Here is a 55333-nt window from a genome sequence, read left to right as displayed (position 1 = left end):
CTCGGCGCCATCGCTGGCACCGGCCCGGCCCGGCCCGGCAGACGAATGATCCCGCCCCCGCCCCGCGCTCTATGCTGCGAGAGGCCTAGGGAGGCCAAGAGGGACCAGGCCGAACAAGGAGGCGCCGGGTGGCGACAGGGCGCACCGACCCCGACCGGCGGGACCGCATCATCGACGCGGCCCTCGACCTCATCGCCGACGAGGGTGTCGCGGGTATGTCGCATCGCAAGGTGGCCGCCCGTGCCGGAGTGCCGCTCGGGTCGATGACGTACCACTTCTCGAGCATGGACGAGCTGCTCCACGAGGCGTTCACCCGCTTCTCCGGCACGATCGTCGCCGTCTTCGAGGACCGCCTCGGCGCCGCCACCACCCCCGGCGAGGCCCGCGAGGCCGTCGCCGACCTGGTTCACCACCTCTCCAGCGGCAACCAGCGCGAGCTGGTCCTCACGCACGAGCTCTACACCCTCGCCGCCCGCAAACCCGCCTACCGCGAGCTGACCCGCACCTGGATGAGCCGCAGCCGCCGCGCCCTGGAATGGCACTTCGACCCCGCCACCGCCCGCCAGCTGGACGCGCTCATCGAGGGCCTGTCCATCCACCGCGCCCTGGAGACGGAGCCGCACGACCGCGCGCTGACGGTCGAGGCGATCGGCCGCATCACCACCGCGCCGCAGGACAACCTCCGGAAGTAGCCGACGTGTTGGAAGAGCACCGCCTCCGTCTGCTCTCCGCGATGACCGACGGATCCTGTGGCCGGTGGACTCGCCCTGGGTCCGCGAGGCCGTGGAGGCGGTTCCCCGGGACCGCGTCCGGGTCATCACCGGTGATGCCGAGTTGCCGGAGGCGGAGGCCTTCGACCGGGTCATCTCCACCTACGCCGTGGAGCAGGTGCCCTGGGCGTGGGAGGAGCACGGGGCACCCGGCATGTACGACCTCGGGCTGCACATCACGCCCGACACGCACTACGTCTTCACCGGCGACGACCCCCACGCCCCCGCTGGCACCCGCTCGCCCATGCCCTTGAGCGCCGCCCGCCGCACACAGCAGACCGGCGGATCGTCCGGGGCCGTCACTGGTCGCCTCTGAGCAAGTCGCGGAGTTCGTCGTCGGAGCTGCCCCCTCCTTCGCCTGACCCGGCACGCGCCGGTCCGGCCGCCGCCTACGCGGTCAGGACCGGTTCGAAGTAGCCCGGCGTGCGGAACAGGCCGGTGAAGGTTCCCGGGCCGTGGCGTTCGTCCAGCCACACTCCCAGCTCCGTCACGTCGCCGGTGATGACGGCCGTGAGTATCCGCCTGTGGCACTCGCTCTCCTCCCCAGGCGTGAACTCCGTGAGGAAGTGGCCGTACCGGCGGTTGATGCCCGTCTCGTAGCCAGTGAGAGCCGCCGCGTAGCGCGCCTGCTCCCCCAGTTCCGGTACGTCTGCCACGCGCCTCACGTCCTGGTCGGTCAGCGTTCCCGTCACGTCCCGGAACGCGAGCGCTCCGGCAGCGTCCGAGGGCTCCGTGATGCCGAACTGTTCCGCTGCTTGCCGGGTGATGGACTGTGCTTCCCTGTCGCACGCACCTTCCATGACGATCCCGAGATTCCGCGTGTGGCGGCTTCCGCTTCGATCGGCAGCCGAGTAGGACTGCCCGGTCACCCGGCGGTAGTTGATTCCGTACTGCGTGCGGACGGGCATGCCCGCCACTTCCACGTACCGCCGGCGCGACCCGTAGTGAAGGCAGTCATGGGCGTACGCGCGCAGCAGGTCGAGCAGGGCCAGCGCGGGACGCTCGGGGTCCGGGCGCTCCATCGGCCCGTACATGGTGATGACAGCCATCATTTGCAGGTGCCGGTAGCCCTGGTCCGGGTGGTGGAATCCGCCGAAGGCGCCGGCTCGCGAGGACGCGCAGCCGACCAGCACCCGGTCGAGCGGCAACATCGTCGTCAGCCCGTATCCGGCGTACCGGCGCTCGGCCGATTCGAGGCCTGCGTGAAAGGGCGTGGTGTCGATACCTTCAGCAGCCCACCGGTTGAGCGTCTCCGAGAGAGGCCTGAACATGTGCGCGGGGTGCCTTTCCGTCAGGGCGGACGCGTCGGCGCGCATGGCCGCCAGACCTGCCATGGCCCGGGCACCTGCGACGGACTCGTTCGGCGCGAGTCCCGTCAGGCCGACGAACTCGCCTTGATGAGTTGGACATGGGCCCCTTGCATCCCTTCCGGGAGCGCGTCCGGGCTGAACCATTTCGCCTCCAGAATCTCGAAACTGTCGATCTTGAGAGCTCCACCCACGTGCAGCGCCTCATAGGCGATTTCCACGCGGAGCTTGTAACCGCTGGTCACCTGAACCAGCCGGCCCGGGACGACCTCCAGGCCGGTTTCCTCCCGGACCTCTCGGACGATGGTCCTCGGGAACTCCTCGCTCTTGATCGCGTAGCCGGTAGGAAGTCCCCATGGCCGGTCCGTGGGCCACGTACGGTGCTTGAGAAGCAGGACTTCCCCCTCCTCGTTCCGCACCACGCCCGTCACCCCGATCATGAATTTGGCGTGTGCGAACCACAGAACTCGCCATTGCAGAGGGCCACGAATGAGCTTCCACACTCGGGCAACGATTCGCTTCATGCGCACCCTTTCGAAGGAGCAAGCGCTGAACACGCTTGCGGTGCCTGCTCAACCCGTGGCGTGGCGCGCGGGTCACGCCCAGGCCTCCGCAGTCCCGCCTACCGCTTCGTGAGTACGGGAAAATGATCCCTCCGCCCAGCCCGAACTCGGCGCTTTATTCGCACTGTCGGGTAAAGATCATGGACCACTCGGACAGCAGCCTCCGGCAGTCCTCGCCCCAGACCGCATACCCCCCGTACCGCTCGAAGTCATCGCGGTAGGCGTTCACATCCCGGTGGTCCCGAAGCATCAAAGCGCCTGTCCCGGTTTCCACGGTGGCAATCCGACGGTCGTAGACCGTGAAGGTATTCAAGGGACGTTCGGGTATATAGCCGGCGAGAGGGAGAACACCCAGCCGCACATTGGGCAGACGGGAGACCGAGGCCAGTCGATCCATTTGCATAGCCATGGCAAGGGGCGGGAGAATTGGCCATCTGACAGCCTGCTCGGTCAGAATGAAAGTGAACGATTTCTCAGCTTCGAGAAGGACACGCTGTCGTTCAAGTTTCCTAAAAATGATCTTGGACTGGTCACCGGGAACATCAGCGATGCTCGCCCGCACGTAATCGGGCGTGGCCAGCAGGCCGGTGACCATGGATAGAAGAAAGAAACGGAAGTCTCTGGTCGCCGCCTCCAGGCGAGCCAGTTCATCCTGCTTCTTGTCCAGCCCCCTGCGGCGAGAAGCTCTATGGTCTTGCCACTCGGTATTGGCGGAGCGGGTCAGCAAACGTATTTCAGCAGCCAACGGACCCTCGGCGCCCAGGGCTTCAAGGATCAGCTCCACATCGACCAGGGCGGGGGTCAACTTCCCGCTTTCGATGTTGCTCACCTTGGTCTGACTCATGTTGCAGCGCTTGGCGAGCCGGACCTGCGTCCATCCGGCCCGCCTGCGCTGCTCCTTCAGCGCTGCCGCCAGGTCCGACCTGGAATGACCCAGGTCCTCGGGGTCAAAGGCCAAGGCCCTTCACATACTCCTCGAAGGCCACTGACTCTTCGACCGCGATCCGCTGGTGCTCAAGGAACGGGCGCACGTCACCGCCGAACACTTCTCGGCTGATCTGCCGACCGTCGGAGTGGTAGTTCATGAGCACCACTTCGGAAGAGTCGAACAGCCAGAAGTCCTGTACACCCTCAAGGGGGTTGGGTCGGTTCGTCACGTCGAGAATGCGGATCTCTTCACCGGCCAGGGCGTGAGCCTTGTAGTAGTGATGGAACTCGAACCGCAGGTAGTCGGAGAGCGGACGGGCCAGCACATGAACCCGCCCCTGGCTCCGCCCCTGTGCGACTTGCCGACGCAGCCGCTCGGTGTACTCGTTCGACACGGCCACCGGATCGGTGCGAGCACCGCCCTTGAACGCCTCGAACTCCTCCGCCTCTTGGGGCATGAGGTACTGCGGCAGGGTCTCCAGGCGCCAGGCTTCCCGCTGAAACGCCGCAAAGCGAGCAGTCCACTCCTCACCAGCCAAGAGCACGAACGGCCTCCCTCAACGTCTCCTCCGGAATCTCCACAAGCCCTTCCCCGTCGGGCGCCGCGAAGGCATCGGACACGTCACCTTGAACCACGAATGACCCCGATGCGGTCCGGTAGACGTTCGGGCAGTCGTCCTTTCCACACGTGCCGTTGCCGTTTCCGGTAAGCCGGGTCAGTTCCTCACGAGCCATGGCCATGACTGCGAACCCCCTCGGACGGCCCCCTGCGGACCGGTTGTGACGACGGTACGAGTGCGGCGCATGGGCCGTCCATGCGGGAACCTTGATATTGGCGTCATCGCATAAACCGGCCCGGTGGACGCCTGATCCCTCCCGCTCGGCGCACACATCAAGCGGGCGGCCGCCCGGGGCCGTCACCGAGCGCCGCCCCTGAGGAGGTCGTCGAGTTCGTTCCTGCAATCCAGGCCGCCGGGCAAGACCGTCACGATTCCGACCCTTCCCGAGTCGTCCACCGTGACATCGGCGAGTTGGCCCTCGACCTCCGCGATGTACTCGCGGCACTCAGCCTTGACGGGTCGCTCGGGCCGCGACTCCGGCGGCGATGCGGCGGCCTGCAGCCAGGCGGTGGCGGCGAGGCCGGTCGCGCAGAGCACCGCCCATGTCAGCACCCAGGCGCGGCGGCTCATCCGCCGTGGATTCGGCATTCAGGCACACTACGAGCACGGCACCCTCCACCACCAGGGCGTTCCGGCGGTGCACCTCTCCATGGTCACCGCCAACGCCGCCGCCCGCGCCTTCTACGACCGCGTCGGCCTCCACGAGATCGCCGCCCCGGAGCCCAGGCCCGTCACCTGTCCCGGCCGGAACACAGCAGCGACGTCGCCGCGTTGATCAGGATCAGCGTGTGGACGAAGCGGCCCGGAGCCGTCGGCGGGTAGCGCCACGACAGCGGCCAGGTGTGGCCCTCCAGTGCCGGGACCGGTACGTAACTCACGCGGTTCCTCGTCCCGTTCAGGATCGTCACCTCGCGCGGCCAGCAGCGGTGGGCCGTCGAACCCGGCGGTACGAAGAAGTAGACACCGCGCCGGCCGTTCGCCTCGGTCACCACCGGGCCGGGCTCTCCGCCGACCAGCTCCTCCATCAGGTCGGCCAGTCGCCGCCCCGCCTCGCCGTCAACGCGGACCGCGTCGATTTGCACGCCCGCCTTGCGGAGTTGGAATCCGGAGTCCGGGATCCACCCGATATCGCGTTCACCATTCAGTGCATTCACAGGACGATTGTGACCCTGATCACCTAGCGTTCTCTACGGCTGGCGAGGCTCGTCGCACACCCGTTGACCTGCACGAACTTCGCTGTTGGGCAGTTGATTTGAGCCACATCGCGTAGTGACCGGTTGAGTTCGGTTGAGTCGAAAAGAGATCACGTCATGGCAAGTGCGGAGAACAAGGATTCAGCCAGTCCCGCCGCGAAGCTGGTGGCCAAAGTGACCCGTATGCTGCGCGTCCAGCGCGGTTGGTCGCAGGACCGGCTGGGGGACGAGCTGGGCTATTCGGCGGCTGCCGTCAGCGCCATGGAGACGTGCGCGCAGCCCGCCAGTGACGCGATGCTGGTGGCGCTGAAAAGCGTCCTGCCCGAGGGCAGTGATGTCTTCGAGACGGCACGGCTGTACATGCGGATGGAGCGGCTGCCCGAGCAGTTCCAGGACTACGCGCTGCTGGAGCAGGCCGCGATCAGCCTCCAGTTGTTCGCCGCGAACGTCATTCACGGGCTCTTCCAGACGGAGGCGTACGCGCGAGCGCTCATCGGTGGCGGATATCCACCGCTCTCCGACGAGCGCGTGGAAGAGCTGGTTCAGCTGCGGATGGCACGCGCCGCCCTCTTCGACCGGGACCCGCTCCCGATGATCGAGGTCATCATCGACGAGGCCGTCCTGCGCCGCGTCATCGGCAGCGAGGAGATCATGCGGGAGCAGCTGCTCCATCTCGTGGAGTGTGCGCGGCGGCGTAATGTCACGCTGCTGGTGCTGCCTATGGATGCCGGGAAGTATGGGGAGTACGCGGCCGGTCACGGCGGAATGAGCCTGGTGGAGACCTCTGATCATGAGCATCTCGTCTATCTGGAGGCGCAGGAGGAGAGCCTGCTCATCAGCGACCCGGCAAAGGTCAGCATCTACGCGCAGCGCTATGCGAAGATCCGGTCACAGGCCCTGGGTCCTCGCGAATCGCTGGACCTCATCATGCGGTTGGCAGGAGTGAAGGAATGAGCAGCACCCTCCGGTGGTTCAAGTCCACCTACAGCAGCGGCAGCGGCGGCGACTGCATCGAGGTCGCCTTCGACTGGCGTACGTCCTCCTACAGCAACGCCAGCGGCGGCGAGTGCGTCGAGGTGTCCGCCGCTTGGCGCACCTCCTCCCACAGCAGCTCCAGCGGCGGCGAGTGCGTCGAGGTCGCCGCCTGCCCCCATGCCGTCCACGTCCGTGACTCCAAGGTCACCGACGGGCCCGCCTTCGCCGTCGCCCCCGACGCCTGGTCCACCTTCGTCACCTGGGCCGACTGACGTACTCGCTGTACCGCCGCGTCACTCGGGGGCAGCGCCTGCCGGAAGCCGGCGGCCCGCCGGGGCAGGATGGGGTCATGCCCACGCGATCCGCGCCCGTCCTCGTCTACGACGGCGACTGCGCCTTCTGCACGTCGTCGGTGAACTTCCTGACCCGGTGGGTGCGGCCGCGCTGCACCGTCACGCCGTGGCAGTTCGCCGGCCTGGAGGCCCTCGGGATCACCCAGGAGCGGGCCGAGCGCGAGGTGTTGTGGGTCTCGCCGCTCGGGACGGTGTACGGAGGCGCGCAGGCGGTCGCCAAGCTCCTGCTGAGCGCCGGTGGCGGCTGGGCCTGGCTCGGCGGGCTGCTGACGCTGCCGCCGGTGCGGTGGATCGCCCACGGCGTCTACCGGCTCGTCGCCGCCAACCGCACGCGCCTGCCTGGCGGTTCACCGGCCTGCGCGCTCCCGGCGGACCGCAGGCCGGGAGCCAAGGGTTAGGCCGTGTCCCGCTTCCAGTCCTCGACGAGCAGGCCGAGCGTCACCTCGTCCAGGAACTCGCCCATGACCCAGGCCGACGAGCGCAGGACCCCTTCGCGGACGAAGCCGTTGCGTTCGGCGGCGCGCAGCATCGCGGGGTTGTCCGCCAGCGTCTCGATCTGGAGCCGGTGCAGGCTGCGTACGACGAACGCGTAGCGGCACAGGGTCGCGACGACGTCGGTCCCGTACCCCTGGCCGCGCGCGGACGGCAGCAGCGCCAGGCCGATGTGCGCCGACCGGTTGTGGGTGTCGATGCCCCAGAGCGTCGCGAGGCCGATGAGCGTGGAGCCGCTCAGCTCCACCACCGAGAACCGGACGGTCTCCTCCTCGCCGCCCGTCGCGGGACTCGCCCGCTTCGCGTCCGGTGGCATCGGCCGCCACGGCCCGCTCTCGAACCGCGCGGAGTGGTCCACGTCGTTGAAGAGCTCGGCCCGCAGGATCGGTGTGTCGTCATCGTGGCGAGCCCTGAGCCCGACCTTTCCGCCTCTCAGCATGGGCTCTTCCTAGCCGACGAGGCTCGGCGGCGGCAATCGGTTAAGTGCCCGGCCGCCGTGGGGAGCTTGAAGGCGCGCAGGGGGCGCGAAGGAGGCGTGCAGGCGGCGCGAAAAGTGGCGCTCGCTTGTCGGTGGCATGCCTTATTCTGCGAGCCTGGCCGCGCCCCACCTCTTCTTTCTCTCATCTCGGGCGACGCGCGGCCCCTTTCATACCGTGGGGGTATCAGTAACTGTGCGTACGCGCAGAATTTCGACCGCGGCGGCGTTCGCGGTCCTCTTCAGTTCCGTGGTGCTCGTCGGCGGCACGGCGAGCCCGGCGGCCGCCGACAGCCGGGTGCAGGTTCCGGTCACCTGGCTGTCGGACTCCGTACTGGACGGGGTCAACCAGCGGCTGTTCCTCAGCGACCGCTCCTCGGGCAAGATCGTCGCCACCGACTTCACCGGGCGGACACTCGCCACCATCACGGGCGTGCCGGGCGTGACGGACCTCGCCCTCAGCCCGGACACGAACACGCTGTACGCGGCCGTGCCGTATGCCGACAAGATCGTGGCCGTCGACGCCTCCGAGCTGCGGGTGACGGCCGAGTACCCGACCGGGGAGGGCACCAAGCCGTCCACGGTCGCCTTCGCCGACGGCCGGATCTGGTTCGGGCACGGCGAGAACTGGGACTCGGCTCTCGGCTCCGTGGACCTGAGCGGCGCCGAGCCGGTGGTGGCACTCGACCAGGGAGCGGACTTCAACTGGTCGACTCCGCCCACGCTCCACACCGATCCGCTGGCCGCCGGCACGCTCGTCGCCGTGGACAGCGGGATCAGCAACGGCCCGGTCGTGGTGTACGACATCACCACCGGCGTTCCCGCCATCCGCGTGCACCAGAACACCGGCGGCTTCATCACGGACGTCGACTTCACCCCTGACGGCCAGAACATCGTCGTGGCGGGCCGCCGCGGGCCGTCCGTCGCGGAGTACCGGCTCAGCGACCTCGCGGAGCAGCGGGTCTTCCGCGGCCCGAAGGAGGGCGCCAGCATCGCGGTGGCGCCCGACGGTACGGTCGCGACCGGCACGGCCGACTGGTTCGAGGACCCGGACCTGTACGTGTACACGCGCGGCGCGGGCCAGGCCGGCAGCACGCGCAACCTGCAGGACACCACCGGCCTCGCCGCGCGCGGCCTCCACTGGTCGCCCGACGGCCGCAAGCTGTTCGCCCTGCACGACACCCACAGCGGCCCGACGACGCCGATGACGATTCTCACGGCGCCCCGCTCGTACGTCACCACCACCACGGCGAGCGCCCCGGCCAAGGCGACCCGCGGCAAGGCCCTGACGGTCAGCGGCAGCACCAGCGCGAGCCTGCCGCTGCCCGCGGGCACGCAGCTGGCCGTCGTCCGGACGGACATGGAGTCGCCCAAGGGCAGGGCGATCGGTTCCGCCAAGGTCGACGCCAGGGGCAGGTACGCCTTCAAGGACGCCCCGCCGGCCGGTGGCAGGGTGACGTACAAGGTGTCGTTCGCGGGCAACGCCTCCCACACGAGGTCCACCGCGTCCGCCTCCGTCGCCGTCTCCCGGGCCGCGACCTCGCTGAAGCTGAACCGGAACAAGTCGGTCCACGCGTACAACAAGAACGTCTCCTTCACCGCGACCCTCGGCAAGACGTACAAGAACCGCGTCGTCGAGATCTGGGCCGACCCCTTCGGCGCCGACAAGCCGAAGAAGCTGGTCAGGAAGGCGAAGGTCAACTCCAAGGGCAACCTGTCCGTCACCGTCAACATGAAGCGCGACACGACGGTCACGGCCGTGTTCGCCGGTGACGCCCGGTACGCGCCGAGGACCGTGAAGTCGACCGCGTACGCCAAGGTCAACGCCTCCGTGAAGCTGTCCAAGCACTACAGGACAGCGAAGATCGGGAAGACCTCCTACGCGTACTACAGCAAGAAGAAGAACCCCGTCTTCACCACGAGCATGGCCTACCACAAGGGCCGTGCCCACCTGCTGACCCTCCAGCTGAACTACCAGGGCACCTGGTACGACGCGGGTCAGCAGTACTTCCCGCTCGGCTCCGGCGGCAAGTCCGTCGTGACGCTGGAGGGACCGCACGAGACCGGCTACAAGATGCGCGTGCGCACCTCGTACATCAACGGCTCCTCCGGTGACAGCGTCAACTACACGACGCACTCGGCCTGGAAGTACTTCATCTTCACGAAGTAGCCGCCGCCGTCTCGCGGGCTCTGAGCGCCAGCCACAGGTCGTAGCGGGCGCTCGGGGGCCGGAGCAGTGAGCGTTGGAGCACGGTCTCCAGCCGGGTGAGGCGCTTGCGGGCGCCGGGGACGGAGATGCCGAGTTCTGCGGCTGTCGGGCCGAGGCGGCCTTCGCAGCCCAGCCAGGCGCGCAGGGTCGCCTCGGCGGCCCCGGACACCGGCTCCAGCTGGCGGGCGGCCCACTCCTGGACGGCGGGGCGGCGCAGGACCTCATCGAGGTCGTGCGCCGCCCCGCCGTCGCGCTGTCCGGACGCCTTCTCGCCGTCGCGGTGTCCGGGCGCTTCCCCGCCGTCGCACTTTCCGGGCGCTTCCCCGCCGTCCGTCTCCGGCGTGCAGACCGGGGTCGGCGTGGCGCGGATGCGGAGGGCCAGGTCGAGCGCCGCCTGGTCGGCCAGCCGGTGGAGGTCCAGGCCGAGCAGCTCGCCGATGAGCTTGAGGCGGGCGGCGAGCGTGTTGCGGTGGACCTTGAGGTGGTCGGTCGCGTGCGAGGCGAACGCCAGCCAGGAGGCGGCGGTGGCCGCGAGCTCCTGGCTCCCGGGGTCCTGGGCCCGGCGCGGCGCATGCGTCAGGAGCGGGGCGAGCAGGGCCTCGGCCCACCGGCGTCCGGCCGGGCCGACGACGAGCGCCGGTTCCGGTGCGGCGCCGAACCGGACGTGCCGGCCGGGCAGTTCGCGGGCCACGGCCAGGGCGTGGAAGGCCTGGCGGTAGCCGGTGGCCGTGTCGGCCAGCGGCAGCCGCTCGCTGACCCCGACCACGCACTCCGCCACCAGCGCGGCCACCGTCTCGTCGGTCGCCGTGGGCGCCGCCTCCTCGTACGCCGCCGGCATCACCAGGATCAGGTGGCGGGCGTAGACCGGGCACCGCACGATCCAGGACCGGCCGCCGTCCGCCTCCGCGCAGACCCTCGCCACCTCGTCGCGGCTGCCACCGGAACACTCCACGACACAGACTCGTACGGGGTCGGGCAGGCGCGGACGCAGCGCGCCGGCCACCTGGTGCGCGATGGAGAGCTGGCCCGTCATCAGCAGGTGCAGCACCGCCTCCCGGCCGCGCGACTCGGCCAGCTCCACCCGCCGCCGCTTGCGCGCGACCGTCTCGGCCTCCCGGCACAGCGCGAGCGGCATCAGCGCGTCGGCCAGCAGCGTGGCGAGCCCGGCGGCCACGGGCCGGGGCGTGACCACGGCGAGCAGGGGCGCGGTGCTTTGCGGGTCGTCCGTGTGCGGCGCGGGGAGCGGGAAGAGCAGGGTGGTGTGCGCGCCGGTGTCGTGCGAGTACGCCAGGGCTCCGCGCTCGGTCAGCGCGCGTACGCCTTCGGCTACGAGAGCGGTCACGTCGGGGGCGACGGGCACCCCCGACGGGTACGGGGCTCTCGGGGCTGCTGAGGCTCTCCGGCCATCCGGGGCTCCCAGGGCCTCCGGGCGGGGTGGGCTGATCGGCACCGTCCCGGACGCGCTCAGCAACGTACCGTCGGAGCCCGCGATTCCGGCCCAGCCGTCGGCGCGGCCCGCCAGCCAGCGCAGCAGCTCGGCCGTCCCGCCGTTCCTGGCCAGCCGCTGCATCCGCAGCAGGTCGTCGGCCCGTTGACGTGCTCGCACATGATCCCCCGATCATCGATGTGCATCGCTGTGTCGCATCACTGTGCGGGGTGTTACCCCCACCCGCGCCCCACTGGGCGCATTGAACCTCCCCGTGCCACTACCCACCGGTCTATGGTCCGAACGTGGTGTTCCGGTACCGGCGGCAGCGGCTCACGGGGGTGGTCGCTGCCGCCGGGGCCGGGGCGTCTCCTCTCCCCGGTCCTCGTCTCGGGTCCCGGCCGGTTGTCAGTGGTGGCCTCTAACGTCGTTTCTTGACCGGACGACTTGTGAGAGAGGCCCCACCGTGGAGTTCCGCATCGAACGCAGTGCCCTCACCGAGGCCGTCGCCTGGGCCGCCCGCGTGCTGCCGGTCCGCTCGCCCGTTCCCGTGCTCGGCGGGCTGCTGCTGGACGCGGAGGACGGGCGGCTGCGCGTGAGCGGGCTCGACTACGAGGCGTCCGCGCGCATCGACGTGGAGGCCGCCGAGGTGGTGCGTCCCGGCAAGGTGCTCGTCATGGGGCGGCGCCTGAACGACATCTGCAAGGTGCTGCCGGAGGGGCCGGTGGAGTGCGCGGTGGAGGGATCGCGGTTCACCGTCTCGGGGGACGGCGCGCGCTTCGGGCTCTCCGTGCTGCCGCTGGACGACTACCCGGCGCTGCCCTCGCTGCCGCGGGTGCGGGGCGCGGTGGAGGCGGCCGCGTTCGCGTCGGCCGTCGCGGATGTGGCGGTGGCGGCGGGGCGGGACGACACCGTGCCCGCGCTCACCGGGATCCGGCTGGGGCTCGACGCGGAGGCCGGGACGATGACGCTCGCGGCGACCGACCGGTACCGGTTCGTGGTGCGGACGCTGCCGTGGAAGGCGGCCGAGTCCGGGGGCGAGAGCGGCGATGTGCTCCTCTCAGCCCGGCGGTTGACCGAGATCGCGCGCTCGCTCGGGCGGTCCGGGCTGGTGAGTGTGGCGCTGGACGCCGGTTCGGCGGGGTTCGAGCACGCGGGAATGCGGACCACCGTGCGACTGCTGGAAGGACGGCTCCCGCGCCACGACAAGCTCTTCGCGATGGAGGGCCCGGCGGTGGCGGTGGTGGACCGGGCGCGTCTGGTGGAGGCCGTCAAGCGGGTCTCTGTGGTGGCCGACGGCGACAGCCCGGTGCAGATGGCGTTCTCGGCCGTCGACAACTCCGTACATCTGCAAGCCGGTTACGAGGACGACGTGGCGTCCCAGCGGCTGCCGGCGACGCTCGAAGGCGCCCGGGAGATCACCGTGGCGTTCAACCCCGGCTATCTGGCGGACGCCTTGGCCTCGTTCGAGGAGCCGTCGCTGCGGCTGCTGCTGATGGGGGCGGGACAGCGGGCCCTGATCACGGGCGGCGGAGAGGGACCGGAGTCGGAGGCCCACCGGCACCTGCTGATGTCGGTGAAACCGCAGTCGGCGTGAGGCGCCGTTACCGTGGGGCGCCGTTGGCTTGAGCCGGCGTTGGCGTGAGCCGTCGTCATGCGGCCGGGGCGGGCCGGACGACCCGTACGGAGTCCGGCCCGCCGCTTCCGTACGTCCTAGTCCTGCGGCCGTACGCCCGCCTTGTCCACCACGGCCCGTTTGACCACGGCGTCGGCGCTGAGCAGCGCACCCTTCTTGCCGTACGCGGTGTCGGCGGTCAGGAAGCTGCGCGAGCCCAGGTAGACCAGCGTCTCCGGGTCGAAGACCCACTCCGAGCGCCAGGAGTTGCGGGTGTCCACGCGGGCGATGCCGACGCCCTTGCGGCCGACCGCGTCCAGCGCGTCCGGGGCCTCGGTGACGCCGGGGATCAGGGCCGCGGCCTGGTAGAGCGCGGCGGCCGTCTCCGGCGGCATCATCTTGAAGCCGACCATGTGGCCGATCTCGTCGAACACGGCCTGGGCGTGCTCCTGGCCCTCCGGCTTCGGGGTCAGCGCGGTGATGTGGTCGAGCAGCTTCCGCGGGTCGGTCGGCAGGGCCGCCAGCCAGCGGTAGGTGGGCCGGCCGATGCCCGGCGCCGTGCCCTCGGTGTCGCCGAGCTGGGCGTTGATGGGCAGGGTCTCACCGTCCTCGCGGCTGAGGCCGAGCTGCATCTGCGGGCCGGGCTTCTGCGAGTACCAGTCCTCCCGCTCCGCCAGCGGGGTCGTCACCAGCGTGCCGCTGGTGAGGTCGCCGTTCTGGACCTGGCTGCGGACGTAGACGAACTGGTCGTCGCGGACCGGGCCCACCTCGCTCCTCGCCGCCGCGTCCGAGATCCGGCCGAGCACGAGCGCCACCGGCTGCGCGTCCCCGGCCCTCGCCGAGGCCGACGACGTCCCGCCGCCCGCCCGTACGGAGCCCTCACCACCGCTCTGCGCGGTGTAACCGGCCACCAGCGCGCCGGCCAGCGCGAGGGCGGTGACCGGGGCGAGGAAGGACGGGCGCAGGAGGCGCGGACGGACGGGAGCGCGGTCCCTTCCGGAGGCGGCGGCGGTGGTGTCGTGGTCGATCTGGTTCATCAGGCGTTCCCTGTGGTGCTCGTGGCGGCCCGGCGGAAGGTCGAATCCGGTGGTGGGCGGCAGCAGCCGCGCCAGCTCGGCGCGGTCGTCGCCGCTGCGGCCGTCGCGGTCGCTCCCGCTGCTCCGGCCGTCGCGGCCGTCGTGACCGTTTCGGCCGGTACGAACGATCCGGCCGGTCCGGCCGGTCCAGCCGTCGTCGTCACGCGTCGTCGCGGTCATCGCGATCCCCCTTCGCCCGGCAGGACGACGAATGCCGCCCTGCCTCCTCCCTCTCCGCGGCCCCGTCGGGGTTCCCGCCCGGGCTCCATCCGATCCCGCTCCAGGTGCTCGCCCGCCAGTCCGCGCAGCCGCGTACGGGCCCGGGAGAGCCGCGACCGTACGGTGCCGACGGGCACGCCGAGCGCGTCCGCCGCCTGCGCGTAGTCCAGCCCGGCCCAGACACAGAGCGCCAGCACCTCGCGCTCGGGCTGCCGCAGGCGGTCCAGGACCGCTCGTACGGCGGCCAGTTCGCGCTGGTGGTCCAGCCGCTCGGCGGAGGCCTCCGCGAAGTCCTCGGTCTCCTTCGGCTTCGGCTGCCGGGCCAGGAAGGCGAGCCTGCGGCCGACGCCGCGCCGGTGGTTGCGCGCCTTGTTGGTGGCGATGCCGAGGAGCCAGGGCCGCAGCGAGCCGCCCTCCGGGTCGATCTGCTCACGGGTGCGCCAGGCGGCGAGGAAGGTCTCCGACATCACGTCCTCGGCGGCGGAGAGGTCGCCGGTGAGGCGGCAGGCGTGGCTGTGGACGGACTTCGCGTAGCGGTCGTAGAGACCGCCGAAGGCCTCCCGGTCGCCCGCGCGGATCCGTTCCCGTACGCGTGCGTCGTCGTCCCGGCCGTCACGGTCGTCACAGTCGTCGCGGCCGTCACGGTCCTCGCTGTCGTCCCGGCCGTCGTCGGGCGGGGGTGCCGGGCGGACCGGCTGTTCGTTGTGCTCCACGCCCCGTACCTCTCCGCGGCGGCCACCGGGTTCCCGTGGCCCGGGTCACAGGAGACGTATGCCCGTGCGCACCCCGATCCTGCCAACCGGCCCGGAACGCGGGAACGGGGGGTGCGTCCGGCCGGAGCCGGACGCACCCCCCGTACCGGGGTGGTTCACACGCGGAGGATCAGCAGCTCAGGTTCGAGCCGGTGGTGGTGCCGAGGATCTGGGTGAACTGCGTGAACTTGTCGATGCGGCTCTGGACCTGCGCCGGGTTGCCGCCGTTGCACTCGATGGCGCCGTTGATGGAGCGGATCGTCTCACCGAAGCCGGGGCCGTTGACGATGGCGTTGTGGCCCGTGATGGTGCCGGGGCCGGTCTGGGTGTTCCAGTACCAGAGACCGGTCTTCCAGGCGATGGAGGCGTTCTGCTCGACCAGGTAGGGGTTGTTCAGCAGGTCGATGCCGAGCGCGTCACCGGCGGCCTTGTAGTTGAAGTTCCAGCTGAGCTGGATGGGGCCCTTGCCGTAGTACGCGGACTGGCCGGCCGGGCAGCCGTAGGGCTGGCTGGCGTCGCAGTAGTGGGGGTAGTTGGCCTCGTTGACTTCCTTGATGTACACCAGCCCGCCGGTCTCGTGGCTGACGTTGGCGAGGAAGGCGGCCGCCTCGCGCTTCTTGATCTCGTCGCTGCCGCTGTTGGCGAAGGCCGGGTAGGCGCTCAGGGCGTCGGTGAGGCCCTGGTAGGTGTAGAAGGAGTTCCGGTTCGGGAACATCTGGTTGAACTGGGCCTCGCTGACGACGAACCCGTTGCTCTGGCCCGGGCCGTCACCGCCACCGGTGCCGCAGGCGCCGTTGTCGGTCCAGACGTCGGAGGAGCCCGGCCGCTCGTTCTGGGTCCACCACTTGGCGGTGTAGTTGCGGCCGTTGTGGGAGGCGGTCTGGCCGCCGGTGTAGACGGACGAGGAGTTCCAGGCGCTGAAGCAGTTGGCGGCCTGGGCGGTTGCCGCGGGGAGCACGACGAACGCCGCGACGACCGCGGCGAGCGCGACCAGCAGGCTGAGGGCACGTTTGATCACGTGAACACACTCCTTAGACGCGGCGCGGCGTCCGGCCGTGCGCCGCCGTGGGGGTGCCGATACTCAAGCGACGATGGTCTGGACCTGTCAAGGTCTAGACCAGCTTTCGTGACCATGCCGCGCGCCGCACGGGGGCCGCTTGCCGCCGGTGACAACGATGCCATCAACGCGCTCAACTGCTCTGATTCCGGAGCCGGTCGATCCGGATCACGCTGCGAACAGGGCCGGAACCGAAGGTAAAGGATTCGGGCGCGTCCAGCATGCGGGACGGTTCCGCACGCCATGCGGTCGGGCCTGAACGGCGGGCGAACAGCAGGCGTCGCTTTCCGTCCGCCCCTCCCGCTCCTCCTCCGGCCCGCCTACGGTGACTCGCACCGACGCGCGCGGGCACGGGGGCCAGGCGCGCGAGCACGGGGACCGGGGGGCAGCCGTGGAGTGGTTCAGCGCCGAGAACGTCGTGGCGGTCCTCACCGCCGTGCTGGGCGTCCTGGCCTCGGTCGGCGTGCTCTGGTACGAGCGCCGGGTGCCGCGCCGCAAACGCATCGGCTACCGCGTCCAGATGGACACGCCCATCGGCAGCGACGTGAGCCAGGGCCGGGCCAACGTACGCCTCGGGCTCTTCAACGAGACCCCGGACATGTCCGACGCCACGCTCGTCCTGCTGCGCATCGAGAACGACGGCTCGCAGTCCATCGTCGACAGCGACTACACCGGGCGCGAACTGCACGGCCTGACCGCCGAGTTCACCGGGCGTACGGTACGCGGCATAGCCGTCACCCAGCCGCCCGGCGCCGCCCACCTGATGGAGCACTTCACCCCGGCCGCCGGGATGCGGCACACCGGATCGCTGATCCGGCTGCCGCGCGCCCCGCTCAACCGCGGCGAGCACTTCAAGCTGCTGGTGTTGCTGACCGGCGCGGACGTCGGCAGCCCGATCCGGATCACCGGCGGCATCCGGGACGGCGAGGTGACGGTCAACCGCGCCGCCCGCCCCGACGACAAGCCGCCGCTGTTCGGCCGGGCCGCCCGGCTCATCACCGTGACGCTGACCGTCTGCGTCATGGCCCTCGCCGGGATCATCCTGGTCCGGGACGACACCCCGCCGCCGCTCGACTGCGCACGCGGCGAACTCCGGGTGACGGGATCGACCGCCTTCGCCCCGGTCGTACGGGAGCTGGCCGCGACGTACATGAAGGAGTGCGAGGGCTCCCGGATCGAGGTGGACCCGCACGGCAGCAACTCCGGCATCCGCGAGCTGTCGGACGAGGGCGCGCGGGCCGGGAAGGGCGGCTCACCCGCGCTGGTGGCCCTCTCCGACGGGCCGAAGCCGCCCGGCCACCCGGAGCTGCGCGAGACCCGCGTCGCCGTGTCGCTGTTCTCGCTGGTCGTGAACGACCGGGTGCCGGTACGCGACCTGGCCCTCGCCGACATCCGCCGCATCTACGCGGGCGAGATCCGCAACTGGCGCGAGCTCGGCGGCCCGGACCTGGAGATCCTGCTGGTCAGCCGGGACGCCAACTCCGGTACCCGCGAGGTGTTCCAGCGCCGGGTCCTGGACCGCAACGAACCCGCCCAGTCCTCCCGCGACTGCGCCACCAAGGACGACCCGCGCGCGCCGGTGACCCGCTGCGAACTCGACGGCACCGACCAGGTCCTGGCCACCGTCGCCCGGCTGGACGGCGCGCTCGGCTACAGCGAACTGCGCTCCGGCAGCGAGCCGCGCGGCCTCCACCGCATCGCGATCGACGGCGTCCACCCGTCCGTCGACACGATCGGCACCAGCCCGTACCCGTACCGGGAGATCGAGTACGCCTACACCTACGGCCGCCCGCCCGCCGACTCCCTCGCCTCCAGCTTCCTCGGCTATCTGAGCCGGGGACGCGGCCAGGACGTCATCCACATCCACGGCCACCTGCCGTGCGCGACGCCGAAGGGACTGCGGGTCTGCGGCGAGGACTGAGCGGCCGCCTACGCGGCAGGGCCCCGGACCGATGAGGCTCCGGGGCCCTGCGCATACCGCTGTCCTACCTACAGGAACGAGTTGATCTGGATCGTCTCGGTCCGGCCGGGGCCGACGCCGATCGCGGAGATCGGCGCGCCCGACATCTCCTCCAGCGCCTTCACGTACGCCTGCGCGTTCTTCGGCAGGTCGTCGAAGGTCTGCGCCTGGGTGATGTCCTCGGACCAGCCCGGCAGGTTCTCGTAGATCGGCTTCGCGTGGTGGAAGTCGGTCTGGTTGTACGGGAGTTCCTCGACGCGCTTGCCGTCGATCTCGTACGCCACGCAGACCGGGATCTGCTCCCAGCCGGTGAGGACGTCCAGCTTGGTGAGGAAGAAGTCGGTCAGGCCGTTGACCCGGGTCGCGTACCGCGCGATCGGGGCGTCGAACCAGCCGCAGCGGCGGTCACGGCCGGTGGTGACACCGCGCTCGCCGCCGATGCGCCGCAGCGCCTCGCCGTCCTCGTCGTGCAGCTCGGTCGGGAACGGACCGGCGCCGACACGCGTCGTATAGGCCTTGAGGATGCCGATGACACGGCTGATCTTCGTCGGGCCGACACCGGCACCGGTGCAGGCGCCGCCGGCCGTCGGGTTCGACGAGGTGACGAAGGGGTACGTGCCGTGGTCGACGTCGAGCAGGGTGCCCTGGCCGCCCTCGAAGAGCACGACCTTGCCCTCGTCGATGGCGTCGTTCAGGATCAGGGTCGTGTCGGCGACGAACGGCTTGATCTGCTCCGCGTACTGGAGCATGTCCTCGACGACCTTGCCGGCCTCGATCGCGCGGCGGTTGAAGACCTTGGCCAGGAGCTGGTTCTTCTGCTCCAGGGCCGCCTCCACCTTCTGCTCCAGGATCGACTCGTCGTAGAGGTCCTGGACGCGGATCCCCACCCGGTTGATCTTGTCGGCGTACGTCGGGCCGATGCCCCGGCCCGTCGTGCCGATCTTGCGCTTCCCGAGGAACCGCTCGGTCACCTTGTCGAGCGTGACGTTGTACGGAGTGATCAAATGAGCGTTGCCGCTGATCAGAAGCTTGGACGTGTCGACGCCTCGCTCGTTCAGACCGCTCAGCTCGGAGAGCAGGACCGCCGGGTCGACCACGACACCGTTCCCGATGACCGGGGTACAGCCCGGCGACAGGATTCCGGAGGGGAGGAGATGCAGTGCGTACTTCTGGTCGCCCACGACGACCGTGTGACCGGCGTTGTTACCGCCCTGGTATCGCACGACATAGTCCACGGATCCACCGAGGAGATCGGTGGCCTTCCCCTTGCCCTCGTCACCCCACTGAGCACCGAGCAGCACAAGTGCGGGCACAGGCGTACACCCCTTCCGGGCGGGGCATGTCCAAGGCCAGGGGGCGTACGTAAAGGTCGTACCTGCCGCACGACGATGTACGGCAAAGCCTGAGCCGTCGAACCGGGTGCCCCGGAATAGACGAAGCCCCTGGCGCAATAGCGCAAGGGGCTCTTGCACCAAGATGCTACCCGAGGAAGGACCGAGGTGTCGGCTGCAGAGCCCCCCGGCGACGGCGGCGACCAGCTTCTGGTGGTCATCGACCCGGCCGCCCGCCGGACCGACGGCGAGTCCGTCCGGATCGCGAAGGACGTGCTGAGCGCCGGTTCGCACGCCAAGATCTGCCTTCCGGACACCCCGGAGGAGTTCGCCCGCGCCCTGTCCCGGCGGGGTTCGCGCCGCCCGGTGGTGGTCGGCGACGACCACGCGCTGCTGCGTGCCGTGGCCCAGCTCCACCGGGAACGCGAGCTGGCCCGGGGCGTCCTCTCGCTGATCCCCGTGGGCGCCGCGCACGCCCTGGAGGTGGCCCACGCCCTCGGTGTGCCCCGGAGCGCGGTGGCGGCCGCGCGGACGGCGCTGGACGGCGTGGCGCGGCGCCTGGACCTGCTGGTGGACGACAGCGACGGCGTGGTGCTCGGCCGGCTCTGCATCCCCGCCCCCACGCCGGTGCCCGGAACGGGGACCCCGCACACGGGCGTCACGGCCGTCTGGGACACCTGCCGCTCACTGGTGACGTCCCTGGTCCGCCCGGCGGCCCCGGGCGCGGCCACCGCACCCCCGGGGACGTACCGGCTGCGGGTCGAGGCGGACGGGGTGCTGCTGAGCGACCTGGACGCGCCGGTGCGCGGGGTCTCGGTGCACTCCCAGGGCGACGGGGGCCTGGCCGACGTGGTCGTCCGCACCTCCGCCGGCGAGGACGTCACGGCGGAGGCCAAGGCCGTCACCGTCTCCGGCGCGGACTTCCGCTACCGGGCCGACATACAGACCGGCGGCCCGGTCCGCACCCGGACCTGGACCGTACGGGCGGGCGCCTGGGGCCTGATGCTGCCGCTCCCGGCGAGCGCGGACGGGGCTACGGGGGGACGCTAGAGGGGTACGTACGGGAATCGGCCGCGGAGGTGACCGTCATGACCACCACCACCATGCCCCGAGTCACTGTCGGATGGCACATCGACCTCGAATTCGAGGAGGACTCGCACCGCACCCGCGCGGCGGCGATGGTCCGCCTCTCCGACGGAACCGAGGTACGCGCCCACGGCTACGCCAGCCGCCACCCCTCGGACGAGGACCAGCAGCGGGTGGGCGAGGAGATCGCGGGAGCGCGAGCGCTCAACGAGCTGGCGATGAAGCTGCTGACCAAGGCCCACGACGAGATCGACGAGGCGTCGGGCCGGACGTCGTACCCGCTGACGTAGTCGGGGGCTCCGCCCCCGAACCCCCGCTCCTCGTTCGCCGGAGGGGCTTGGAGCACTGGAACCGCCCGCTCACCCCACCGCGTCCCCCCGCACATGGAGACCGACAGGAAGCCGTCACCGGCACCACCGGCTGCGCGACCGCCCTCGCGGGCACCGCGGCCTGGCTCCCCCTGCTGAGAAGGCCGCGCTACACCTCCACCACCAGCTCCTTCACCCCCCGGATCACATAGCCCGGCTGCCACTCCGGCTCCGCCACCATCCGCATCGCGGGCGCCTTCCGCAGCAACTCCCCGAAGGATGCCGCCAGTTCGAGCCGCGCCAGCGGAGCGCCGAGGCAGTAGTGGATGCCCGCGCCGAGCGACACATGCTGGTTGTCCGGCCGGGTCAGGTCCAGCCTCTCCGGGTCCGCGAACCGCTCCGCATCCCGGTTGGCCGACCCGAACAGCAGCGCCACCTCCGAACCGCGCCCGATCACCTGCCCGTCGATCTCGATGTCGTCCAGCACCCACCGCTCGAACAGCTGCAACGGGGTGTCGTAGCGCAGGAGTTCCTCCACAGCCGTCGGCAGCGACGCGGGCGCGGCCCGGAGCGCGGCCAGCTGCTCCGGGTGGTGGAAGAGCGTCCGCCACCCGTTGACCGTGGTGTTCACCGTCGCCTCGTGGCCCGCGTTGAGCAGCAGCACACACGTGGAGACCATCTCCTGCTCGGTCAGCCGCTCGCCCTCGTCGTGGGCGGCGATGAGCGCCGAGATCAGGTCGTCGCCGGGGGCGGTCCGCCGCTCGGCGATCAGCCCGCGCAGGTACGCCGAGAACTCCTCCGACGCCCGCACGGCCGCCGTCGCCGTCTCCTCCGACGGGTTCAGCTCGTACATCCCGCAGATCGCCGCCGACCAGGGCCGCAACGGCCCCCGGTCCTCCTCCGGCACGCCCAGCATCTCCGCGATCACCGCGACCGGCAGCGGCTCGGCGACCTCCGCCAGCAGGTCCCCGCCGCCCTTGGCCACGAACGCGTCGACCAGCCCGGCCGCCAGCCGCCGTACGGTCGGGATGAGGTTCTCGACCGTACGCGGGGTGAACGCCTTGGAGACGAGCCGCCGGATCCGGGGATGGTCGGGGGCCTCCAGGTCGAGCAGCCCCTGCCCGTTGAGCGTGGTGAACGGCTCGTGCGCGGCGGGCGGCGGCGTGCGGCCGAACTCCTCGTGGGTGAAGCGGTGCAGATACGTACGGCCCAGGCGCCGGTCGCGCAGCAGGGCCGACACGTCGGAGTGGTGCGGGATCAGCCACTGCCCGGTCGGCTCGAACCAGTGCGCCCGGCCGGCGGCCCGCAGGGCGGCGTAAGCGGGGTAGGGATCGGCGACGAACGCGGGTGACCAGGGGTCGAAGGACACATGCATGACCCGACGCTACCCGCGCCCGCCACCACCGCAAGGGGGCCGGCGAAGGCCCGGGGTCACCCCGGCGTGACCAGCCGCGCCTCGTACGCGAACACCGCCGCCTGCGTCCGGTCGCGCAGCCCCAGCTTCACCAGGATCCGGCTCACATGGGTCTTGATCGTGGACTCCGCGACGATCAGGTGCGAGGCGATCTCCGCGTTGGAGAGCCCCTGCGCGATCAGGACGAGCACCTCCGTCTCACGCTCCGTGAGGTCCCCGATCCGGGCGAGCGCGGGCGGTCTCGGGGCCTCCGCGAGCTTGGAGAACTCGGTGATCAGCCGCCGGGTCACGGTCGGCGCGAGCAGCGCCTCGCCCGAGGCCACCACCCGTACGCCGTCCGCGAGCTGCCGGGCCGAGGCGTCCTTCAGGAGGAAGCCCGAGGCTCCGGCCCGCAGCGCCTGGTACACGTACTCGTCCAGGTCGAAGGTGGTCAGGACCAGCACCTTGGCGTCCGCGTCCTGCGCGACGATCTCGCGGGTCGCCTCGATGCCGTTCATCTGGGGCATCCGGATGTCCATCAGGACGACGTCCGGGCGCAGCGCGGTGACCTGGGAGACGGCCTGCCGGCCGTCCACCGCCTCTCCGATCACCGTGATCCCGGGCATCGCGTTGAGCAGGACGGAGAAGCCCTCGCGGACCATCATCTGGTCGTCGACGATCAGGACGCGGATGTCGGTGCCCGCCCCCGCGGTGGTGCCGGTGCCGCTCATGCGCCGCCGTCCCGTTCGATGACGACCGTCGACGCCGCGGCGTCCCGGCCACCCCGCTCGTCCGGCTCGCTCTCCACCGGCGGTACGGGCAGGAACACCGCGACCTCGTACCCGCCGTCCTCCGTCGCCGCCGCCGTCATCACACCGTCCAGCATCGCGACCCGCTCCCGCATCCCGGTGACCCCGTGTCCGGCCCCGGGTGACGGCTTGACCAGGCCCCTCGGGGGCCCGTTGACGATCCGCAGGCCTATCCCGCCGAGCACGTACGAGATCTCGACCCTGGCCGTGGCGCCCGGCGCGTGGCGCAGGGTGTTGCTGAGAGCCTCCTGGATGATCCGGTACGCCGACAGCTCCACGCCCTGGGGCAGCTCGCGGACGGCCCCGGTGATCACCTTCTCCGTCTCCAGACCCGTCTCGCGGACGTTGTCCAGGAGCCCGTCCAGGACGGCGAGGGTGGGCTGCGGGGCGTCCGGGGCCTCGTAGTCCTCGGCGCGGACGACTCCGAGGACGCGGCGCAGCTCGGTGAGGGCGGCCACCGCGTTCTCCCGGATGGTGACGAAGGCCTGCTCCAGCTCGGGCGGCGGGTTCTCCACCCGGTAGGGCGCGGCCTCGGCCTGGATCGCGACGACCGACATGTGGTGGGCGACCACGTCGTGCAGCTCCCGGGCGATGGTGGTGCGCTCCTCCAGCAGGGTGCGCCGGTCGCGCTCGACGGCGGTGACGGTGCGCTGCACGGTCACCTCGCGCTCGGCGTCACGGACCTCCTGCTCGGCGTCGCGCCGGACCTGGTAGATGGCGACGACGAGCAGCGCGAAGGCCGACAGGACGGCCATGGGCGCGGTGACGGACGGGTCCCCGCCCTCCAGCACCACTCCGAGCAGCAGGGTCAGCAGCCACATCCAGACCGCCGTACGGGGCCGGGTCCGGGCCGCCACGACCACCAGGACCACGACCTGCGCGGCGAAGGCGCTGGGCCCCCACAGCCCCTCGCTGCCCAGGAGGGCGCAGAAGAGGGTCGCGACCCAGGACGCCCAGAACGCGGCGACCGGGCGGACCAGCGTCATCGCGACCGCGATGGCGGGCACCAGCCCCATGAAGATGCGGAAGTGCCAGTTGGCGAACCCGGCCATCATCACGAGGAAGGCCGCGAACAGCACCAGCGCGTGCGGCGTCCAGACGACGGCCCGCCTCAGCCCCTCGGGCAGCCGGCGGATGAACCGCCCCTCCGGCGAGAGGGGCGGCAGCGGGCGGTAGGCGAACACATGGCGGAAGAGGTCTTCCCGCAGGCCGTCCATCGCGCCGGCGGCCGCCCGGAATTCCGGGCTACTGGTCTTCGTCTGGGTCTCGGTCACGTTTCCACGGTAGGCGGCGGCCGCGTACGGGTCGTCCCTACAGATGGTGATTCCGGACCGTCCCCCTCAAGGACTACATACCCCCTGCCGGTGGCCCCACCGGGCCTCCCACGGCCCGGCGCACCGCGCCCTCCGGAGTCACGGACGGAAGAACTCCGCGTGCTCACCGGCCCACTCCGCGAACGTCCGGGCCGGCCGCCCGGTCACCTTCTCCACGGTGTCGATCACCGTCTTCCCCTCCGGCGGGGTGTCCCGGTAGACCTCGATGAGGAACGCGATGACATCCTCCGGCATCCCGTTCGCCCGCCAGCCGGCGAGCGCCTCCTCCTCGGTCAGCTCGACCAGTTCGATCGCCTCGCCCCGCGCCGCCGCGATCGCCGTCACCTTGTCGCCGACGGTCAGCGCCTGCGGGCCGGTGATCAGGTACACCTGGCCGCCGTGGCCGTCCTCGGTGAGCGCCGTCGCCGCGACCGAACCGATGTCGGACTCGTGGACCATCGCGCTGAGCCGGTCGACGAAGGGCTCGCGCACCACACCGTCCGCCTTGATCCCGGGCGCCCACTCCAGCGCGTTCGCCATGAACTCGACCGGCATGACGACCGTCCACGCCAGCCCGCTCGCGCGCACCGCGCTCTCCATCGGCGTGTCCCCGCCGCCGTTGAGCACGGTCACCCGCCGCACCCCGGCCGCGCGGGCCCGCTCCATGATCTGCTCACCGGTCGCCAGCGGGGCGAAGAGGCCGCCGTCGAAGGTGATCAGGTGCAGCCCGGTCACGCCGTCCAGCGCGCTCTCCAGCGACGCCGGATCGGCGAGGTCACCGCGGACGACGTCGACGCCCGCCGGGAGCTCCGCACGCGCCGGATCGCGGGTCACGGCCCGGACGTGCTCGCCGCGCTCCAGCAGCTGCTCGACCACTCGACGGCCGACCGTTCCCGTGGCTCCGGTCACCAGGATCGTCATGGCGGGTCTCCTTCGTTCGGTTCGACGTCGACCGGCTGCGGTTCGACATCAACCAACCTAGGAACCCTTGCGGTCACCTTCTGTCCGCAACCGGACAGCACATCGAGGACCTCACCACGCCAGCTGCGTGATCTCCTCCGCCACGATCGCGCACGCGTCGGCGGCCGGGTCGATCAGCGGGAAGTGCCCGACGTCGCCGAGCAGCGTGAGCCCGACCATCTCGCCGGACCTGGCCGCCGCGTCGACGTACGCCTCCGACACCGCCGGCGGGACGACGATGTCCTCCTCGCCGTGGACGATGGCGGTGGCGATCCCGGTGGGCAGCAGGACGGCCGGGTCGGCCTGGGCCGTACGGTCATCGAACTCCTCTCCAGCGCCGAGGAGTTGTGTGACCGCCCCGCCGCACACCTCCAGCCCCACCGCCGTGGCGAAGTCCGCGATCGGGGCCAGCGCGACGACCCCGCGCAGCGGCGGCGGGGCGGGCAGGTGCCACGGCGACCCCTCGGGCAGCACGTGCCGCGCCGCCGCCCAGAGCGCGAGGTGGCCGCCCGCGGAGTGGCCGGTGACCACGATCCGGCGCACGTCGGCGTCCGGCAGCTCGCGCGCGGCGAGGGCCGGAACGGCGTCGAGCGCGGCGGCCACGTCGTCGAAGGTCTCCGGCCAGCGCCCCGCGACCGGGTCACCGCCGGGCACCGCCTCGCCCTCGCCGCCGCGCCGGTACTCCACGCTCGCCACGGCGAACCCCCGCCGGGCCAGGAAGCCCGCGAGCGGGGAGACGTGCGCCCGATCGTAGGGAGCCCGCCAGGCGCCGCCGTGCAGCAGGACGACGAGCGGGGCGGCGGTGCGGCCGCCGTGCGGGGCGTAGAAGTCGATGACCTGGTCGGGGTGGTCGCCGTAGGCGGCGGTCCGGTCGGGGGCGACGGCGGGATGAGCGAACGCCGACGCGCTCTCGACCTCGTCCCGATCACGCGCGACAGAGTCCGGGAGACCCGGGGAATCCGACATGCTGCTCAACCGTCCTATGCCTGTGTCCTGTGCCAGGGTCCTGTGCCGGTGCCAGGTGCCCAACTGGGTTGACCTGCGGGGACGGTACCAGTGATCAGCACCGTCCCCGCCCGGCCGCACAGGGGTTGACGGCCCGTCAGCCCGCCGGTGTCTCCTCCAGCACCTCGGCCAGGACCCGCGCCGCCCGTTCCGCGTCGGCGAACCCGACGTACAGCGGCGTGAATCCGAACCGCAGCACATCGGGCCGCCGCAGATCGCCGACGACCCCGCGCTCGATGAGGCGACGCATCACCGGCTCTGCCTCGGCGCAGCGCAGAGCGACCTGGCTGCCGCGTTCGGCGTGCGCGACCGGCGTGACCGGGACGACCCGGCCCTCCGGTGCGTACGCCGCGACGCACTCCAGGAAGAAGTCCGTCAGCGCCAGCGACTTGGCCCGCACCGCGTCCACCGAGACGCCGTCCCACACGTCGAGTGCCGCCTCCAGCGTGAGCATGGAGACGATGTCGGGTGTGCCGACCCGGCCCCGTACGGAACCGTCCGCCGGGGCGTAGTCGGGGGTCATGCCGAACGGGTCGGCGTGCGAGTTCCAGCCCGGCAGCGGGGAGTCGAAGGCGGCCTGGTGGCGCTCGGCGACGTACAGGTACGCGGGCGAACCGGGGCCGCCGTTCAGGTACTTGTAGGTGCAGCCGACCGCCAGGTCCACGCCGTGCTCGTCCAGCCCGACCGGGAGGGCGCCCGCGCTGTGGCAGAGGTCCCAGACGGCGATCGCGCCCGCCGCGTGGACGGCGGCGGTCAGCCCGGGCAGGTCGTGCAGCCGTCCCGTACGGAAGTCCACCTGGTTGAGGAGGACGGCGGCCGTACGGTCCCCGAGCGCGGACGGTACGTCGTCGGGTGCGACCGGCACGATCCGGTGGCCGGTGAGCCGGGCGGCGGAGGCGGCGATGTACCCGTCCGTGGGAAACGTCGTCGCGTCAACCAGGATCTCGTCGCGTCCCCCGCCCGCGAGAGCGGCGAGGCGGGTGGCGGCGACGACGGCCTTGAAGACGTTCACGCTGGTCGAGTCGGAGACGACGATCTGCCCGGCGGCGGCCCCGACGAGCGGCGCGATCCGGTCGCCGATCCGCTCGGGCGCGGTCCACCAGCCGCTCTCGTCCCAGGACCGGATGCGCAGCTCGCCCCACTGGCGGGTGAGGACGTCCCGCACGCGGGCCGGGACGTGGACGGGCAGGGCGCCGAGCGAGTTGCCGTCGAGGTAGACGCCGTCGTCGAGCGCGAAGAGCTTGCGGCGGTCGGCCAGCGGGTCGGCGGCATCGAGGGCGAGTGCCCGTCGGCGAAAGGTCTCAGACATGGCTGCGCGCCGTCCACAGCTCCGGGAACACGTTCTTCGTGGCGCGCTTCTCCAGCCAGGCCACTCCGGCGGAACCGCCGGTGCCGGTCTTGGAGCCCATCGCACGGCGGGTGGCGACGAGGTGGTCGTTACGCCATCGCCACACCAGCTCACCGACGTCGGTGAGCAGCTCGCCGAGGCGGACCAGCTCGTCGTTCTGGTCGTCGGAGGCGTAGATCTCCGCCCACACCGCCTCGACCTCGGGCGACGGCTCGTACCGCTTGGTCAGGTCGCGGCCGGTGACGGACTCCGGGACGGCGTACCCGCGCCGGGCCAGCAGCGCCAGCGTCTCGTCGTACAGGCTGGGCTCTCCGAGCGCCTTCTCCAGCTCGGCGTGGACGCGGGGCGCGCCCCGGTGCGGCACCAGCATGGAGGCGGACTTGTCGCCGAGCAGGAACTCCATCCGCCGGTACATCGCCGACTGGAATCCGGAGCCCTCGCCGAGCGAGCCACGGTAGGAGTTGAACTGGGCGGGGGTGAGTCCGGCGAGCGGCCGCCAGGACTCGTTGAGCGCCTCCAGCTCGCGCAGCGAACGCTTCAGGGCGTCGCGCGCGACGGGTATGCGGTCCTCGCGCAGCGCGCGGGTGGCGGTCTCCCACTCGTGGACGATGACCGTGAACCACAGCTCCATGACCTGGGTGGTGACCAGGAAGACCATCTCGCCGGGGTCGTCCGAGCGGAGGTGCTGGAGGTGGGTCAGGACATCCGCCTGGACATAGTCCTCGTACGGAGTCGTTCCCGCGAAGTCCAGGTACGGGGTGTCCGCACCGGTGGCTTCGGGGTCGGGGTGATTGGTCGACATCGCTGTCTCCTCGACACGAGCTTCCGGGTAGCGGTCCGCCCCTTCCGTGAGGTGATGGAGCTCCGGTCCCCTGCTCGCATACTAAGCGCCTCCCCGCCCGGCGTGCTTGGGCGGGGAGCCGCTCAGGAAGTCAGCTGAGGATGTCGGCGGCGGTCGGCGAGGAGTCGCGCAGGAACGTCGAGCAGCGCTCGTGCTCCCCGGTCTCCCCGATGGACCCGGCGGCCCGCGCCAGGGCGTGCAGGGCGCGCAGGAAGCCGCGGTTCGGCTCGTGCTCGAACGGTACGGGGCCGTGGCCCTTCCAGCCGGCCCGGCGCAGGGCGTCGAGGCCCCGGTGGTAGCCGGTACGGGCGTAGGCGTACGACTCGATGACCCGGCCGCCCTCGTACGCCTCGTCGGCGAGCTGCGCCCAGGCGAGCGAGGAGGTGGGGTACTTCGCGGCGACCTCGGCGGGCGGGGTGCCGGCGGCGAGCAGCTCGCGCGGCTCGGGGTCGTCGGGCAGATGGGTCGGGGCGGGGCCCCCGAGCAGGTTCTCGTGGATGGACATGGATCAAGTGTGCCTGGACCGGGCCGCCGGGGACACCGCACCGGCCGCCCTACCGCCCGGTTTCGCGCGCCCGCTCCGGCTCCAGCGGCGGGGCCACGATTCCGCAGTGGACCGTGCACTCGGGCCGCTCCTCCCCACGTTTCCGCTCGGCGGCGTGCGACGGGGTGCGGACGGTCCAGCAGGCGATGACCGCGCCCAGCACCAGCAGCCCGGCGCACATCGGCATCGCCCGCCGGAAGGTCGCCGCGAACTCGCCCGCGTCCCGGTACGCCTCCGGCCCCATCCCGGCGAGCAGCGGCAGCGCGGCCACCGCGATCAGGCCGGCGGCCCGGGCGGCCGCGTTGTTGATCCCGCTGGCCAGCCCGGCGCGCCCGGTGTCCACGGCGGCCAGGACGGTCGCGGTGAGCGGGGCCACGACCACGACGAGCCCGGCACCGAGCACCAGGACGGCGGGCAGCACCTCACCGGCGTACCCGCCGAAGGACGCGCTGCCCGGCCCCACCCGCAGCATCAGCAGCATCCCGGTGGCGGCCAGCAGCGGCCCCACCGTGAGCGGGATGCGCGGCCCGATCCGGCGGCCCAGCTCACCGGACCAGGCGGAGAACAGCAGCATCAGGACGGTCGTCGGCAGCAGCGCGGTACCGGCCCCCAGCGCCGAATAACCGGCGACCACCTGGAGCTGGATCGCGGAGAGGAAGAAGAAGCCGCCGAGCGCCGCGTACACGCAGAACGTCACCAGGTTGACCGAGGTGAACAGGCGCGAGCGGAAGATCGACGGCGGCAGCATCGGATCCGCCCGACGCTGCTCCACCAGCACGAACGCCACGCCGAGCAGCACCCCGGCGAGCGCCGCCCCGATGACGAGCGGCGAGGCGCCCTGCTCCGGCGCCTCGATGAGCGCGTACGTCACCCCGGCCAGCGCCAGCGCGCCGAGCGCGGCCCCGAGCACGTCGAACCGGCCGTGCGCCGCCGGATCACGCGACTCCGGTACGTGGCGGAGGGCGACGGGCACGCAGATCGCGGCGAGCGGCAGGTTGAGCAGGAAGACCCACCGCCAGCCGGGCCCGTCGACCAGCCACCCGCCCACGAACGGCCCCACGGCCGCCCCGACCCCGCCGAACCCGGACCAGAGCCCCACGGCCCGCGCCCGGTCGTCGGGATGGAAGCTGGCCTGGATGAGCGCGAGGGACCCCGGGGTGAGCAGCGCCCCGCCGACCCCCTGGAGGGCGCGGGCGGCGATGAGCATCTCCGCGTTCGGGGCGATCCCGCAGAGCAGCGAGGCGGTGGCGAACCACACCACTCCCACCACGAACACCCGCCGCCGCCCGTACCGGTCGCCGAGCGCCCCGCCGAGCAGGATCAGCCCGGCGAGCGTGAGCATGTACGCGTTGACGGTCCACTGGAGCGCGGCCAGATCGGTGTCGAGATCGGCGCCGATGCGGGGCAGGGCGACGTTGATGACGGTCGAGTCGAGCATCGCCATGCCGGAGCCGAGCACGGTGGTGAGCACGACCCACCGCCCGACGGGCGAGGCGACCCGGATCTCCCCGGGAGCGGAGCCAGCAGCAGCCATGGGGCCAGCTTGCCCCAATCAAGCCCCTCCGGCGATCGAGGAGAACCCACTCCCGGAGGGCCCGCACACATTGAGCCCCTCCGGCGATCGAGGAGCCGGGGGCCCGGGGCAGCGCCCCCGAAATCACGCGGCTACCGCACGGCGCCCACCGCCCGCACCAGCGCCTCCACCCCTCGCTCCACCTTCGCCCGAGGGCACCCCACGTTCAGCCGCACGAACCCCGGCGCCCCGTAGACGGAACCCCCCATGATCGCGACCTTCTCCCGCTCCACCAGCACCCGCTGCAACTCCGCGTCGTCCACCCCCGCCGCCCGCAGGTCGATCCACGCCAGGTACCCGGCCTGCGGCGGCTCCCACCCCAGCTCGGGCAGGTCGGTGGAGAGCCGCTCCGCGACGTGACCCAGGTTCCCCGCCACATACGCCCGCACCGCGTCCAGCCACGCCGCACCCTGCCGGTACGCCGCGATGTGCGCGGTCAGCGACAGCACCGCCGGCGAGGCGAGCCCCTCCGCCGTCTCCATGCGCCGCAGGTACTCCGCCCGGTCCGCCGGATCGCCGATGAGCCCGTACGAACCGGTCAGCGCCGGAAAGTTGAAGGCCTTCGACCCGGAGGTGATGAGCGCCCAGCGGCCCTCACCGGCCACCCGCGTCCACGGCACATGGACGTGCCCCTCGTGCACGAAGTCCGCGTGGATCTCGTCGCTGACCACCGCTACCCCGTGCCGTTCCGCCAGCTCCGCCATCCGGGTCAGCTCGGCGGCCGTCCAGACCCGCCCGGTCGGGTTGTGCGGCGAGCAGAGCACCAGGACCTTGGCGTCCGGCCGCGCCAGCTCCCGTACCAACGCCTCCTCGTCCCCGACCGGCACCCCGCGCAGCTCCCGCCCGAGCCCGGTGATCGCCTTGCGGAAGCCGTCGTACGTGGGGGTGTGGACGACGACCCCGTCCCCCTCGGCCGTCCACATCTGGAGGAGCTGGGAGAGCTGGCTGAGGACGGACGGGCCGTACACGAGCTGCCCGGTGTCGATCTCGGTGCCGTACCGGGTGGCGTACCAGTGCGCTACGGCCGAGCGGAAGTCGTCCTGCCACCAGGTGGTGTAGCCGAAGACGCCGTGGTCCAGCCGGGCCCGCAGCGCGGCGAGCACCTCGGGCGCGGTGGTGAAGTCCATGTCGGAGATGGTGAACGGGAGCAGCCCGTCGACCCCGAACCGGTCGGCGACCCCGTCCCACTGGACGCACCAGGTGCCCCGGCGGTCGATGGCGGTGTCGAAGTCGTACAGCTCGGCCATGACGGGCCCTCCCTCTGTGAACGGTCTCGGCACGGCAACGGGCCCGGCCCTCCGGGAGGAGGACCGGGCCCGACGCCGTACAGCCGTACATCCGTACTGATGCGTGGTTACTTCAGCTTGGTGCCGGTGGAGCGCAGGTTCGCGCACGCCTCGGTGACGCGCACGGCCATGCCCGCCTCGGCGGCCTTGCCCCAGGTGCGGGGGTCGTAGGTCTTCTTGTTGCCGACCTCGCCGTCGATCTTCAGGACGCCGTCGTAGTTGCGGAACATGTGGTCCGCGACCGGACGGGTGAAGGCGTACTGGGTGTCGGTGTCGAGGTTCATCTTCACGACGCCGTTCTCCAGCGCGGTGGCGATCTCCTCGGCGGTGGAGCCCGAGCCGCCGTGGAAGACGAAGTCGAACGGCTGGCTGCCGGCCGGCTTGCCGTACTTCTCGGAGACGCCCGACTGGAGGTCCTTCAGCAGCTCGGGGCGGAGCACGACGTTGCCCGGCTTGTAGACGCCGTGGACGTTGCCGAAGGAGGCGGCCAGCAGGTAGCGGCCCTTCTCGCCCAGGCCGAGCGCCTCGGCGGTGCGCAGCGCGTCGTCGACGGTCGTGTACAGCTCGTCGTTGATCTCGTGCGTGACGCCGTCCTCCTCGCCACCGGTCGGGGTGATCTCGACCTCAAGGATGATCTTGGCGGCGGCGGCCTGGGCCAGCAGCTCCTGGCCGATGGCCAGGTTGTCGGCCAGGGTCTCGGCCGAGCCATCCCACATGTGGGACTGGAACAGCGGGTTCAGACCCTTGGCGACGCGCTCGGCGGAGACGGCGAGCAGCGGACGTACGTAACCGTCCAGCTTGTCCTTGGGGCAGTGGTCGGTGTGGAGCGCGACGGTGACGTCGTACTTGGCCGCGACGATGTGCGCGAACTCGGCCAGCGCGACCGCGCCCGTGACCATGTCCTTGTTGTACTGGCCGCCCAGGAACTCCGCACCGCCCGTGGAGATCTGGACGATGCCGTCGCTCTCGGCCTCCGCGAAGCCGCGCAGGGCCGCGTGCAGCGTCTGCGTCGAGGTGACGTTGATGGCCGGGTAGGCGAACTTGCCCGCCTTGGCCCGGTCGAGCATCTCGGCGTAAGCCTCGGGGGTTGCGATGGGCATCTGACCGCTCCTTGGGATGTGCGGGTGTACAGGCGTGTAAGTCCCTGACCTGGGGGCGACGTCATCGTCGCCCCCATCTTCCCAGACTCCTCATCCGGCTCCACCCGGCGGACCCTGTTTCACGTGAAACAGTCCGTGAGGTCCGAAATGGCTCAGGCGAGGCCGAGGTCGGCCACCGAGTAGACCTGGATGTACGGCAGACCGGCCTCCGCGATGGCCGGAGCGGCACCGCGCTCCACGATCACGGCGACGGCGACGACCTCGCCGCCCGCCTCCCGTACGGCCTCGACGGCGGTCAGCGGCGAACCACCGGTGGTGGAGGTGTCCTCGACGACCAGGCAGCGGCGGCCCTTCACGTCGGTGCCCTCGATCCGGCGCTGCATCCCGTGCGCCTTCTGCGCCTTGCGGACGACGAACGCGTCCAGGCTCTGCCCGCGCGCGGCGGAGGCGTGCAGCATCGAGGTGGCGACCGGGTCGGCGCCGAGCGTCAGCCCGCCCACGCAGTCGTAGTCCAGCTCGGCGGTGGCGTCCAGCATGGCCTGGCCGACCAGCGGCGCGGCCTTGCCGTCCAGCGTGATCCGGCGCAGGTCGATGTACCAGTCGGCTTCCAGCCCCGAGGAGAGGGTCACCTTGCCGTGCACCACGGCCTTGTCCTTGATCTGCTGGAGCAGGTCAGCGCGTACGTCAGTCATGTCCACGAGGGTATGCGCATGCCGAAACCCCCCGAGCACGCCCCGCCTCAGAGCCGCGTCCAGCTCCAGGTCGTCGTGATCTCCAGCGGGTCGATCGGCGTGACCAGGCGAGGTGTGGTGTTCAGGCCGTTCGGCGGACCGGACTGCGGCTCGACGCAGATCGCCTCGTCCTGCTCGTCGTAGATCACCACCCACTCGCTCCGGCTCTTCACCGTCAGCTCCAGCTGCTCCGGCCAGGTGAGCTTCACGTCCACGCCGTCGGGCATCCCGAAGCAGTCGTCCCACGGACCCGGTACGGGGTCGATGCGGCGGCCGGTCGGCAGGTGGTCCTCGCCGCGCTCCTCCTGCCAGGCGGCGTCGAAGGAGAGCTCGGCGGGCCGGCCGTCTTCGAGGCTGCGGTGGAACCAGGGGTGCCAGCCGGCCTGGGCCGGGAAGGAGGTGCCGTACGTCTCGACGGCGAGGCCGAGGGTCAGCCCGTCCTCGGTCAGCTCGAAGGTCTGGGTCACCCGGCCCTCGTACGGCCAGGGCTCGGCGAGGTCGTAGTAGAAGGCGGCCTGCGCCTTGTCCACGTGTGCGGTCTGCCAGGCGGTGTCCCGGCCGGTGCCGTGGATGGCGTGCGGCGGCGAGTTGAGGGGCAGCTGGTGGGCGGCGTCGCCGTTGCGGAACTTCCCGGAACCGGTACGGCCGCACCAGGGCACCATCGGGAAGCAGCCGTACCGCTCGCCCTGGCGCAGCAGTTCGGTGGAGCCGATCCGCAGGCTGCTGATCCGGCAGCCGTGGGCGGGGTCGACGGTCAACTCGGCGTCGCCGGCACGGAGCCTGACGCTCTCTGCGTTCTGGGTGGTCTCTTCGCTGCTGCTCACCCGACGACCCTACTGGCGGTCTTCTGGCGGTGCCTCACCTACGGCGCCGCAACGCCCGGCTCAGCACCACGGCGGAGGCGAGCGCGAGAGCGGCGGCCGGTGCGACCCAGCGCAGAGTGGTTCCGGGCCCGCCCGCGTCCGGCGAGGGCACAGGGGCGTACCGGCCGCGCGGAGGCGCGTGGTCGACCTCCTCCGCACTGCGGCCGATCATGGTGCGGCGGGCGTGCGCGGCCTCGGCGGGCGGCTCGTCGGGGACGGTGAACTCCACTCCGGCGACGGGGTCGAGGGCGGGCGGCGGGACGGGCGAGTCGAACACGGAGGCGGATTCGGCGGGTTCGGAGGGTCCACCGGCGGATGCGGCGGGTCCTCCGGCGGGCTCGGCGGGTTCGGAGGGTCCACCGGCGGGTTCATCGGGTCCACCGGCGGGCCCGGCGGATGCGGCGGGTCCACCGGCGGGGTCGGAGGACTTCGGGAGGCCGGCCGGGTCGGAGGGCTCGACGTCTCCCTCAAGCCCTTCGGCCGACACGTCCTCCGCGCCGTCGTCCCCGCCGTCTCCCTCCCGTACGGCCAGCGTCTCCGTCACCAGCTGCTGGGTGAAGCGGTCCAGGAGGCGCTGGGCGGCGGCGAACGCGGCGCCCTCCTCCAGCTCGGCCAGCCGGCCGTCGCCGCTCGCCGTACCGCTGTACGTGAGAGTCGTGCCGCCCTCCGTCCCCGGCCCTGCCCCCGTCACCGTCTCCGTGAGGGCGAGGGTCAGGGCCAGCTTCACCGCGCCCGTCCCCCGGGCCTCCACGCCCTCGCCGGTCACCGAGAAGCGGTCGCCCTCGGGCCCGGAGAGCTTCAGCTCGCCCCGGTAGGTGATGGTGTGGCCGCCGGCCCGGAACTTCCACCGGCCCGCCAGCGGCGACGCCGACGCGTCGGCGTCGCGCTGGAAGCCCGGTACGCAGCGGGCGACCCGGGCGGGGTCGCCCAGCGTGCGCCGCAGGGCCGGGACCGGGACCGGAACGAACACCTGATGCTCCATACAACCGAGCCTAATCGCCCCCGGCCCGCCCGTCAGGGCTTCCACCCGCCCGGCCCTCGCGCCCCGCGCCACAGCACGAGGCCCCCGGGAGCCCCTCACGCCTCCTCCGGGTACCGCGGGTGGACCAGCGTGGACGGCGCCTGCCCCGGCAGCCGCAGCCGGTCCGCCGCCCGGGCCCCCTCCCGCAGCTCCGCCTCCCCGAGCGAACGCGGTACGGGTACACCCGCGCCGAGCCCCGGCTCCCCCACCGCCTCCGCCGCCGCGAGCAGGAAGCCCCAGCCGTCCGCGGACCGGCCTCCGGAGGCGAGCCGGTCGGGGCTCGCGGTGGAGCCGGACGGGTGACCGGAGGGGCGGGCCGGGATGCGGTACGGGCGGGTGGCGAGGCCTCCGGCCCGTACCGAGGCCTCCACCGTCCAGAAGGTCCGCGGCCGGACCGCCGGCGGGCCCGCGTGCACCACGAGCCGGCCGCGCGGGGCCAGGGCCTCGGCGACCAGCCCGTAGAACTCGGCGGAGTACAGCTTCGTACTGGCCGTGATCCCCGGGTCCGGCAGGTCGGAGATCACCACGTCGTAGCGGTGGTGGTCGGCGCGCAGCCAGGTGAAGGCGTCCGCGCCGACGGTGGTGAGGCGCGGATCGCGGTAGGCGTGGCCGTTGAGCTGGGAGAGGGCCGGGTCGGTGCGGGCCAGCCGGGTGACGGCCGGGTCGATCTCCACGACGGTGACCGAGCGGACGTCCGCGTACCGGAGGACCTCGCGGGCGGCGAGTCCGTCGCCGCCGCCGAGGACGAGGACGCGGGCGCGGGGCCCGTCCATCGCCGGGTGGACCAGCGCCTCGTGGTAGCGGTACGCGTCGCGGGCGCTGACCCGGAGCCGGCCGTCCAGGTAGAGGCCGAGGGAGTCGCGGTCGGTGCCGGTCAGGACGACCTCCTGCACCCCGGTCTGCACGGCCACCCGCACCTGGTCCCCGTAGACCGCCCGCCGCGCCGCCCGCTCGAAGTCGTCGACCAGGAACGTGGCGGTGGCCAGGACGGCGATCACCGAGAAGTTGACCAGGAAGAGGAGCCGGCGGGAGCGGGGCGTGAGGTCGCGGCGGAAGACCCACAGGACCAGCGCCCCGCCGGCGACCGCGTTCACCGCGCCCGTCAGGAGCGCGCCGGTGAGCTGGCCGAGCATCGGCAGCAGGAGGAAGGGAAAGGCCAGCCCGCCGACGAGCGCGCCCACGTAGTCGGCGGCGAAGAGATCGGCCACGGCCCCGCCCGCGTCCTGCCGGTCGACGCGCTGGATCAGCGTCATCAGCAGCGGTATCTCCGCGCCGATCAGCACGCCGATCGCCAGCGAGAACCCGACCACGGCGTACCGCGACTCACCGAGCCAGGCGAACGACGCGTACAGCACGAGCGCCGAGGAGCCGCCGATGAGCGCGAGGGCCGCCTCGATCAGCCCGAAACCGACGGCGGCGTGGCAGCGTAAACGTTTCGCGAGGAGTGAGCCGATGCCCATCGCGAAGACCATCGTGGAGAGCACGACGGAGGCCTGGGTGACCGAGTCGCCGATCAAGTAGGAGGCGAGCGCGACCAGTTCCAGCTCGTAGACGAGACCGCAGGCCGCGCAGACGAAGACGGCGGCCAGCACGAGGAACCGGCCGGTCCTCGGCCGTACGGGAAGCCGCGCCGCGCCCCCTCGCAGCGACACCTGCTGGTCGATCATGCTGCGAACGCTACGTCACGGCCCGGTCGCCGCCTGTCACCCACAAGGGTGCAAGTAACCACAGGAGTTCTAGTGACGCGGCCGGGAGGCGCCAGCCCCCCGGCCGCACGGCCCTCAGAGAGCGGGTGCCGGGATGCGCACCCCCACTCGGGTCCGGGTGGCCACCAACTGGCCTTCCTGCGGGTACGCGTGCCAGGTCCGCCACCGCACCTGGCCCTCGATGCGCTGGGCGAGCATCGCGGTGAAGGCGTACGGGGAGCCGGGGAAGGTGCCCGCCAGGCCGTGCGGGTGGTCGCTCACGAGCGCGAGCAGCTCCTGCGCCCGTCCCGCGAACTGGCCCTGCGTCAGGGTCTCGACGCGGGCCGCGAACTCGTACTCCCAGTCCCCGAGCCGCTTGGCGACACCGAGTGGGAGCGGAGTGCTGCTGCCCGGGATACAGGCGACGGTCTCGGAACAGACGCCGCGGTCCTCCTGGAGGAGCACCTGGTGGGAGGCGCCGAGGAGCCTCAACTGCAGTTCGGCACCGCCGAGCCGGAGGTCGAGGACGGCGAGGGCCGGGAGCGGCTCCCGCCCCAGGGTCCAGGCCAGGTCGGCGGCGCGGGTATCGGAATAGGCCGTCTGGAGGGTGGTGAGCATGGGTCGGCTCCGCAAACACACATGGACGCATGGACAGCGGGCTTCCCCCGAACGTGCGCATGGGAGGAGGGGAGCGCCCGATCTGGTCCAACTGGGGTCCGAGGGCTGAATGTTCTCTTCGACGAGGGAATCACGAAGTACGCCGCACTCGCAGCGTTTTTACCCAACTTGACGTGGTTTCCATCCCCTCGGGGGCAGCCCGGTTCAACTGTTCAGCCGTTTTCGTCTGCGTGGCTCAACGACAGGGCGCCCGGAGGGAGTTCACCCTCCGGGCGCCCGGCCCTGGAGTCACTGTCGGTGACGGCGACGGCCTCCCGGCCCGCTCAGCTGCCTCCGCCGCAACCACCGCCGCCGCCACCGCACGACGACCCGCCGCCGCACGAGTGGCCGCCGGAGGACGAGCCGCAGGACGAGGAGTCGCCTCCGCCACCGTCACCGCCGGCCCACCATCCACCACCGCCCGCCGTCGAACCGCTCGCGGCGGACCGCCGCCGGGCCCGCCCGGACGGTCCGCTCCCGACCCGGGTCGCCCGTGCCAGGGCCACCAGCAGGCCGACGAGAATCCCCACACCGATCAGCACCGTGACGAGGACAGTCATGCCCCTCACCCGCCTTTCTCTCCCCCAAAGCGAGCGGTTCCCCCGTCGCTTCCCGGATCTCTCCGGTTTCCCGGTCTTCCTTCGTGACAGGGGGATCCCCCTGTCACGAACGCGCCAAAGCAGACTTGAGCAACTCCAGAGCTTGAGCGCAGGATGGCGCCCATGACACAGGGACACGGGCAGGACCAGGGACACCAGGGGCACGGACCCGAGGGACGACGGCCGCTGCTCAACCGCAGCCTGGCCGGGTTCGGGACGACGATCTTCGCCGAGATGTCCGCGCTGGCCGCGCGGACCGGTTCGATCAACCTCGGCCAGGGCTTCCCCGACACCGACGGCCCGGAGGAGATCAGGGAGGCGGCGGTCCGGGCGCTGCGCTCCGGCCACGGCAACCAGTACCCGCCGGGCCCCGGCATCCCGGAGCTGCGCGCGGCCGTCGCCGGCCACCAGAAGCGGTTCTACGGCCTGGACTGGTCCCCGGACACCGAGGTCCTGGTCACCACCGGGGCCACCGAGGCGATCGCCGCCGCGCTGCTGGCCCTGGTGGAGCCGGGCGACGAGGTCATCGCGTTCGAGCCGTACTACGACTCGTACGCCGCGTGCATCGCGATGGCCGGCGGCGTCCGCGTCCCGCTCACCCTCCGCGCCCCCGCCTTCCGCCCGGACCTCGACGAACTGCGCTCCCTGATCACCCCGCGCACCCGCCTCCTGCTCCTCAACTCACCGCACAACCCGACCGGCACGGTCCTCACCCCCGAGGAGCTGAGCGGCATCGCGGCCCTGGCGGTCGAGCACGACCTGCTGGTGGTCACCGACGAGGTGTACGAGCACCTCGTCTTCGCCGGCTCCCACCGCCCGATCGCCGCCCTGCCCGGGATGCGCGAGCGGACGGTCTCCATCTCGTCGGCCGGCAAGACGTACTCGTACACCGGCTGGAAGATCGGCTGGGTGACGGCCGCCGCGCCGCTGCTGACGGCGGTGCGCTCGGCGAAGCAGTACCTGACGTTCGTGAGCGGCGGCCCGTTCCAGTACGCGATCGCGGAGGCGCTCCAGCTGCCGGACGCGTTCTTCACGGAGTTCCGCGAGGGCATGCGCCGCAGGCGCGACCTGCTGGCGGAGGGCCTGCGGAGCGCGGGCTTCCGGGTCTACGAGCCGGAGGGGACGTACTTCGTCACCACCGACATCTCCCCGTTCGGCGAGGAGGACGCGTACGCCTTCTGCCGGGCCCTTCCGGAGCGGTGCGGGGTGGCCGCCGTCCCGGTCTCGGTCTTCTACGACGACCCGGAGGCGGGCCGCAGCCAGGTCCGGTTCACGTTCTGCAAGCGGGAGGACGTGCTGGAATCAGCCGTCGAGAGGCTGTCGAAGCTGCGGACATGAGCCTCGTCGGACGCAGTGCCACCGCCGGGGGGCGCGCCCCCCGGCGCCCGGTCCGAGGCCTAGAAGGTGTCCTCCAGCACGGGATGGTCGGGATTCTCCAGCCACACCTGGACCGAGTCCCACCACACCACGACCGGCGCCTCCTGGCGCACCGCGTCCTCTGCGCCGCCGAGAGCGTGCAAGTTGTAGGCGGTGAGGTACACCAGCAGCAGGCCGCCGACGAGCTTGTAGGACGCGCGCGAGGAGGCGCGCATGGCCCTGCCGACGGCGCCGCCCGCCGACGTCACCCAGTCCGTGACGTTCTCCACCCACCGCCCGTACAGCCGCAGCGGCAGCGGGATGCCGCGGTCGGCCCGCAGGAGCAGCAGCGTACAGCCGTACTCCGGCGCCAGCAGCACGCTGCCCAGCAGCCGCGAGAGCCTGGCGCCGGCCCAGTCGGCCGCACCGTGCAGGGCGGGCAGCACCCGGCGGAGCACGACCCGGAGAAGCAGGGCAGAGGCGATGACCAGCGCCACGATCCGGAGGGGATAGACCAGCCAGGAGAAGGCGTCGGACCAGAGGTCGGCGAAGAAGCCGAGCGGACCGGTCACGGCGCCGGGTCCTTCGTCCCGCCTTCGTTGTCCAGCGGCTGTCCGTCCTCTCGCCGGGAGGCCCGCCGGTCCCTGCGCCGGGGCCTGCCGTTGGCGAGTTGCTGGATCGGGGAGAGGGGCGGGCCCGGCAACTCGGCCCGTGCCCCCGGCATCGCGCCGCCGAGCCGCTCGACCAGCTGGTCGATGGCCGCGACCCGTTCGTGCTCCTCGCTCCCGCCGGCCGTGTGCACCGCCTTGACCACCTCCAGATGAGCGGCCACCGCCGCGCGCTTGTCCTCCCGGTGGGTACGGAGGAACTCCACGACGGAGTCGGGGTCCCGGACCAGCGCCTCGGCCATCAGCCCGATCTCGCCCCCGTCGAGGATGTCCCGCGCGTTGGTCCGCTTGAGCTGGCTGAGGCGGCCGGTGCGGGTGATGTCGGTGACCTCACCGTCCGGTCGCAGGACGCAGGACACCTCCAGGACCTCCAGCACCGTGCCGGCCATCGAGGCGGTGGACAGCTCGCGGTCGATCCAGGACTCGAACTCCGCGATCTCCTCCAGCTCGTAGCGCCGCGCCTCCGCCGTCAGCTTGCGCAGCAGCCGGCGCTCCAGGAGACGCCGTACGTCGACGGGGCCGTGCTCCGCCGCCGCCCGGGCGTCCCCGATCCGCCAGACCACGTCGACGCTGCCCTGGAAGCGCAGCCCGCGGTCGGCGCTGTCGAGTTCCACGTCCAGCGTCGTGGTGTGCTCCCGGAGGTCCACGATCCAGTAGTCCTCCCGGGCCCGGAACCAGTTCATGCCCGAGGTGGGGACCTCGCCCCTGGGCAGCGGCCGCAGATGGGTGCCCGTCCGCAGGACCGCGCACTCACCCGCGCCCGGCCGGGCCTCGGGTGCCACGTCCCGTGGGCGTACTACCGCGAAGGGCCCGCGCACCGGGCCGTCGGCGTCGATCGTCACTGTCACTCCCTGGTGATGTCGTTCAACGGAGCTGGTCGAGTTCCCGCAGGGCCAGCTCCGCCGTGTGCGAGGGCTGGGCGGAATCGCGGGCCAGTCGTCGGAGAAGGTGGTCGAGACGGCGGAAGTCCCGGGGGCTGTCGATGAGTTCGTCGAGCAGGTCGAGCAACGCCTCACGGGACTCCCCGTACCGGTCGGCCTGCCTGAACCACGAGCTCAGCGTCCTCAGCGCCTCGGCCGAGGTCGCCCGGTGGGAGAGCGCCGCCTGCCACAGCTCGATCACGTCGTGGTCGGTGTCGACCGGACCGTCGCCCCTCGGGGAAGCGCCCCCGCGATCCGTGCTCTGGCACCTCTCGAACAGCCACAAGGGGGTCGGCCAGTGCGCGGCGTCCGGACGGCCTTCCGCCCCCCGGGCCCGGCACACCCGCAGGAACGCGCCGAGCAGGTTGGCGCGGGCGGCGCCCTGGGCATCCCGCAACCACAGGCCCATCGCCTCAAGGACGAGGCCGGACAGACCGCCCACGAAGGCCGCCGTCAAGCCGGCCTTCGCCGACCAGGCCACGCCCGCGTCGCCCGTGTCCAGGAGGTTGCCGAGCCCCTGGACGCCCGCGACCGGATGCGCCGGGCTGATCGCCAGCCCCCAGGCCAGCGCGGCGGTCATCCGCCGGTGCCGGTTTCCGGCCGTGCTCCAGGACTCGACCAGCCCCAGCGCGTGCGGCGCCACGGTCGGGTCCTGGACGGAGACCGAGAGCGCGATCGCGGCGGCGACCCGGTCCCGGTGGTCGGGGGAGAGCGACCAGGGCTGGAACACGCCCTCGGCGATCTGCGTGAAGTCGAGCAGCGAGAGGCGGCCCAGCGAGAACGCGGCCCGGCGGCGGACGGCCTCGGACGGGTCGTGGACCAGGTCCGACAGCCACCGCAGCAGCGGTTCGGAGTCGTCGTACCGCCAGAGCATGTCCACGAGGGCGGCCGCCAGACCGCTTCCCGCGAAGTCCACCACTTCGGTGGGACTGCTCCCGTAGCGGGTGTGCGCGATGCCCTTGCGGGTGACGGCGCGGATGTCCTCCAGCCGGCTCTGCCGCGTCTCGGTGAGGAACTGCCGTGAGCGGGGCGCGTCGTGGACCTTCGCTTCGTGCACCAGGTCGGCCAGCCGGTGCTCCAGCTGGCGGACCGTGGCGTAGGGGAACCCGCCGAAAAAGGCTGTGGCGATGGCGAGTTCACGGGCCGTTCCGTTCTCCGCGAGCAGTTCGGCGGCGACCAGCTCGGTCTGACTGGTGACCTGCGCCATGCAGGCGGCGACGGCGGACTCGTCATCGGTGGTGAGCGCCAGTTCGCGGGCGATACGGGCGATCTCGCCGGGGGGCGGCGATTCCGCCAGCCAGGCCGCGATCCGGGTGTCCTGGAGCAGCGCGTCGGCGCGCCCGGCCCGGCCGCCGGGGAGCCGGTGCCGTAGATGGCTGCGGAACACCGCGGCCGCCTCGGGGCGGCTGTCCCCGCGCACCGTCCACTCCGACAGGCTCTCCGGTATCTGTGCGGAATCCTCCATGGTGATCACCAGGTAGGCGCGGCGGCGCTCCATCAGCCCCGACAGCCGGGTGAGGACGAAGTCGGTCAGCGCCCCGGACCCGGCGCCCGCCTCCAGGACGTAGGCGCAGCCCTCCCGGACGTCCTCCGTGGTCAACGTGTCCGGATGGGTGCCCGGTTGCAGGAAGCGGCACTCGCCGGCGGCCGACAGCACCGCCAGCGCGAGGGCGGAGGCCAGGAAGCGGCGTCCGGTGTGCCGGGCCCCGCTGAGTACGAGGAGGTGCTGACGGCGCAACACCTTCTCGGCGGCGTCGGCGCATCCGGGCCGGACGTAGACCTGTTGCAGCTCGGCCCGCCCGGCTTCGGACAGCCGGTACCAGCTCGGCCGCCGGGCGCCGCCCGTGTTCAGGACGAACTGGTCGCCGCCGACGATGGAGTGGGCCCGGACCTGGCGGGCGAAGTGCATCGAGGCGGCGCCGCCGAAGCGGTCCACGTCCTCGTCCAGGTCGGAGCGCAGCCGGTGCATGGTGTCGAGGTCGAACTGCTCGTCACCGTAGGCACGGTCACCGTCCGCCTCGTTCGGGCCGACGCCGTCCGAACCCCGTCCGTCCGGATCCCGCCCGTCCGGATCCCTCCCGTCCGCCCGGCCCGGATCGGCGTCGGACTCCGCGGCGCTCACCGGTAGGTCACCTGATCGCGGCCGACCACATTCCGGGCGCGGACCTCGCCGTTGAAGACCATGCCGCCGGAGGGGGCCGGGTCCCGGTGGCCGGAGGCGGGCGAGCCGGCGGGCTTCCCCCGGGCGGCGCCCTCCTCGCGGCCCCGGCCCGGGCCCCCGACGGCCGGGTGCAGCCAGACGGGTACGGCCGAACCGCCCTTCACCGTCAGTCGGTACGGCGTGAAGTCGTCCGGGTCCAGCTCGCCGTGGCCGTGCCGGACCGCTCCGTGCCAGATCGGCTCCGACACGGCCAGCACATACGGACTGTCGGCGCCGGCGAGGGCGCTGCGCAGCTCTTCGGCGTCCAGCAGTCCGTGCAGGAGGTTGACGTCCGCGCCGTCGGCGTCGGTCCCGTCGGCGGTCGGCAGCAGATATCCACCGTGCACGGCCAGCCGCAGCCTGAGTCCGAGCGCCTCCGACGACCTCTTGTTGTGGCGGCGCAGCAGCCTGCCCAGCTCCACGGTCACCGCCTCGACGACCGGTACCGGGGAGATGCCCGGCCGGAAGTCGTAGCGCCCGCCGTCACCTCGGCTCCGCAGCTCGTAGTCGTCGGCGTCCAGCCCTTGCCGGCGCAGCGCCTCGGCCACCAACTCCGTGTGTGAAAAACGGAGTTGAGGCAGCAGACTGTCATCGCGGTCGGGGTGGGAGGAGCCCTTCACGTCCACACCGAGCATGACGTGATGGATGGGATTCGGTCCGAAAGTGTTCGGCATACGCCCTGCTTCCGAGTTGTGCACGGCCTGGAGGTCTCCCGTCCGGCCGACCGGCCGGCATGCCACCCGCAGAGGTGAGGACGCGAGAATAGCCACGTGCGGTGATATTTACTAATTGATCATCAGATCAGACCCAGAGGGATGCGATGAGTGACGCAAGGAGCGCCGCACCGGCGACCATCGCCCAGATCAGAGCCCTGCGGAAAGCGGCGAACTTGCGTTCCGCGATGGCCGCCAGGTCCGCCGCATGCCGCCAGGCTTCGCGCCGGGCCGCCCCGGGCTCGGCGGCGACGAGCGAGGCCGGGTCCCTCGTGAGCAGCGTCGGCCAGCCGTACCGGGTCGGTGCGCTCGTCGTGGACCGCGGCGACAGCGTGCGCAGCAGGAACCAGCCGGACGCCGTCACCGCCGCCGTCACCACCAGTGCCAGGGCCGCCATCAGCACCTCGGCGGCGGAGTGCGGGGGAGTCAGCCCGCGCAGCGCCCGTGCCTGCGTCAGCAGCCCGCCGGTGAAGATCCCCAGCGCGGTCGCCAGCAACCCCGCCTTGGCGTCGGCCGCGAAGATGACACCGGTCACCTGCGAGATGGCCAGCGCCGCATCGGCCCCCGGCTCGAAATCACCTGTCGTACGCCCCTGATCCGGCATGTGGTCCCCCGATTCCGATCACGTCGAGCGGTCGACGGCGTGCCGTGCGGCGACGGAGGCCCTCCCGCACGGCCTGTCCCCGCACGGCCGCCCCTCGCCCGTCGCCCCCCGTGCGCGACGGGCGAGGCGCCGGACACCGCCCTCCATGAGTAACCCGTTCACGCGCCGAGTTCTGCATCAGATGACGCACAGGGCCGCCTCAACCGGAGTCCGAGTCCCAGCTGTCGAGCTTCGCCGGATCCAGCACCACGACGACGCCGCGCGCCATGGCGACGAGTCCGAGGTCATGCAGGTCCCGCAGGGTGCGCACCACCGACTCGCGTGACGTGCCCGCGGCTCCGGCGAGCTCCTGCTGGGTCATCGAAACGGCCAGCGCGGTCGGCCCCCGGTCGGCTGCCGCCGTTCCGTGGCGCTCGGCGAACTCCAGGAGTACGTGCGCGATGCGCACCGCCGCGGAGCGGGAGCCCAGGGCTTCACGGTGCCGGTCGGAATGGCGCAGTCTGCCGCTGACCCCGCGCAGCACCGCCAGGGCGAGATCGCCGTGCTCCTGGATCAGTGCGGCGAATCGCGACGCCGGGATGATGACCCCGCGCACCGGGCGCACGGCGGTCACGGTCGCCGAGCGGGCACCCCCGTCCAGGACAGCGAGCTCGCCGACCAGTTCACCCGGCCCGCGGAAGGCCAGCAGGCTGGTGTAGCCGTTGGCGGACTCGGTGGTGATCTTCACGAGCCCCTGCCGCAGGAGGATCGCACGGTCGCCCCGCTCGCCCTGGCGCATCAGAATCTCGCCGCGTGACCAGGCATGGACGACGCCGGCTGCGCCCAGCAGGGCCAGGTGATCCTGGCCGAGCCCCGCGAACCGGCCCGGCGGACGGTCCTCGGCACCGGCCGGCGGTGTGCGCTTCGCCATGTCCCCCTCCCCCCTCGTACGCCCGGGCCCCTGGACCGACCGGGCCCGTGCCGACGGGATGAGGGGGACGCCCTCGCGGGTCAGGGTGCCGCTGTCTCGGCGGAACCCGCCGGGGCCATGGCTCACCGTAGACGAGTCGTTCCGGACGATCTGTGGTCGTAGGCGACCACTGATCGTGCGATGCGTTGGCGGGTCTTCCGGTTGTGCCAGATCGGGGCGGTCGTCGCGGAGACGCGGGGAGACGCGCGGAGGCACGGGTGGACGCGCGGAGACGCGGGTGGACGCGCGGAGACGCGGGGACGGGAAAGGCCCGGTGCGGGTGGCGGTCATCTCGACCACCGACCCGCACCGGGCCTTCGGGCGCGTACGGACTAGGCGCCCGCGGACTCCGTGCCCTCGCCGTCCGTCTTCTCCTCGGCCGGCGCGAGGCCGAGGCGCTCGACGAGCCACTTGTCGAACTCGATCGAGGCGCGCACCCAGCTCACCGTCGAGGAGACGAAGTGCTCCAGGCTGACGCCGGTGCCGATGAGCATCTGCGCCTCACCGATCAGCCGGACGGAGCCCGCCTCGCCCTCCTCGCCCTCGTGGGCGTGGGTGTAGACCTTGGGCCACAGGGTGCGGCGGTTCCAGTCGTCGATGGCGTCCAGGAGGACCGGACGCAGGTCGAGCGCGTGCGGGCGGTCGTAGAACGTACGGACCGAGAAGACCTGCTGCTCGTCCTCGCCCCGGAACATGAAGTACGTCCGGAACTCTTCCCACGGCGCGGCGAGGTCGCCCTCGTCGTCGACGACGTACTTGAGCTCCATCTGGTCGAGGAGCTGCTTGACGAGGTCCTGGTCAGGGACGACGGGGCCCTCCGGTCCTGCCGCCTGCGGTTCGGGCTGGCCCCCGAAATTAGGAATCGAGGACGGATCGATGCTCACCGTTATTTCCCTTCGTGCGGTTGGCGGCCATCCTCTCCCATGGCGGGCGGGGCATGGCAAGCCCGCACGGCCCCTATCCGCCACAAGCTGACACGCCGCGGGTTCGGGGAGGGGCCGGCGGGACCGGTTTTTCAGGCGGCGGGGCCGGCGGCTCACGCGGCCGGCCCGGCGCCTTCATCGGGCTCTACGCGGCCGGCCCCGCCTCCTTCCGGGCTCTACGCGGCCGGGCCGACGATCAGGCCCTCCGCGTCCGCCTCCCCGGCGCGGTCCACCCGTACGGTGTCGCCGTCCCGGATCTCGCCGGAGAGGATCTCCTTGGCGAGCCGGTCGCCGATGGCCGTCTGGATGAGGCGGCGCAGCGGGCGTGCCCCGTACGCCGGATCGTTGCCCTCCCGGGCGAGCCAGGCGAGCGCGTCCGGTGTGACGTCCAGGGTGAGCCGCCGGTCCGCGAGCCGCTTCGCCAGCCGGTCGATCTGGAGCCCGGCGATGTGCGCCAGCTCGTCGCCGGAGAGCGCCGAGAAGACCACCAGGTCGTCCAGCCGGTTGATGAACTCCGGCTTGAAGGAGGCCCGCACCACGTCCAGCACCTGCTGCTTCTTGACCTCGGGCTTGACCAGGGGGTCCATCAGGAACTGGCTGCCGAGGTTGGAGGTGAGGATGAGGATGGTGTTGCGGAAGTCGACCGTGCGGCCCTGGCCGTCGGTGAGCCGGCCGTCGTCGAGGACCTGGAGCAGGATGTCGAAGACCTCGGGGTGGGCCTTCTCCACCTCGTCCAGGAGGACGACGCTGTACGGGCGGCGGCGGACGGCCTCGGTGAGCTGGCCGCCCTCCTCGTAGCCGACGTAACCGGGCGGGGCGCCGACCAGGCGGGCGACGCTGTGCTTCTCGCCGTACTCGCTCATGTCGATGCGGATCATGGCCCGCTCGTCGTCGAAGAGGAAGTCCGCGAGCGCCTTGGCCAGCTCGGTCTTGCCGACACCGGTGGGGCCGAGGAAGAGGAAGGAGCCGGTGGGCCGGTCAGGGTCGGCGATCCCGGCGCGCGTACGGCGTACGGCGTCGGAGACGGCCTGCACGGCCTCGCTCTGCCCGATCAGCCGCTTGCCCAGCTCGCTCTCCATCCGCAGCAGCTTCTGCGTCTCGCCCTCCAGCAGCCGCCCGGCCGGGATGCCGGTCCAGGCACCGACGACGTCCGCGATGTCGTCCGGGCCGACCTCCTCCTTGACCATGGTGTCCTTGGAGGCTTCCTGCTCGGCCTCGGCGGCCTCCTCCAACTCCCGCTCCAGGCCCGGGATCTCGCCGTACAGCAGCTTGGAGGCGGCGTCGAAGTCACCGTCGCGCTGCGCTCGTTCGGCCTGGCCGCGCAGCTCGTCGAGGCGCTCCTTGAGCTCACCGACCCGGTTGAGTCCCTGCTTCTCCTTCTCCCAGCGGGCGTTGAGGCCGCGCAGCTCCTCCTCCTTGTCGGCGAGGTCGCGGCGGAGCTTCTCCAGGCGCTGCTTGGAGGCGGCATCGGACTCGTTCTTCAGCGCCAGCTCCTCCATCCTCAACCGGTCGACGGAGCGCTGGAGTTCGTCGATCTCCAGCGGTGAGGAGTCGATCTCCATACGGAGCCGGGAGGCGGCCTCGTCGACCAGGTCGATGGCCTTGTCGGGGAGGAAGCGGGAGGTGATGTAGCGGTCGGAGAGCGTGGCCGCGGCGACGAGCGCCGAGTCCGCGATCTGGACCTTGTGGTGGGCCTCGTAACGGCCCTTGAGGCCACGGAGGATGGCGATGGTGTCCTCGACGGACGGCTCGGCCACCAGCACCTGCTGGAAGCGGCGCTCCAGGGCCGGGTCCTTCTCGATGCGCTCGCGGTACTCGTCCAGCGTGGTCGCGCCGACCATGCGCAGCTCACCGCGGGCCAGCATCGGCTTGAGCATGTTGCCCGCGTCCATGGCGGAGTCGCCGCCCGCGCCGGCGCCGACGACGGTGTGCAGCTCGTCGATGAAGGTGATGATCTGGCCGTCGCTCTCCTTGATCTCGGAGAGGACGGTCTTGAGGCGCTCCTCGAACTCGCCGCGGTACTTCGCGCCCGCGACCATCGCGCCGAGGTCGAGCGAGACGAGCCGCTTGTTCTTCAGGCTCTCCGGGACGTCGCCCTTGACGATGCGCTGGGCGAGGCCTTCGACGACGGCGGTCTTGCCGACGCCGGGCTCGCCGATGAGCACCGGGTTGTTCTTGGTCCGGCGGGACAGGACCTGCACGACGCGGCGGATCTCCTGGTCACGGCCGATGACCGGATCCAGCTTGCCGTCGCGCGCGGCGGCCGTGAAGTCGGTGCCGAACTTCTCCAGGGCCTTGTACTGGCCCTCCGGATCGGGTGTGGTCACGCGGCGGCCGCCCCTGCTCGTCTCGAATGCGGCCAGCAGCTTCTTCGCACCGGCCCCTTGTCCGTCGAGGATCTCACCGGCGCGCCCGCCCTTCGCGGCGATCCCGATCAGCAGGTGCTCGGTGGAGAGGTACTCGTCGCCCAGCTCCTTGGCCCGCTGCGCCGCGTCCTGGATGACGGCCAGCAGCTCACGGTTGGGCTGCGGCGGGGCAACGGTGGAGCCGGTGACGCTGGGCAGGGAGCCGAGCAGCCGCTCGGTCTCGCCGCGTACGACGGCCTGGTCGGCCTCGACGGCGGCGAGCAGGTCGGTGATGTTCTCGTTGTCCTCGCCGCCCAGCAGCGCGAGCAGCAGGTGTGCGGGGGTGAGGTCGGGGTGCCCGTCCTTCACGGCCCTGTCGGTGGCCGCGTTGATGGCGTCCCGGCTCTTGTTGGTCAGCTCGGCGTCCACGGGTCCTTGCTCCTCCTCGCTGCTGGGGGTTCCTTGATGATTACGACGTACACAAAGTTGAGTCTATTCCACTCAAGGCAAGATTACGGCACACCGGCCCGCCGTTCCGAGTGAACGGGCCGCCGGACCCGCCCGCCACCGCACCGGCACCGCCCCGCGCCTACGCTTCCCCCATGGCAGACGTACGGAACCCCACCCCCGAGTACCTCGCGTTCTGGCGCGAGCGGCACGTGTGCACGCTGACGACGCTCCGCCCGGACGGCACACCGCACGTGGTGCCGGTGGGTGTGACGTACGACCCGGAGGCCGGAGTGGCCCGCGTGATCACCGGCAGGAACACCCGCAAGGTCGCCAACATCCTGGCCGCGGGACCGGAGGGGGCACGGGTCGCCGTCTGCCAGATGCACAAGGCCCGGTGGGCGACGCTGGAGGGCCGCGCGACCATCCGTACGGAGCCGGAGGCCGTCGCGGACGCGGAGAGCCGCTACGCGGAGCGGTACGAGCGCACGCCGAGGGAGAACCCGGAGCGCATCGTGATCGAGATCGCGCTGGACCGGGCGCTCGGCAACGCCTGACACCCGCAACCGCCGACACCTGCCCCGCCCGCCCTTCCCGTACGGGGACAGCACAACGGCGCCACCGTGTTCAGGTCACGGTGGCGCCGCTGTGTGGGGGAAGCGCCTGGAGCGACAGGTGACGACGGGGGAATCGCTCAGGCGCTGCGGGGGGTGGCGGAAAGGGGTTCTGACGCGATCAGCTCGTGGTCCCGCTGATCGAGGTTCACAAAGATCATCCCGTACCTGACGGCGCAGCGGACGGGCTGCGGCGCGCCACGGGGGCGTCGGAGACAGCGATAGGCGCGGACGTCCTCGTCCTCTTCCATCACGACGACGATCGGCTCTCCGAACAGGGTGACCATCAACGAGTCGCCACGGCGGGGGAGGGCCGTGAGCAGATCGATGAAATGCCACCCTGAGCGATAGGCGGTTGCCATCTCGCGCCGGAAGGTGCGGTCGTCCGGCGGCGGGGGGGTCATGCGACCGTGTCAGCCGGAGCGGACCAGCTGATCTCGCCCGGCGCCGACGCCTTGGGGGTCCGCCAGCTGATCTCGTCAGCCGCTGCAGCCTGCACGGACCAGCTGATCTCACCGCCGTTCACCGACGCACCGGCGAACCAGCTGATCTCGTCGGCCTGGGGTGCCGCCGAGCTGCCTGCCGCGCCGCCTGCCACGCCAAAGCCCAGGGCCGCGACAAAAGCGGCGGCAAGCACCGAGCGAAGCATTCGCTTATCCATAGTCGGCTTCGTCCTCACTTGTGGATTCCTCTCCCCCGCATCCACGACGATGTCTCAACCGGGTAGGGGAACGCCACCGGGACGATGCATCATGTTCCTGCATGTTCAGGAACCTGGGGGGTGGAGATATGGCCACAAGAGAGACAAAGCCGACACATCCTCATGGCGTCACGGAGCTGTGTGACGAGGGCAAACGGCTTTACGCCAGCGCACTACGATCCGGACGAATCTCTCGTTCGGAAGTCGAACCTGCTCCCTGTCTGATGGATTTCGCGCTCCTGCACCCCGATCCGGACGACACCGCATGGCTCCGGCCCATCGCCCCGTCCGCGGCTCTGGCCCAGCGCCTGCACCCGATCGAGCGGGAGATCCAGGAACGCAGACGACGCTCCGTGGAGTTGGCGGACTCCTTCGAGCCGTTCATGGACATCAGCGCCCAGGATCCTCCCACCACCCACGCCATCACGGTGCTGGAAGGGGGCCACCGGATCAACGCCGCCCTCGATCTCGCCACCGCCGAGTGCCGCACCGAGGTCCTCACCGTCCAGCCCGGCGGGGACCGCGGCGAGGACCGCCTCAGCGAGGGCCTCGAACGCGCCCTGTCCGTGGTGGATCGCGGCGTCGCCATGCGCACTCTCTACCAGCACACCGTGCGGCACAGCCAGGGCACGCTCGCCTACGCGGCCCGCCTGGCCGAGAGCAAGGTGGAGATCCGCACGCTCGAAGAGCTCATCGAGCGATTGATAGTCTTCGACCGGACTGTTGCCTTCATACCCGCGCGCAACGACGACCAGGTCGCCCTGGAACTCCGCCATCCCGGACTGATCGACTATCTGGTCAAGGTCTTCGAACAGCTCTGGAGCCGTGCGTCACCCCTTCTCGGCGAGCTTCAGTACGACCCACCTCCCAAGGGCGTCAGCGGCGTTCAGCGGTCCATCGCGCAACTGCTGGTGGAAGGCCACGTGGACGACTCGATCGCCCGGCGCCTCGGAATGAACGTACGCACCTGCCGCGCCCATGTCGCCAAGCTCTCCGCCACCCTCGGCAGCACCAGCCGGGCACAACTCGGCTATCTGATCGCGCGGTCAGGAATTCTGGAATCGGACTCCTGACCGCGCGAACGATCCCCCCGTGGGAACCCGGGCGTGACCGCGCAATGGGGGAGAGCACAGCCGGCGCCCGGGTTGTGCCGAGGAAGTTCCCGGCTCCCCCGACAGGTCCACACTCCCCGCAGAACCACACGGGCACCACCGTCAACTTGTTGCACTGCATAAAGCAGGGGGATCCCAAATGGCCAGCAGTGAAGACAGATTAGGACATAGCCCACATCAGAACGGTGTGCTGTGCGATCCAGCGCTCCGCCTGTACGAGAAAGCCCTGCGCGCCGGACGAATACCCCGCCCCGACCTCGCCGAAGCCCCCTGCCTGACGGACCTTGCCCTGCTGCATCCCGACCCGTGGGACGACACCTGGATGCGGCCCGTGCCGCCGTCGGCCGCGCTGGCCAACCTCCTGCAACCGGTCTCCCGGGAGATCGACGAGCGCCTGCGCCTCGCGGCCGCGCTGAGCCGGTCCCTGTTCCCGCTGACCGCCGTGGCCCACGACGACCCCAACCTCGCCATCACCGTGCTGGAGGGGGTCCCGGCCATCCAGGCGTCCATCAACGAGGCCACCGCCACCGCAACGGACGAGATCCTCACGGCCCAGCCCGGCAGCGACCGGCCGGCCAGCACCCTGCGGCAAGGGCTGGCCAACGCCAACACCGCCATCCGGCGGGGGGCCAGAATCCGCCACATCTACCAGCATCCGGCCCGCTACAGCGGCTCCATCAGGGACTACCTCTGCCAGGTCCCGGCCCAGCATCTGCAGGTACGCACCACCGAGCTGACCGTCGAACGGCTGATCATCATCGACCGGACGGTGGCCTACATCCCCGCCTCCGCCGACCGCAGCACCGCGCTGCGGATCAGCCATCCGGCCCTGGTCTCCTACCTGATCCAGGTGTACGAGGTCCTCTGGGCCCAGGCCGTACCGCTGGCCGAGAACCACCAGGCGACCGCACCTAACGCCCCGGTCACCGCCGTCCAGCTCAGCATCGCCCGCCTCCTCGCCGAAGGCCATGTGGACGACGTGGTGGCCCGCAAGATGGGCATCAGCGTCCGCACCTGCCGCTCCCACATCGCCAAGCTCATGCAGACCTTGGGCGCCACCAGCCGTACCCATCTCGGCGCGCTGCTCGTCGAGTCGGGCATCGTCGAGGCGACCGCAGCCGAGCAGTCGCCCCGGACGGCTCCGGCACGTCCGGACGACCGGAACTAGCGGGTGTCCTGCCTGTTCGAGCGCGGCCTGGTCCACCCGGACCCGCACGACGAGCGGTGGGGACGCGCCGTACCGGCGTCGGCCGCGCTCACGCGGCTGCTCAGACCGTTCGCGCAGGATGGGCATCGGCGTCCGCACCTGCCGCCCCCACATCGCCAAACTCAGGCACACCCTCGGCGCCACCAGCCGCACCCACCTCGGCGCCCTCCTCGCCCACTCGGGCACCGCCAGGGCCGGCCACGGCGGCACCTGGGGCAGCCGGAGCGCATACGCCGACGGGGCCGGGAAGGCGTCATGAACGCTCTCCCGGCCCCGCCGCACAAGGCGCGCGCAACCGCACAAGACGTGCGCAACGCACAAGGCGTGCGCGCTCCTACTCCCCCGTCGCCCTCTTCGGCTTGGGCCGCCACACCACCAGCGCGCTGGTCTGCTGCACGTCCTGGTACGGCACGAGGTCGCGGCGGTACGAGGCGTGCACCTGGGCCTCGCGCTGCTGCATGGCGACCGCCGCGCCGTCCACCGCCGCCGAGAGCTCGGCGACGCGCTGCTGGAGCGCGGCCACCTGGTTCTCCAGCTCGATGATGCGCTTGATGCCCGCCAGGTTGATGCCCTCGTCCTGCGACAGCTGCTGCACGGTGCGCAGCAGCTCGATGTCACGGGCCGAGTAGCGCCGGCCCCGGCCGGCCGTACGGTCCGGGGAGACCAGGCCGAGACGGTCGTACTGGCGCAGCGTCTGCGGGTGCAGGCCCGAGAGCTGGGCCGCGATCGAGATCACGTACACCGGTGATTCATCGGTCAGCTGGTACGGATTGCGTCGACGGCCGTCCATCTCAAGCTCCCTTCGCGGCCTGGAACAGTTCTGCCCGCGGGTCCTCGTCCGCGGTCGCCTTGCGGTAGGCCTCCAGTGCGTCCCGGCCTTCCTGGCCGAGGTCCGTGGGGACCGCCACCTCCACGGTGACCAGCAGGTCGCCGCGGGTGCCGTCCTTGCGGACCGCGCCCTTGCCCCGGGCGCGCATCGTACGCCCGTTCGGGGTGCCTGCGGGCAGTTTCAGGGTGACCGGTGGTCCGCCGAGGGTGGGGACCTTCACCTCGCCGCCGAGCGTCGCCTCCGGGAAGGTGACGGGCACGGTGACCGTGAGGTTGTCGCCCTTGCGGCCGAAGACCGGGTGGGCGCCGACGTGGACGACGACGTACAGATCGCCGGCCGGTCCGCCGCGCTCGCCCGGGCCGCCCTTGCCGCGCAGCCGGATCCGCTGGCCGTCGGAGACGCCCGCCGGGATCCTGACCTGCATCGTGCGGGCCGACTTGGCCCGGCCGCTGCCGTGGCAGACGTCGCAGGGGTCCTGGGCGATGAGGCCCCGGCCCTTGCAGTCCACGCACGGGTCGGTGAGCGAGAAGCCGCCGCCGGTGCCGCGGGAGACCTGGCCGGTGCCGACGCAGGTCGGGCAGACCCTGGGGGTGCCGTTCTTGTCGCCGGTGCCGGAACACGCCTTGCAGGGCGCCTGGCTGGACATCCGGAGCGGGACCGTGGCCCCGTCGACCGCCTCGGTGAAGCTGAGCGTCACCTCGGACTCGATGTCCTGGCCGCGCCGCGGCTGGACCCGGGTGCCGGTGGAGCCGCGGTTGAACAGCCCGCCGAAGACGTCGCCGAGACCGCCTCCGCCGCCGCCGAACCCGCCGCCCGCACCGCCCTGTCCGCCGCCCGGGGCGCCTCCGCCGAAGAGGTCGCCCAGGTCGAAGTTGAAGTTGCCGCCCGCACCACCGGGGCCGGCGCGGAAGCCACCGTTGCCGAAGAGGGCGCGCGCCTCGTCGTACTCCTTGCGCCGCTTGGTGTCGCCGAGGACGTCGTTCGCCTCGGAGATCTCCTTGAACCGCTCCTCCGCCTTGGCGTCACCCTTGTTGGCGTCCGGGTGGAACTCGCGGGCGAGCTTGCGGTACGCCTTCTTGATCTCGGCGTCGGTGGCGTCCTTGGGGACGCCGAGGACCTTGTAGTAGTCCTTCTCGACGAAGTCCTTCGTGCTCATCGACGTCCCTCCTTCCGGACGATCGGCGCGGGGGGGGGGCCGGGGGGGGGGCCCCCCCCCCCCCCGGGGGGGGCCCCGGGGCGGGGCGGGTGGTGGGGGCAAACCAACACGGGCCCCCCCCACCCCCAGAAAAAGGAGGAATTTAAAT

General features: G+C 71.6%; 56 protein-coding genes and 1 pseudogene. 15 read left to right on the top strand and 42 right to left on the bottom strand.

From position 1 onward, the window contains the following. Positions 1-128 precede the first annotated feature (128 nt). Both ACIRR8_RS11175 and ACIRR8_RS11170 read left to right on the top strand, forming a co-directional pair. Positions 129-692: a TetR/AcrR family transcriptional regulator gene (locus ACIRR8_RS11175; protein WP_404061981.1), complete on the top strand. Its 564-nt coding sequence runs from the start codon at positions 129-131 to the stop codon at positions 690-692. A 64-nt stretch (positions 693-756) separates the two neighbouring features. Then, entirely contained in the window at positions 757-1086 is a 330-nt protein-coding gene (locus tag ACIRR8_RS11170) for a hypothetical protein (RefSeq protein WP_404061978.1), read from the top strand. 73 nt (positions 1087-1159) lie between these two features. Here ACIRR8_RS11170 and ACIRR8_RS11165 read toward each other — a convergent pair whose 3' ends face one another. From ACIRR8_RS11165 to ACIRR8_RS11135, 7 genes are all read right to left on the bottom strand, one after another. After that, complete coding sequence (locus ACIRR8_RS11165) at positions 1160-2086, bottom strand: hypothetical protein (RefSeq protein WP_404061975.1); 927 nt, start codon at positions 2084-2086, stop codon at positions 1160-1162. A gap of 59 nt (positions 2087-2145) precedes the next feature. Next, positions 2146-2601, bottom strand: a complete 456-nt coding sequence (locus tag ACIRR8_RS11160) for an NUDIX domain-containing protein (RefSeq protein WP_404061972.1) — start codon at positions 2599-2601, stop codon at positions 2146-2148. A 154-nt stretch (positions 2602-2755) separates the two neighbouring features. Then, positions 2756-3598 carry a Scr1 family TA system antitoxin-like transcriptional regulator gene (locus tag ACIRR8_RS11155; RefSeq protein WP_404061970.1) on the bottom strand — a complete coding sequence of 281 codons (843 nt, stop codon included), beginning with the start codon at positions 3596-3598 and terminating at the stop codon, positions 2756-2758. Then, complete coding sequence (locus tag ACIRR8_RS11150; protein WP_404061968.1) at positions 3588-4112, bottom strand: DUF6879 family protein; 525 nt, start codon at positions 4110-4112, stop codon at positions 3588-3590. The genes ACIRR8_RS11155 and ACIRR8_RS11150 overlap by 11 nt, the downstream gene beginning before the upstream one ends. Continuing rightward, on the bottom strand, positions 4096-4302 hold the full coding sequence (locus tag ACIRR8_RS11145) for a hypothetical protein (protein ID WP_404062580.1): 207 nt from the start codon (positions 4300-4302) through the stop codon (positions 4096-4098). The genes ACIRR8_RS11150 and ACIRR8_RS11145 overlap by 17 nt, the downstream gene beginning before the upstream one ends. Positions 4303-4484: 182 nt before the next feature. After that, positions 4485-4775 carry a hypothetical protein gene (locus tag ACIRR8_RS11140; RefSeq protein WP_404061965.1) on the bottom strand — a complete coding sequence of 97 codons (291 nt, stop codon included), beginning with the start codon at positions 4773-4775 and terminating at the stop codon, positions 4485-4487. Positions 4776-4918: 143 nt separating this feature from the next. Then, the gene (locus tag ACIRR8_RS11135; protein WP_404061963.1) at positions 4919-5341 is read right to left on the bottom strand and encodes a hypothetical protein; all 423 of its coding nucleotides are present in this window, start codon (positions 5339-5341) and stop codon (positions 4919-4921) included. 156 nt (positions 5342-5497) lie between these two features. On the opposite strand from ACIRR8_RS11135, the gene ACIRR8_RS11130 reads away from it, so the two are divergent. From ACIRR8_RS11130 to ACIRR8_RS11120, 3 genes are all read left to right on the top strand, one after another. Further along, the gene (locus ACIRR8_RS11130; RefSeq protein WP_404061960.1) at positions 5498-6334 is read left to right on the top strand and encodes a Scr1 family TA system antitoxin-like transcriptional regulator; all 837 of its coding nucleotides are present in this window, start codon (positions 5498-5500) and stop codon (positions 6332-6334) included. After that, positions 6331-6627 (top strand): DUF397 domain-containing protein, encoded by a 297-nt coding sequence (locus ACIRR8_RS11125; RefSeq protein ID WP_404061957.1) that lies wholly within the window; start codon positions 6331-6333, stop codon positions 6625-6627. The genes ACIRR8_RS11130 and ACIRR8_RS11125 overlap by 4 nt, the downstream gene beginning before the upstream one ends. Before the next feature lie 77 nt (positions 6628-6704). Beyond that, positions 6705-7106: a thiol-disulfide oxidoreductase DCC family protein gene (locus ACIRR8_RS11120; protein ID WP_404061955.1), complete on the top strand. Its 402-nt coding sequence runs from the start codon at positions 6705-6707 to the stop codon at positions 7104-7106. Here ACIRR8_RS11120 and ACIRR8_RS11115 read toward each other — a convergent pair. Beyond that, positions 7103-7639, bottom strand: a complete 537-nt coding sequence (locus ACIRR8_RS11115) for a GNAT family N-acetyltransferase (RefSeq protein WP_404061952.1) — start codon at positions 7637-7639, stop codon at positions 7103-7105. The two genes, ACIRR8_RS11120 and ACIRR8_RS11115, sit on opposite strands and share 4 nt — an antisense overlap. 232 nt (positions 7640-7871) lie before the next feature. On the opposite strand from ACIRR8_RS11115, the gene ACIRR8_RS11110 reads away from it, so the two are divergent. Then, positions 7872-9845, top strand: coding sequence for a WD40 repeat domain-containing protein (locus tag ACIRR8_RS11110; protein WP_404061949.1), 1974 nt, complete (start codon positions 7872-7874; stop codon positions 9843-9845). On the opposite strand, the gene ACIRR8_RS11105 is transcribed toward ACIRR8_RS11110, so the two are convergent. Continuing rightward, a complete protein-coding gene (locus ACIRR8_RS11105) occupies positions 9835-11454 on the bottom strand; it encodes a helix-turn-helix domain-containing protein (RefSeq protein ID WP_404062577.1) in 1620 nt (539 codons plus the stop codon). The genes ACIRR8_RS11110 and ACIRR8_RS11105 overlap by 11 nt on opposite strands. A gap of 322 nt (positions 11455-11776) precedes the next feature. On the opposite strand from ACIRR8_RS11105, the gene dnaN reads away from it, so the two are divergent. Further along, on the top strand, positions 11777-12907 hold the full coding sequence (gene dnaN, locus ACIRR8_RS11100; RefSeq protein ID WP_404061946.1) for a DNA polymerase III subunit beta: 1131 nt from the start codon (positions 11777-11779) through the stop codon (positions 12905-12907). Between the two features lie 116 nt (positions 12908-13023). Here dnaN and ACIRR8_RS11095 read toward each other — a convergent pair whose 3' ends face one another. From ACIRR8_RS11095 to ACIRR8_RS11085, 3 genes are all read right to left on the bottom strand, one after another. Beyond that, complete coding sequence (locus ACIRR8_RS11095) at positions 13024-14181, bottom strand: CU044_5270 family protein (RefSeq protein ID WP_404061944.1); 1158 nt, start codon at positions 14179-14181, stop codon at positions 13024-13026. Then, entirely contained in the window at positions 14178-14798 is a 621-nt protein-coding gene (locus tag ACIRR8_RS11090) for an RNA polymerase sigma factor (protein ID WP_404062574.1), read from the bottom strand. The genes ACIRR8_RS11095 and ACIRR8_RS11090 overlap by 4 nt, the downstream gene beginning before the upstream one ends. 304 nt (positions 14799-15102) lie before the next feature. Beyond that, positions 15103-15990, bottom strand: a complete 888-nt coding sequence (locus tag ACIRR8_RS11085) for a glycoside hydrolase family 19 protein (RefSeq protein ID WP_404061941.1) — start codon at positions 15988-15990, stop codon at positions 15103-15105. 430 nt (positions 15991-16420) lie between these two features. Here ACIRR8_RS11085 and ACIRR8_RS11080 point away from each other — a divergent pair, with 430 nt between their 5' ends. After that, a complete protein-coding gene (locus ACIRR8_RS11080) occupies positions 16421-17950 on the top strand; it encodes a substrate-binding domain-containing protein (RefSeq protein WP_404061939.1) in 1530 nt (509 codons plus the stop codon). Positions 17951-18018: 68 nt separating this feature from the next. Here the strand turns inward: ACIRR8_RS11080 and ACIRR8_RS11075 are convergent, their stop codons facing one another. Beyond that, positions 18019-19302, bottom strand: a complete 1284-nt coding sequence (locus ACIRR8_RS11075) for an adenylosuccinate synthase (RefSeq protein WP_404061936.1) — start codon at positions 19300-19302, stop codon at positions 18019-18021. Positions 19303-19488: 186 nt separating this feature from the next. Here ACIRR8_RS11075 and ACIRR8_RS11070 point away from each other — a divergent pair, with 186 nt between their 5' ends. Next, positions 19489-20370, top strand: coding sequence for a diacylglycerol kinase (locus ACIRR8_RS11070; protein ID WP_404061933.1), 882 nt, complete (start codon positions 19489-19491; stop codon positions 20368-20370). Between the two features lie 53 nt (positions 20371-20423). Beyond that, the gene (locus ACIRR8_RS11065; RefSeq protein WP_404062571.1) at positions 20424-20696 is read left to right on the top strand and encodes a DUF1876 domain-containing protein; all 273 of its coding nucleotides are present in this window, start codon (positions 20424-20426) and stop codon (positions 20694-20696) included. A gap of 187 nt (positions 20697-20883) precedes the next feature. On the opposite strand, the gene ACIRR8_RS11060 is transcribed toward ACIRR8_RS11065, so the two are convergent. The 17 genes from ACIRR8_RS11060 to ACIRR8_RS10980 all read right to left on the bottom strand — a co-directional run bounded on the left by ACIRR8_RS11060 (position 20884) and on the right by ACIRR8_RS10980 (position 38403). Next, positions 20884-22089 carry a cytochrome P450 gene (locus tag ACIRR8_RS11060; protein WP_404061930.1) on the bottom strand — a complete coding sequence of 402 codons (1206 nt, stop codon included), beginning with the start codon at positions 22087-22089 and terminating at the stop codon, positions 20884-20886. Positions 22090-22145: 56 nt separating this feature from the next. Beyond that, on the bottom strand, positions 22146-22838 hold the full coding sequence (locus tag ACIRR8_RS11055; RefSeq protein WP_404061927.1) for a response regulator: 693 nt from the start codon (positions 22836-22838) through the stop codon (positions 22146-22148). After that, positions 22835-24190, bottom strand: coding sequence for a sensor histidine kinase (locus tag ACIRR8_RS11050; RefSeq protein ID WP_404061924.1), 1356 nt, complete (start codon positions 24188-24190; stop codon positions 22835-22837). The genes ACIRR8_RS11055 and ACIRR8_RS11050 overlap by 4 nt, the downstream gene beginning before the upstream one ends. Positions 24191-24328: 138 nt before the next feature. After that, positions 24329-25150 carry an NAD(P)H-binding protein gene (locus tag ACIRR8_RS11045; protein ID WP_404061922.1) on the bottom strand — a complete coding sequence of 274 codons (822 nt, stop codon included), beginning with the start codon at positions 25148-25150 and terminating at the stop codon, positions 24329-24331. A gap of 111 nt (positions 25151-25261) precedes the next feature. Then, positions 25262-26155: an alpha/beta hydrolase family protein gene (locus tag ACIRR8_RS11040; protein ID WP_404061920.1), complete on the bottom strand. Its 894-nt coding sequence runs from the start codon at positions 26153-26155 to the stop codon at positions 25262-25264. A gap of 136 nt (positions 26156-26291) precedes the next feature. Further along, a complete protein-coding gene (kynU, locus tag ACIRR8_RS11035; protein WP_404061917.1) occupies positions 26292-27503 on the bottom strand; it encodes a kynureninase in 1212 nt (403 codons plus the stop codon). Next, positions 27496-28344, bottom strand: coding sequence for a tryptophan 2,3-dioxygenase family protein (locus tag ACIRR8_RS11030; RefSeq protein ID WP_404061914.1), 849 nt, complete (start codon positions 28342-28344; stop codon positions 27496-27498). Before ACIRR8_RS11030 ends, kynU begins: the two co-directional genes overlap by 8 nt. Positions 28345-28474: 130 nt before the next feature. Beyond that, positions 28475-28888, bottom strand: coding sequence for a DUF3151 domain-containing protein (locus ACIRR8_RS11025; protein WP_404061911.1), 414 nt, complete (start codon positions 28886-28888; stop codon positions 28475-28477). A 49-nt stretch (positions 28889-28937) separates the two neighbouring features. Then, positions 28938-30461, bottom strand: coding sequence for a DHA2 family efflux MFS transporter permease subunit (locus tag ACIRR8_RS11020; protein ID WP_404061908.1), 1524 nt, complete (start codon positions 30459-30461; stop codon positions 28938-28940). 131 nt (positions 30462-30592) lie between these two features. Beyond that, positions 30593-31747, bottom strand: coding sequence for a MalY/PatB family protein (locus tag ACIRR8_RS11015; RefSeq protein ID WP_404061905.1), 1155 nt, complete (start codon positions 31745-31747; stop codon positions 30593-30595). Between the two features lie 107 nt (positions 31748-31854). After that, on the bottom strand, positions 31855-32886 hold the full coding sequence (gene fbaA, locus ACIRR8_RS11010) for a class II fructose-bisphosphate aldolase (protein WP_404061902.1): 1032 nt from the start codon (positions 32884-32886) through the stop codon (positions 31855-31857). A 152-nt stretch (positions 32887-33038) separates the two neighbouring features. Continuing rightward, a complete protein-coding gene (gene pyrE / locus ACIRR8_RS11005) occupies positions 33039-33578 on the bottom strand; it encodes an orotate phosphoribosyltransferase (RefSeq protein ID WP_404061899.1) in 540 nt (179 codons plus the stop codon). A gap of 47 nt (positions 33579-33625) precedes the next feature. After that, positions 33626-34375, bottom strand: a complete 750-nt coding sequence (locus ACIRR8_RS11000) for an aldose 1-epimerase (RefSeq protein ID WP_404062569.1) — start codon at positions 34373-34375, stop codon at positions 33626-33628. Positions 34376-34475: 100 nt separating this feature from the next. Then, the gene (locus tag ACIRR8_RS10995) at positions 34476-35462 is read right to left on the bottom strand and encodes a carbon monoxide dehydrogenase (RefSeq protein ID WP_404061896.1); all 987 of its coding nucleotides are present in this window, start codon (positions 35460-35462) and stop codon (positions 34476-34478) included. A gap of 95 nt (positions 35463-35557) precedes the next feature. After that, the gene (locus ACIRR8_RS10990; RefSeq protein WP_404061893.1) at positions 35558-37168 is read right to left on the bottom strand and encodes a polyamine aminopropyltransferase; all 1611 of its coding nucleotides are present in this window, start codon (positions 37166-37168) and stop codon (positions 35558-35560) included. A gap of 114 nt (positions 37169-37282) precedes the next feature. Continuing rightward, a complete protein-coding gene (locus ACIRR8_RS10985) occupies positions 37283-37804 on the bottom strand; it encodes a DUF2617 family protein (protein WP_404061890.1) in 522 nt (173 codons plus the stop codon). A 323-nt stretch (positions 37805-38127) separates the two neighbouring features. Further along, positions 38128-38403 (bottom strand): hypothetical protein, encoded by a 276-nt coding sequence (locus ACIRR8_RS10980; RefSeq protein WP_404061887.1) that lies wholly within the window; start codon positions 38401-38403, stop codon positions 38128-38130. 162 nt (positions 38404-38565) lie between these two features. Here ACIRR8_RS10980 and ACIRR8_RS10975 point away from each other — a divergent pair, with 162 nt between their 5' ends. Beyond that, a complete protein-coding gene (locus ACIRR8_RS10975) occupies positions 38566-39780 on the top strand; it encodes a pyridoxal phosphate-dependent aminotransferase (RefSeq protein WP_404061885.1) in 1215 nt (404 codons plus the stop codon). 59 nt (positions 39781-39839) lie between these two features. Here the strand turns inward: ACIRR8_RS10975 and ACIRR8_RS10970 are convergent, their stop codons facing one another. The 8 genes from ACIRR8_RS10970 to clpB form a co-directional block, all read right to left on the bottom strand. After that, positions 39840-40370 carry a hypothetical protein gene (locus ACIRR8_RS10970; RefSeq protein ID WP_404061882.1) on the bottom strand — a complete coding sequence of 177 codons (531 nt, stop codon included), beginning with the start codon at positions 40368-40370 and terminating at the stop codon, positions 39840-39842. Next, entirely contained in the window at positions 40367-41308 is a 942-nt protein-coding gene (locus tag ACIRR8_RS10965; protein WP_404061880.1) for a hypothetical protein, read from the bottom strand. The genes ACIRR8_RS10970 and ACIRR8_RS10965 overlap by 4 nt, the downstream gene beginning before the upstream one ends. A gap of 22 nt (positions 41309-41330) precedes the next feature. Continuing rightward, the gene (locus ACIRR8_RS10960; RefSeq protein ID WP_404061877.1) at positions 41331-43508 is read right to left on the bottom strand and encodes a hypothetical protein; all 2178 of its coding nucleotides are present in this window, start codon (positions 43506-43508) and stop codon (positions 41331-41333) included. Next, on the bottom strand, positions 43505-44221 hold the full coding sequence (locus ACIRR8_RS10955) for a hypothetical protein (RefSeq protein ID WP_404061874.1): 717 nt from the start codon (positions 44219-44221) through the stop codon (positions 43505-43507). The genes ACIRR8_RS10960 and ACIRR8_RS10955 overlap by 4 nt, the downstream gene beginning before the upstream one ends. A 166-nt stretch (positions 44222-44387) precedes the next feature. Then, positions 44388-44903 carry a hypothetical protein gene (locus tag ACIRR8_RS10950; protein WP_404061872.1) on the bottom strand — a complete coding sequence of 172 codons (516 nt, stop codon included), beginning with the start codon at positions 44901-44903 and terminating at the stop codon, positions 44388-44390. A gap of 199 nt (positions 44904-45102) precedes the next feature. Continuing rightward, a complete protein-coding gene (locus ACIRR8_RS10945) occupies positions 45103-45813 on the bottom strand; it encodes a Crp/Fnr family transcriptional regulator (RefSeq protein WP_404061870.1) in 711 nt (236 codons plus the stop codon). 371 nt (positions 45814-46184) lie between these two features. Beyond that, positions 46185-46736, bottom strand: coding sequence for a YbjN domain-containing protein (locus ACIRR8_RS10940; protein WP_404061868.1), 552 nt, complete (start codon positions 46734-46736; stop codon positions 46185-46187). Between the two features lie 215 nt (positions 46737-46951). Further along, the gene (gene clpB / locus ACIRR8_RS10935) at positions 46952-49549 is read right to left on the bottom strand and encodes an ATP-dependent chaperone ClpB (RefSeq protein ID WP_404061865.1); all 2598 of its coding nucleotides are present in this window, start codon (positions 49547-49549) and stop codon (positions 46952-46954) included. Between the two features lie 173 nt (positions 49550-49722). Between clpB and ACIRR8_RS10930 the strand changes: the two genes are divergently transcribed. Then, entirely contained in the window at positions 49723-50124 is a 402-nt protein-coding gene (locus tag ACIRR8_RS10930) for a pyridoxamine 5'-phosphate oxidase family protein (RefSeq protein WP_404061862.1), read from the top strand. Between the two features lie 137 nt (positions 50125-50261). Here ACIRR8_RS10930 and ACIRR8_RS10925 read toward each other — a convergent pair whose 3' ends face one another. Both ACIRR8_RS10925 and ACIRR8_RS10920 read right to left on the bottom strand, forming a co-directional pair. Next, positions 50262-50585 carry a (2Fe-2S)-binding protein gene (locus tag ACIRR8_RS10925; protein ID WP_356756049.1) on the bottom strand — a complete coding sequence of 108 codons (324 nt, stop codon included), beginning with the start codon at positions 50583-50585 and terminating at the stop codon, positions 50262-50264. Further along, positions 50582-50818: a hypothetical protein gene (locus ACIRR8_RS10920; RefSeq protein ID WP_404061859.1), complete on the bottom strand. Its 237-nt coding sequence runs from the start codon at positions 50816-50818 to the stop codon at positions 50582-50584. The genes ACIRR8_RS10925 and ACIRR8_RS10920 overlap by 4 nt, the downstream gene beginning before the upstream one ends. Before the next feature lie 125 nt (positions 50819-50943). Between ACIRR8_RS10920 and ACIRR8_RS10915 the strand changes: the two genes are divergently transcribed. The 3 genes and pseudogenes from ACIRR8_RS10915 to ACIRR8_RS10905 form a co-directional block, all read left to right on the top strand. Then, positions 50944-51954, top strand: coding sequence for a helix-turn-helix transcriptional regulator (locus ACIRR8_RS10915; RefSeq protein ID WP_404061857.1), 1011 nt, complete (start codon positions 50944-50946; stop codon positions 51952-51954). Positions 51955-52132: 178 nt separating this feature from the next. Continuing rightward, on the top strand, positions 52133-53161 hold the full coding sequence (locus ACIRR8_RS10910; RefSeq protein WP_404061855.1) for a LuxR C-terminal-related transcriptional regulator: 1029 nt from the start codon (positions 52133-52135) through the stop codon (positions 53159-53161). Positions 53162-53291: 130 nt separating this feature from the next. Beyond that, positions 53292-53459: pseudogene (locus ACIRR8_RS10905) on the top strand (helix-turn-helix transcriptional regulator); the annotation flags it as partial. A gap of 75 nt (positions 53460-53534) precedes the next feature. Here ACIRR8_RS10905 and ACIRR8_RS10900 read toward each other — a convergent pair. Continuing rightward, a complete protein-coding gene (locus tag ACIRR8_RS10900; RefSeq protein WP_404061852.1) occupies positions 53535-53990 on the bottom strand; it encodes a heat shock protein transcriptional repressor HspR in 456 nt (151 codons plus the stop codon). A gap of 1 nt (position 53991) precedes the next feature. After that, positions 53992-55185 carry a molecular chaperone DnaJ gene (dnaJ, locus tag ACIRR8_RS10895; RefSeq protein WP_404061849.1) on the bottom strand — a complete coding sequence of 398 codons (1194 nt, stop codon included), beginning with the start codon at positions 55183-55185 and terminating at the stop codon, positions 53992-53994. Positions 55186-55333 lie beyond the last annotated feature (148 nt).

The organism is Streptomyces sp. NPDC101178 (assembly GCF_044767965.1).
Taxonomy (GTDB): Bacteria; Actinomycetota; Actinomycetes; order Streptomycetales; family Streptomycetaceae; genus Streptomyces.
Note: the sequence above shows the minus strand (reverse complement) of the source record. Positions and strands in the feature narration are given on the sequence as shown.

What these genes read in the sequence shown, in the direction of transcription:
- ACIRR8_RS10955 (WP_404061874.1), bottom strand. Translation starts at nt 44,221, where the DNA reads ATGCTCGGTGTGGACGTGAAGGGCTCCTCCCACCCCGACCGCGATGAC.
- ACIRR8_RS10985 (WP_404061890.1), bottom strand. Translation starts at nt 37,804, where the DNA reads ATGCTCACCACCCTCCAGACGGCCTATTCCGATACCCGCGCCGCCGAC.
- ACIRR8_RS10925 (WP_356756049.1), bottom strand. Translation starts at nt 50,585, where the DNA reads ATGACCCCCCCGCCGCCGGACGACCGCACCTTCCGGCGCGAGATGGCA.
- ACIRR8_RS11025 (WP_404061911.1), bottom strand. Translation starts at nt 28,888, where the DNA reads ATGTCCATCCACGAGAACCTGCTCGGGGGCCCCGCCCCGACCCATCTG.
- ACIRR8_RS11020 (WP_404061908.1), bottom strand. Translation starts at nt 30,461, where the DNA reads ATGGCTGCTGCTGGCTCCGCTCCCGGGGAGATCCGGGTCGCCTCGCCC.
- ACIRR8_RS11125 (WP_404061957.1), top strand. Translation starts at nt 6,331, where the DNA reads ATGAGCAGCACCCTCCGGTGGTTCAAGTCCACCTACAGCAGCGGCAGC.
- ACIRR8_RS11040 (WP_404061920.1), bottom strand. Translation starts at nt 26,155, where the DNA reads ATGTCGGATTCCCCGGGTCTCCCGGACTCTGTCGCGCGTGATCGGGAC.
- dnaJ (WP_404061849.1), bottom strand. Translation starts at nt 55,185, where the DNA reads ATGAGCACGAAGGACTTCGTCGAGAAGGACTACTACAAGGTCCTCGGC.
- ACIRR8_RS11130 (WP_404061960.1), top strand. Translation starts at nt 5,498, where the DNA reads ATGGCAAGTGCGGAGAACAAGGATTCAGCCAGTCCCGCCGCGAAGCTG.
- pyrE (WP_404061899.1), bottom strand. Translation starts at nt 33,578, where the DNA reads ATGACTGACGTACGCGCTGACCTGCTCCAGCAGATCAAGGACAAGGCC.
- ACIRR8_RS10950 (WP_404061872.1), bottom strand. Translation starts at nt 44,903, where the DNA reads ATGCCGGATCAGGGGCGTACGACAGGTGATTTCGAGCCGGGGGCCGAT.
- ACIRR8_RS10990 (WP_404061893.1), bottom strand. Translation starts at nt 37,168, where the DNA reads ATGATCGACCAGCAGGTGTCGCTGCGAGGGGGCGCGGCGCGGCTTCCC.
- ACIRR8_RS11055 (WP_404061927.1), bottom strand. Translation starts at nt 22,838, where the DNA reads ATGAGCGGCACCGGCACCACCGCGGGGGCGGGCACCGACATCCGCGTC.
- ACIRR8_RS11015 (WP_404061905.1), bottom strand. Translation starts at nt 31,747, where the DNA reads ATGGCCGAGCTGTACGACTTCGACACCGCCATCGACCGCCGGGGCACC.
- ACIRR8_RS11065 (WP_404062571.1), top strand. Translation starts at nt 20,424, where the DNA reads ATGCCCCGAGTCACTGTCGGATGGCACATCGACCTCGAATTCGAGGAG.
- kynU (WP_404061917.1), bottom strand. Translation starts at nt 27,503, where the DNA reads ATGTCTGAGACCTTTCGCCGACGGGCACTCGCCCTCGATGCCGCCGAC.
- ACIRR8_RS11160 (WP_404061972.1), bottom strand. Translation starts at nt 2,601, where the DNA reads ATGAAGCGAATCGTTGCCCGAGTGTGGAAGCTCATTCGTGGCCCTCTG.
- ACIRR8_RS10910 (WP_404061855.1), top strand. Translation starts at nt 52,133, where the DNA reads ATGGCCAGCAGTGAAGACAGATTAGGACATAGCCCACATCAGAACGGT.
- ACIRR8_RS10930 (WP_404061862.1), top strand. Translation starts at nt 49,723, where the DNA reads ATGGCAGACGTACGGAACCCCACCCCCGAGTACCTCGCGTTCTGGCGC.
- ACIRR8_RS11095 (WP_404061944.1), bottom strand. Translation starts at nt 14,181, where the DNA reads ATGACCGCGACGACGCGTGACGACGACGGCTGGACCGGCCGGACCGGC.
- ACIRR8_RS10980 (WP_404061887.1), bottom strand. Translation starts at nt 38,403, where the DNA reads ATGACTGTCCTCGTCACGGTGCTGATCGGTGTGGGGATTCTCGTCGGC.
- ACIRR8_RS11030 (WP_404061914.1), bottom strand. Translation starts at nt 28,344, where the DNA reads ATGTCGACCAATCACCCCGACCCCGAAGCCACCGGTGCGGACACCCCG.
- ACIRR8_RS10915 (WP_404061857.1), top strand. Translation starts at nt 50,944, where the DNA reads ATGTTCAGGAACCTGGGGGGTGGAGATATGGCCACAAGAGAGACAAAG.
- ACIRR8_RS10975 (WP_404061885.1), top strand. Translation starts at nt 38,566, where the DNA reads ATGACACAGGGACACGGGCAGGACCAGGGACACCAGGGGCACGGACCC.
- ACIRR8_RS11140 (WP_404061965.1), bottom strand. Translation starts at nt 4,775, where the DNA reads ATGCCGAATCCACGGCGGATGAGCCGCCGCGCCTGGGTGCTGACATGG.
- ACIRR8_RS10995 (WP_404061896.1), bottom strand. Translation starts at nt 35,462, where the DNA reads ATGGAGCATCAGGTGTTCGTTCCGGTCCCGGTCCCGGCCCTGCGGCGC.
- ACIRR8_RS11115 (WP_404061952.1), bottom strand. Translation starts at nt 7,639, where the DNA reads ATGCTGAGAGGCGGAAAGGTCGGGCTCAGGGCTCGCCACGATGACGAC.
- fbaA (WP_404061902.1), bottom strand. Translation starts at nt 32,886, where the DNA reads ATGCCCATCGCAACCCCCGAGGCTTACGCCGAGATGCTCGACCGGGCC.
- ACIRR8_RS11060 (WP_404061930.1), bottom strand. Translation starts at nt 22,089, where the DNA reads ATGCATGTGTCCTTCGACCCCTGGTCACCCGCGTTCGTCGCCGATCCC.
- ACIRR8_RS11105 (WP_404062577.1), bottom strand. Translation starts at nt 11,454, where the DNA reads ATGCAGCGGCTGGCCAGGAACGGCGGGACGGCCGAGCTGCTGCGCTGG.
- ACIRR8_RS11120 (WP_404061955.1), top strand. Translation starts at nt 6,705, where the DNA reads ATGCCCACGCGATCCGCGCCCGTCCTCGTCTACGACGGCGACTGCGCC.
- ACIRR8_RS10900 (WP_404061852.1), bottom strand. Translation starts at nt 53,990, where the DNA reads ATGGACGGCCGTCGACGCAATCCGTACCAGCTGACCGATGAATCACCG.
- ACIRR8_RS11045 (WP_404061922.1), bottom strand. Translation starts at nt 25,150, where the DNA reads ATGACGATCCTGGTGACCGGAGCCACGGGAACGGTCGGCCGTCGAGTG.
- ACIRR8_RS10945 (WP_404061870.1), bottom strand. Translation starts at nt 45,813, where the DNA reads ATGGCGAAGCGCACACCGCCGGCCGGTGCCGAGGACCGTCCGCCGGGC.
- ACIRR8_RS11165 (WP_404061975.1), bottom strand. Translation starts at nt 2,086, where the DNA reads ATGCGCGCCGACGCGTCCGCCCTGACGGAAAGGCACCCCGCGCACATG.
- ACIRR8_RS11145 (WP_404062580.1), bottom strand. Translation starts at nt 4,302, where the DNA reads ATGGCTCGTGAGGAACTGACCCGGCTTACCGGAAACGGCAACGGCACG.